This is a genomic window from Microbacterium kunmingense (genome assembly GCF_023155745.1).
Classification (GTDB): domain Bacteria; phylum Actinomycetota; class Actinomycetes; order Actinomycetales; family Microbacteriaceae; genus Microbacterium; species Microbacterium kunmingense.
Genome location: NZ_JAKNUS010000005.1, coordinates 227411 through 284521 on the forward strand (window position 1 = coordinate 227411; position 57111 = coordinate 284521).

Genomic DNA, 57111 nt, shown 5'->3' on the forward strand with positions numbered 1-57111 from the left:
GGTGCCCGTCGCCGGCGTGCTCGACCTCGCCCGGGAGGTCGCGAACGGCGTCGCCCGCCCCGGCGCGCCTCTGGGCGCCTTCGTCGCCGGGCTCGCCGCCGGCCGCGCCGGCGGGTCGCCCGACGATGTGCGCGCCGCGCTCGCCGCCGTCATCGACCTGGCCGGACGCTACGACGACCCCGCGAGCGCGTGATGGCACGCGTGAGGTACTTCGCCGCCGCCGAGGAGATCGCCGGCACCCGTGAGGAGACCCGGTCCGAACCGACGCTCGGCGCCCTCCGCGCGGCTCTGGTCGCCGAACGCCCCGGGATGGCGGGGCTGCTCCCCCGCTGCGCGGTGCTCGTGGGCGGCAGCCGGGTGGAGGACGACCAGCAGCTCGGTGACGACGCCGTCATCGACGTGCTTCCGCCCTTCGCCGGCGGGTGACCCGACAGGGGGTTTCCGACGCCGGTGGCTCAGCCTCCGAGGCCCAGCCAGGTCGCGGTGCCGTCGACCTCGATCTGCCGCTTCCAGACGGGCAGCTCCGACTTGATCCGCTCGATGAGCTGACGGCAGACCTCGAAGGCGGTGCCCCGATGCGCCGCGGCGACCGCGATGATCACGGCGGCGTCTCCGACGCCTAGGCTCCCCACCCGGTGACTCACCGCGACGAGCGCGTCGGTGTCTCCCACGACCTCTGCGGCGAGCGCGGCGAGAACCGTCTCGGCGTCGGGGTGCGAGGTGTACTCCAGCGCTCGGACCGCGGCCGCGGCATCCGGATCATGATCACGCACCCGTCCGATGAAAGTGGTGACCGCACCGGCCGTCGGGTCATCCACGGCGTCGAGGTGAACGGCCAGATCGAGGGGGTCGGCGCTGATCCGCGCCACACGCACACGGGTCATCGGTGGTCCTCGCCGGCGAGCTGATCCAGGACGTGGCGGGCGACGGAGAGGACGACCGGCATGCCCGAGGCCACCGCGCGGGGGGATCCCGGCAGATTCACCACGAGGACGCCGTGCGGATCCACCACTCCCGCGAGACCCCGGGTGAGCATGCCGGCGGGCTTCTCCGCGGCGCCGCGGCGCCGCAGCTCCTCGGCGATACCGGGCAGCTCGCGCGTCAGGATCCGCGCGGTCCCCTCCGGGGTGGCGTCGCGGGGGCCGACACCCGTGCCGCCCGTGGTGAGCACGAGCTTCACCCCTGCGATGACCTGGGCGGTGAGGGCCCGCTCGACGCTCTCGGCGCCGTCGGCGACGACCACAGCCTCGGCGCAGTCGAATCCGGCCTCCCGGAGCGCCGCGACGGCGATCGGTCCGCTCTCGTCGACACGGGTGCCGGCGGCGGATCGGTCGGAGACGGTGATGACGGCGGCGGTGTGCACGCCCTCAGCCTAGGCGGGCGCCGCGGCGGCAGGTTCGAGGCGGACCACGACCGACTTCGACGTCGGTGTGCCGCTCACGTCGGCGACGGAGTCCAGCGGCACGAGCACGTTCGTCTCGGGATAGTAGGCCGCGGCGTTGCCGCGCGGTGTGGGATAGGCGACGACCCGGAAGCGCTCGGCCCTGCGCTCCTGGACCGCACCGTCTGTCATCGTCCACTCCGAGACGAGATCGACCAGGTCGCCGTCGCGCAGCCCCTGGGCACCGAGGTCGTGCTCGTTGACCAGGACCACGCGACGCCCGCCGTGGATTCCGCGATAGCGATCGTCCTTGCCGTAGATCGTGGTGTTGTACTGATCGTGCGAGCGCAGGGTCTGCAGCAGCAGCCTCCCGGTCGGGATCTCGGGGTACTCCAGGCGGTTCGCGGTGAACATCGCCCGACCGGTCTCGGTGGCGAAGGTGCGGGCGTCGCGGGGTCCGTTGGGAAGGATGAAGGTGCGCCCCTTGGCGATCCGCGCTTCGAAGTCCTCGAATCCCGGCACCACGCGCGCAATGTGGGCACGGATCAGCGCGTAGTCGTTCTCCAGGGCGGACCAGTCCGCGTGCGGCACGTTGCGGGGACGGTCGACCCCGGCGGGGTCGGAGCCCTCCCCCTCCACCGTGTCCCGCTCCACCTGTCGCCGATCGATCTCCTCGGGCGCCGGCTGCGCCGCCAGCGGCGGCGTCGCGGGCGAGGCGTCGGCTGCGCCGCCGTCGCGGTCGTCGAAGATCAGCCGGCACAGCCGCGCGATGATCGCCACCTCGCTGAGAAGGTCGTCCGAGGGCGGGGCGAGCCTCCCGCGGGAGGCGTGCACGGCGCTCATGGAGTCCTCCACCGTGACCCGCTGCTCTCCCCCGCCACGGCGGTCGCGATCGGTCCGCCCGAGCGTCGGCAGGATGATCGCGCGTCGACCGGTCACCAGATGCGAACGGTTGAGCTTGGTGGAGACCTGCACGGTCAGGTCGGTGGAGGCCAGCGCCGCTTCGGTGACGGCGGTGTCGGGGGTCGCGCTGGCGAAGTTCCCGCCCATCGCGAAGAAGACCCGCACCCGCCCGTCGCGCATCGCGCGGATCGCCTCGACGGTGTCGTAGCCCCACTCCCGGGGCGCCGCGAAGGAGAACTCGCGATCGAGCGCGTCGAGAAACGCCGTGGAGGGCTTCTCGTAGATCCCCATCGTGCGGTCGCCCTGCACATTGGAGTGACCGCGCACCGGGCAGACCCCCGCGCCCGGGCGACCGATGTTCCCCTGGAGGAGCAGGACGTTGACGACGTCGCGAAGGGTCGGCACGGAGTGCTTGTGCTGGGTCAGGCCCATCGCCCAGCACACGATCGTCGCCTTGGAGGTGCGGACGGTCTCGGCGACGTGGCGGAGCCGCTCCTCGGCGATTCCGGTCGCGACGACCAGCTCCTCCCACGGGACCGCGGCGATCGCGGCCCGATACTCTTCGAAGCCCGAGGTGTAGGCGTCGATGAAGGGGCGATCGATCACTCCGCCGTCGCGGTCCTCGATCTCGAGCAGATGCTTGCCGATGGCCTGGAAGAGCGCCTGATCGCCCCCGAGACGGATCTGCACGAACTGATCGGCGATCCGCGTGCCGCCGAGGATCATCCCCTTGGGCGTCTGCGGATTCTCGAATCTGATCAGGCCCGCCTCCGGGAGCGGGTTGACGGCGATGATCGTCGCACCCCGCGCCTTGGCCTTCTCCAGCGCGCTCAGCATCCGGGGGTGATTCGTGCCGGGGTTTTGCCCGGCGACGATGAGCAGGTCGGCCTCGTGGATGTCGGTGATCGAGACCGTCCCCTTCCCGATCCCGAGCGTCTGGGTGAGCGCGGATCCGGATGACTCGTGGCACATGTTCGAACAGTCCGGAAGGTTGTTCGTGCCGAGCCCGCGCACGAGCAGCTGGTAGAGGAAAGCCGCCTCGTTGGAGGTGCGGCCCGAGGTGTAGAACACCGCCTCGTCGGGGTCGTCGAGCCCGCGGAGCTCCTCGGCGATCAGCCTCAGCGCGTCGTCCCACGACACCTCGCGATAGTGCGACGCGCCCTCGTCGAGGATCATCGGGTGCGTGAGACGCCCCTGCTGACCGAGCCAGTAGTCGTCCCGCTCGCGAAGCTCGGCGACGCTGTGCCGGGCGAAGAAATCGGGGCCGACCCGACGAAGCGTCGCCTCCTCGGCGACGGCCTTCGCCCCGTTCTCGCAGAATTCCGCGATGTGCCGCTTGTCCTCCTCGGGCCACGCGCACCCCGGGCAGTCGAAGCCATCCTTCTGGTTCACCCGCAGCAGGGTCTGGGCACTGCGCACGGCGCCCATCTGCTCGTACGACATCTGCAGGGCGTGGAGGACCGCGGGCACACCGACCGCAACCTTCTTGCGGTCGCCGACCTTCAGGTCGTTCTCGTCGATGTCGGAGGTGGGGGGCTTCGTCGCCATGCCCACAGGCTACCCTCGTGTCGGCGTCCGCGAGCCGGGGTTCCCACTCAGCGGCGCGCGGTGCCGAAGACGCCGCGGATCACCTCGCGAAGGATGCTCTGCGTCGCCTTCGAGCCGAGCACCCGGTCGATCGGCGACGGGTCGGCACGGCGCGCGGTGCGTGTCGAGCGTGCGCCGGCGCTCTGCTTCAGCAGGCGCTCGTACTCCTTCTGCGCCTTCCGCTCCGCATCGGCCTGAGCCTTGTCCAGGGCTGCGCGCTGCTTCGCCAGCTCGGCGTCGATCTTGGCCTGCTCCGCGGCGGCGTCGGCTGCCGCCGCGACCTCGGCGGCGGCGTTCATCCGCTCGGTGAGGATCTCCCGCGCCGATTCCCGGTCGACGGCTTCGGCGTACCCGGCGAGGAGGGGGGAGGCGGCGACGGTGGCCTGGATCTGCTCCGGAGCCGACGGGCTCATCAGCCCGAGCGGGGCGCGCAGCCTCGTCCATGCGACGGGCGTGGGGGCTCCCTTCTCGCTCATCACGGTCACGATCGCCTCCCCCGTGCCGAGCTCCTGCAGGACGCGTTCGAGGTCGTACCCCGAGGTCGGGTAGGTGCGCACCGTCGCACGAAGGGCGGCGGCGTCCTCGGGCGTGTAGGCGCGCAGCGCGTGCTGCACCCGCGACCCGAGCTGGGCGAGCACATCGGAGGGCACATCCTTGGGCGTCTGGGTGACGAAGAAGACCCCGACGCCCTTGGACCGGATCAGGCGCACGGTCTGCACGATCGCGGCGACGAAGTCCTTCGAGGCGTCGCGGAAGAGAAGGTGCGCCTCATCGAAGAAGAACACCAGCTTCGGCCTGTCGAGGTCGCCGACCTCGGGGAGGATCTCGAACAGCTCCGCCAGGAGATACATGAGGAACGTGGAGAAGAGCTCGGGCTTGTCGGCGACGCCGGGGATCTCGAGCAGGTTGATGATGCCCCGGCCGTCGGGCGCGGTACGCAGGATGTCGCGGACGTCGAACTCGGGCTCGCCGAAGAAGACGTCGGCGCCGCCGTCGGCGAAGGTGATGAGCTCCCGCAGGATCACCCCCGCCGTCGCCGCGGAGAGACCTCCCAGCTGCTTCAGCTCCGCCTTGCCCTCATCGCCGGTGAGATAGGTCAGCACCGCGCGCAGATCCGCGAGGTCGACCAGGGCGAGCCCGTTGGCATCGGCGTAGTGGAACACCAGGCCGAGACTGGACTCCTGAGTCTGATTCAACCCCAGGACCTTGCTCAGCAGCAGCGGACCGAAGGCCGACACCGTCGCGCGGATCGGCACACCCGCGCCGATCCCGCCCAGCGAGAAGTACTCCGTGACGGATGCCGCGGGCTCCCAGTCCTGCCCGATGCCCCGTGTCCGCTCGCGCAGCTTCTCGCTCTCGACGCCGGGGGTTGCGACGCCCGAGAGATCGCCCTTGATGTCCGCGGCGAAGACGGGGACCCCGCCCGCGGCGATCTGCTCGGCGAGCAGCTGCAGGGTGCGGGTCTTGCCGGTTCCCGTCGCCCCGGCGACCAGGCCGTGGCGGTTCAGCATCCCGAACGGGATGCGCACCTGCGCGGCCGGCAGTGCCTGACCGTTGACCAGGGCCCCGAGGTCGAGCCCCGGCCCCTCGAAGGTGTAGCCCTGGACGACGGCCGCGACCTCCGTCTCGCTGAGCGGCCCCTCCGGCGCGGGTCTGGGCGGAGACGGATCCGCCTCCTCGGCGGGCGGCGTCTCCGGCCGTGCAGCGCCGGCGCGGGCGGCCGCCGCCTCGGCGGCTGCCAGCGCGGCGCGGGCGCGGGCGGCCTTCAGCTCCGCCTCCGCGGCATCGGCCTCGGCGCGCAGCCTTGCGAGCTCGGCAGCGGCCACCGCATCAGGATCGGACGACTCCGTCTCGGTCATGGGTTCACAGTAGCGATGCGGGCTGCGCCGCGGCATCCGTTCGCCGTCGCCTTTCTCTGGCGAGGGGCACGGCGAAGGCGGCGGCCAGCAGCAGGGTGACACCGGCGCCGATGAGCGCACCGCCGAGGGTGTCGCTCAGCCAGTGCGCATGCAGATAGGTACGGCTGAAGGCCATGAGCAGTGTCCACGCGGCGCCCACGATCCCGACCCACACCCGAGGGAAGAGCACGAGTGCGATCGCGGCCACGGTCGCGGCGTTCCCCGCATGTCCGGAGGGGAAGGAGCCGTAATCACTGACGACGATGATGTCCTCCGGTCGCGCCCGCCCGAAGGTCTGCTTCAGCAGCTGCACACCCGCCGCCGACGCGGCCAAGGAGACCACGAGGAACAGCGCTCCCCAGGGTCTGCGGAACACGATCAAGAGCAGCGCACCGGTCAGGGGCACCACGGCGATCGAGAACCACCCCGCGCCCACGACGTTCATGAACTGCGAGAAGGCGGTGACGACGGGCGACGACCAGCCTGCGAGAAGGATGTTCCAGTCCGCATCGATGTCGAACGGCTCGTTGCCCCGGGCGAAGATCCAGGCGCCCAATCCGACGGAGAGCGCAACGAGGACGACACCCGCCACCAGCGGCACCGCCCAGGCACGTCGATCGATCCTCGGCGCCGTCGCGGTGTCCATCGGCCTATTCTGCCGCGACAGGCGATCCTCCTGGGGGAGGGCTTGCGCTCAGGGCGTCAGTTGTGCGACCGAGCGGGGCCGGACGACGAACCAGAGGGCCAGCACCGCCAGCACACCGCAGCCGACCATGACGACGGCCATCGAGGTGCCGGTGATGCCCGTGCCCTGCGAGATCCAACCGACCACCGGGGAGACCAGACCCGCGACACCGAAGTTGACCGCCCCGAGGAGGGACGCCGCGGTGCCCGCTGCCTTGCCGTGGCGGTCCAGGGCGAGCACCTGGATGCACGGGAAGGTGAATCCGCAGGCCGTCATGAAGACGAACAGGGGGATGACGGTGCCCCACAAGCCGAACCCGAGCTGATCGAGCACGATGATCGACGCGGATGACAGCACGAGCGTCGCGGTCGATCCCGCGAGCACCCACTGCGGCCCGAAACGGGCCGCGAGCCGAGAGGCCGTCTGCACGCCGGCGACCAGACCGAGGGAGTTGACCGCGAAGAGCAGCCCGTACTGCTGAGCGTCGAATCCGTAGTTCTCCTGGAACAGGAACGACGAGGCCGACAGATAGGAGAAGAGTCCGCTGAAGGTCATGCCCCCGATCACCAGCACCCCGAGGAACACCCGGTCGCTGAGGACGCTCCTGTAGCGCTGGAGAACCGTTGCGCCGCCCTTCCCACCGCGGCGCGCCGGTGGCAGGGTCTCGGGCACGAGCAGGATCGCGCAGACGAGCAGGACGGCGCCGTAGACGCCGAGCACGACGAAGAGCCCGCGCCACGGCATCACGGCCAGAAGTCCGGCACCGAGGAGAGGAGCGACGACCGGCGCCACGCCCGTCACCAGGGCGAGCCGGCTCAGCATGACCACGAGGCGCTTGCCGCCGAAGAGATCGCGCACGATCGCCATGGCGACGACACCGCCGGCGGCGGCACCGATCCCCATGAACACGCGGGAGACGCTCAAGAGCATCAGCGTGGGCGCGAGCGCGGCGGCGACGCTGGCGACGACGTGCAGCGCCGTCACCGCGATGAGAGGCACCCGCCGCCCGACCCGATCGCTCAGCGGACCGACGATCAGCTGCCCGACGCCGAATCCGATCATCGTTCCCGTCAGCGTCAGCTGAATCGCGGCGGCCGTGGTCTGAAAGTCGTCCTCGAGCACGGGGAATGCCGGCAGGTAGAGGTCGATCGTGAAGGGGCCGAGGGCGGTGAGCGCACCGAGGAGGACGATGTAGAGCACCCGCTTGCGCGCGGGGATGGCGTCGCCCGGATGAAGCATCACCGGCGCGGTGGCGGGGTTGGCGCCGAGGGCGCGGATCGCGCCCGTGGTCGGGCGCGCGTGGGCGGAGGCGGGCGGGACGATCGGCTGGGAGGCGGTATCGAGCACAGTCACTCTCGGTTTCGTGGCGGGCGTCGCGCCGCTGACACAGGCGGCGGGGGAAGGGCGGAGTCGAGACGTGGCGGCGGGACATGTCGCACAGCGCGTCGAATCGATTCGAAGACCTCCCGAGTCTAGCGGATGCGAGGTTGTTTACGAGCCTGCTCCCAGGGCTCGCGCCCATACGCGCGCATAAGATGGGGGCGTCCTCCTGCTTCGACGCGCCTGTCGCGCCAGACCCGAGAGCCCACGCCATGACCCCGCCATCGTCCTCCCGTCCGTCCGGAAAGCGCGCCAGCGGCAATCCGGCCACTCAGGCCGAGATCAACCAGACCGTCAAGCAGCAGCGCGAGCAGAAGAAGCAGGAGAAGCTCGCGGAGTATCAGCGGCAGCTGGCCAAGCGCCGCCGCAGCAAGGTCGTGTGGTGGGCGGTCGGATCGACGGCCGCCGTCGCCGTCATCGCCGCCATCGTGGCATCCATCGTCTTCGCCCCCGCCCCGCCCCCGACCTACGGAGCGCTAGACAGCACGGGTGCGGAGATCGACGGCGTCGAGACCTTCGAGCTCGCGACCGACCACGTCGACGGCACCGTCGACTACGAGCAGACCCCGCCGGTCGGCGGCCCCCACAACGCGGTGTGGCTGAACTGCGGGGTGTACACGGAGCCGCAGGTCAACGAGAACGCGGTGCACTCCATGGAGCACGGCGCGGTGTGGGTGACCTACGACCCCGCCCAGGTTTCCGCCGACGACATCGAGACCCTCGAGGGCTACCTGCCGTCCAGCCACGCGATCCTCTCGCCCTACGAGGGCATGGACACCCCGATCGCCGTCAGCGCCTGGAACGCGCAGCTGAAGGTCGACTCGGCCGACGACGAGCGGATCACGGAGTTCTTCGAGGAGTACTGGCGCAGCCAGAACGCCCCCGAGCCGAACGCGACCTGCAGCGGCGCCATCGACGGCCCGGGCCGTCAGTGATCAGGGGCCGATGACCGACCCGACCCTTTCGCGCCGCGGCTTCCCGCGGTGGGCGCTGATCGTGCTCGTCGCCCTCGGCATCGCCGCCCTCGCCTTCGCCGTCGGACGTTTCTCGATGTTCGGTGCCGCCAGCGCCGTCGCGGCGCCCGGCACGGCGTCGGCCGAAGCGGGCTTCGCCCGCGACATGCAGGTGCACCACGCCCAGGCCATCGAGATGGCGATGGAGATCTACCGCAAGACCGAGGACGACGAGGTGCGCGCACTCTCGTACGACATCGCCACCGGGCAGTCCGGGCAGCGCGGTGAGATGTACGGCTGGCTGGTGAGCTGGGGCCTGCCGCAGTCGGGCGGACCGCTCATGGGATGGATGGCCGGCACCGAGCACGCGCACACGGGACACGGCGGCGGAGACGCCGAGGCACCGACCGCGGCCGAGCTGGAGGCCGAGATGGGCATGGCGACCCCCGCCGAGCTGGACGCATTGCGCGCGGCGACGGGCACGCAGGCCGACTGCGACTTCCTCGGCCTCATGATCCGTCACCACCAGGGGGCGATCCCGATGTCGGAGGCGGTCATCGAACTCGGCTCCGAGCCGCGGGTGCTCGCGGTGGCGCAGTCGATCATCGAGACCCAGGAGGCGGAGATCGACCGCATGACGAGCATGCAGGAGCGCCTCGGCTGTACGCAGTGATGTCTCCGGGGAAGGGTTCGCCAGTAGGGTGAACCCGTGAGCGCCCCCCGGAGTGAGGTGGTCGGCCGCGGCGCGGCGACCGGCGAGACACGTCCTCGACGCGGCGTCGTCCTGACCGTCGTGATCGTCCTCGTCTACGTCGTCGCCTTCGCCAACGTCGCCCTCGGCATCCTCGTACTCCTCAGCCGCTACGACGTCGCCGCGGAGGAGATCCTCCCGGTGTCCCTGCGCGGCGCGGGCATCATCCTCTTCGGCCTGCTGGTGGCCGCCCTGGCCTCCGCGCTCGCCCGCGGCAGTCGGTTGGCACGGTTGCTCCTGACCGGCTACGTCGCGCTGCTGGTCGTGCTCCAGCTGGTCACGATCGTCTCCAGCGACTCCTGGGACATCCCCGCGACCGTCCAGGTGCTCGTGCAGGTGGTGGCCGTCGTCCTCGTCTGGATGCCGCCCGCCTCGCGCTACTTCGTCGCCCGCGAAGGCGAATTGTCGGGCGCCGTCTCCGACGACTGAGCCGACGCCGCTGACTGAGCCGACGCCGCTGACTGGGCCGACGCGCGGGCGAGGTCGCGCGCCACGACCCGTCGATGGGCGAAGCGGACGATCTCGATCGCGCCGATCGTGACGATGATCACACCGGTCAGGAGCCATGCCGCATCGCGCCCCGGGTCGACGAGCTGGAAGAATTCCGTGGCGAGCGGGACGGTGAAGATCACCAGGAGCGCGATGAACATCGCGCCGATCACCAGCACCTTGACCCGCGTGACGGGGCGGGACAGGACGGTGAGCACCCAGATGCCCACGACCGCGAGGATGATCGTCGATCCCGTCCGAAGCTCCGGCTCCCCGACGCCCAGCGACGCCGCCGCGAGCGCGTAGGCCGTCAGCGAGATCGCGATGGTGAGGCCCGCCGGGATGGCGAAGCTGAGCGAACGGCGCAGGAACCCGGGGATGTAGCGCTGGGTGTTCGGCAGCAGGGCCAGGAAGAACGCCGGGATGCCGATGGTGAGCCCGTCGGTGATGGAGAGCTGCCTCGGAAGGAACGGGAACTCCAGCACGAGGAGCCCGAACAGCAGCGCGAGGCCGGTCGCGTACGCGGTCTTGGTGAGGAACAGCATCGAGACCCGCTCGATGTTGGCGATCACCTGCCGACCTTCCGCCACGACGTCGGGGAGGTGGGAGAACTTGCCGTCCAGCAGCACCAGTCGTGCGACGGCCTTCGTCGCCGCCGACCCCGAATTCATCGCGATGCCGATGTCCGCGGTCTTGATGGCCAGTGCATCGTTCACGCCGTCGCCCGTCATCGCCACGGTGTGCCCGCGGCTCTGGAGCGCCACGACCATCCGTTTCTTCTGCTCCGGCGTGACCCTGCCGAAGACCGTGTGCTCCTGGAGCACATCCGCGAGGGCGCTGTCGTCTTCGGGGAGGCGCCGCGCGTCGTACCCCTCAGGTGCTTCGACGCCGAGGTCGCGGGCGATGGCTGCGACGGTCCGGGGGTTGTCGCCCGAGATGATGCGCACGCCGACGCCCTGGCGGGCGAAGTACGCCAGGGTGTGCGCGGCGTCCGGTCGGACCGTCTCTCGGAAGGTCAGGACCGCCGCAGGTCCCACGCCCCCGGGGAGACGCTCCGCGGCGACATCCTCCTCTGTCAGCGACTCCGCGGCGTACGCCAGCACCAGGGTCCGTCGGCCCGTGGCGGCCAGCGAGACGACCTGCTCTCCCAGGGGGGTGGCGGTGTCGGTCGCCCGGTCTCCGAAGACCATCTCGGGCGCGCCGAGGATCCAGGTGCCCGCCGGACCGCGTGAGAACGACACCGCGCTCCACTTCCGGGCGGAGGAGAACGGGATGGAGGCGGACGGGTGGCTCGGATCCTCCACGGGGAAGGGATCGCGCAGACACCGGGCGGTGGCGTTGGCGTCGGGGGCGGCCCCGTACCACGCGAGCACCGCCGCGATCTCGGTCGAACGGACCGCCGCACCCTCGAAGCCGTGGAGGGCGTCGAAGGCGATGTCGCCGACGGTCAGGGTGCCGGTCTTGTCGAGGCAGATCACGTCGACACGCGCGAGCCCTTCGACGGCGGGCAGCTCGTTGACGAGCACCTGGCGGCTGGCAAGGCGTGCCGCCCCCACCGCGAAGGCGATCGAGGTCATCAGCACCAGACCGAGGGGGATCATCGCAGTCAGCGCGGCGATCGTGTTGACGATCGCCTGCACCCACCCGCCCGACTCCCAGGCCTCGGCCCAGCCGCCGGCGACCATCATCTGGGCGTTCAGCACCAGAAGCCCCAGCGGCCCGATCAGCCAGCTCATCCATCGCAGCACGCGGTTGATCGAGGTGCGCAGCTCGGACGCGACGAGGGAGAACCGCTTGGCCTCCCCGGCGAACCTGTTGGCGTAGGAGTCAGCCCCCACGCGGGTGACCTGGGCCTCTCCCTCGCCCGCGACGACCACCGAGCCCGACAGCACCTCGGCGCCGTCGCGCTTGTCGACCGGATCGGCTTCACCCGTCAGCATCGACTCGTCCAGCTGCAGACCCCGCGCGCGACGGACCACGCCGTCGGCGGGGACCTGATCGCCGGCGCGGAGTACGAGGATGTCGTCGAGCACCACCTCGCCCGGTGCGATCTCGCCCTCGGCGCCGTCCCGACGGATGCGGGCGCGCGGAGCGTTCAGGAGTGCGAGCTTGTCGAGCGCGGCCTTGGCGCGGAACTCCTGCACGCAGCCGATGATCGAGTTCGCGAACGCGGCGAACCCGAACAGGGCATCCTGCCACCGGCCGAGCACGAACAGGACGAAGAAGCAGCCGAAGACGATGCCGTTGAACAGGGTGAAGACGTTCGCCCGCACGATGTTCCAGACGCTGCGGCTCGTGTCCGCCGTGAACGCATTGGTGCGCCCCTCGGCCACGCGCTCCGCGACCTCCGCCGCGCGCAGCCCGACATCCGGATCGATCTCCCGCCGCATCGCGGCGTCGGCGCCGTCGTCGGCGGGGGCGTCGATCTCAGGCGTCGTCATGCGCAGACCGTACTGGTCGCAGGAGCGTCGAAGCGGCCGGACTGGTTGACGCGACGCACGCCGTCGGACGCCGCGCCAACACCTTCCGGACCCCGGTTCTCACCCCTTCGTCGAGCCTGCCAAGAGTCCTCGGACGAAGAATCTCTGGAGGGAGAAGAACACGATCAGTGGTACCACCAGTGAGACGAACGCACCGGCCGTCAGTCGCTGCCAGTCCTGCCCTCGCGACCCGACGAGTTCGGCCAGGCGCTGTGTCAGCGGCGCGACATCCTGCGTCCCGCCGGAGAAGATGAGCGCCACCAGCAGGTCGTTCCACACCCACAGGAACTGGAAGATCGCGAAGGACGCGATGGCGGGGATCGCCAGCGGCAGCACGATCCGGAAGAAGATCTGGCTGTGCGACGCCCCGTCCACGCGAGCGGCCTCGATGACGTCGCCCGGGATCTCGTGGATGAAGTTGTGCAGCAGGAAGATCGCCAGCGGAAGGGCGAAGATGGTGTGCGCGATCCACACCGGCAGGTAGTTCTGCTCGGGGATGATCGGGATCAGATTGTGCAATCCGGCCTGGAGCGGGCGCAGCCACGAGGAGAAGAACTGCAGCAGCGGCACGAGGGCCATCTGCAGCGGCACGATCTGGAGGGCGAACACCAGGATGAACAGCACGTTCGCGCCGCGGAACTTGATCCACGCGAACGCGTACGCCGCCATGCACGCGAACACCAGCGGGAAGATCGTCGCCGGGATGGCGATCGCGAGCGAGTTGACGAAGTACGCACCGAGCTGCGGGGCAGACTGCGACGGCGAGAACAGCACGTCCCGGTAGTTGTCCAGCGTGAACCCGGGGTTCTGGAAGATCGTCCACCAGCCGGTGGTCTGGATCAGCTCCGCGGGCCGGAACGACGAGATGAACAGACCGAAGGTGGGGATCGTCCAGACGACCGCGATCGCGATCGCCGCGAGCGTCGCCCACGGGGATGTCAGCCGCCGCTTGACGCGGCCGGACTTGGTGTCCCGAGCGGCCTCGGCGAAACTCGAGTCGTCCTTTCCTTCACCGGTGGGAAGATCGACGGGGGCGACGCTGCTCATCGGATCTCCCTCTGCTTGCGAAGCACGTTGACGTTGTAGATGACGATCGGCAGCACCAGCAGGAAGAGGATGACGGCCAGTGCCGATCCCCGTCCGACCTCGCTCGCGCGGAACGCCTGGGTGTACATCTCATTGGCGACGACCGACGTGTTGAAGTTACCGGCGGTCATGGTGCGGACGATGTCGAACACCTTCAGCGTGGCGATGGAGATGGTCGTGAGGACCACGACCAGCGAGCTGCGGATGCCTGGGACCGTGACGTTGGTGAACCGCTGCCAGGCGTTCGTGCCGTCCAGCTGTGCGGCTTCGATCTGCTCCGCCGGGATGCCTTTGATCGCCGCGCTCAGGACCACCATCGCGAAACCGGTCTGGATCCAGATCATCACGACGATGAGCAGGAACGTGTTCAGCGGGTCGGTCTGCAGCCACTGCACCGGTTCGCCGCCGAGGGCGGTGACGATCGCGTTCAGCAGGCCGATCTGCTCGCGCTCACCGGCACGGTACTCGTACACGAAGCGCCAGATGATGCCGGCACCGACGAACGAGATCGCCATCGGCATGAACACCAGCGCCTTGTAGTAGCGCTCACCGCGGGACTTGTCGATGAAGATCGCGTAGGCAAGGCCCAGGGCTGTCGCGAGGGTCGGCACGAGGAGCACCCAGACGACGGTGTTGATGAGGGTGCGGATGGCGGCGGGCTGGGTGAACATCCAGATGAAGTTGTCCCAGCTGAAGTTGCCGCTGTTGTCGAGGAAGGCCAGTCCCGTGGTGCGGATCGCGGGCCAGATCAGGCCGATGGCCAGCAGGATGATGGCCGGGGCGAGGAAGCCGACGAGCTGCCAGTAGTCTCGGCCCTTCTTCGGAGCCCGGTCGATGAAGAAGACCAGCAGGCCCACGATGGCGGCGAAGACAGCCAGCCCCATCACGACCTGGAGGATCTTCCCCAGAAGATCGGCGGTGGTCATCGATCACGATCCCTTCTTCGTCGTTGAAGTTCGCCAGGACGCGGGGCGCGTCATCCGGCGTCGGAGTGGTGGGGGGTGGGGCGAGAAGTGCCCCACCCCCGACCTGGATCATCCGATCAGCTGGCGGGCCAGCTGGATTCGATGGCGTCGACCGTCTCCTGGGTGCTCTGCCCGGTGACCCACGCCACCACGCCGCGCCAGAAGGAGTCGGCGCCGACGGCGCCGGGCATGAGGTCCGAACCGTCGAAGCGGAAGGTGGTCTCGGGATCCTGCAGGATCTCGATCGACTGCACCAGCAGCTCGCTCGACGCGTTCTCGGGGTCCACACCCTTGTTGGCGCTGATCACGCCGCCGAGGCTGACGCGGTTGTTCGCCCAGGTGTCGCTGGAGAGGAACGCGCGCACCGTCTCGACCTCTTCGGCGTCGCGGAAGGCGACGGGGAACTCGCCACCACCGGTCACCGACAGGGGGTCACCGGCCGTGGCCGGCGGGGTGAGGAAGCCGAAGACGTCGCCGTCCGAGGCCACCACGACCTCGTCGCCGCCCTCTGCGTTCCAGAAGGTCTCGTAGAACGAGGCCTGGTGGTGCAGCGAGCACTCGCCGTCGAGGATGGGCAGACCCGCGGTCTGGAAGGCCTCGGTGACGAGGGTCGACACGTCGCCGATGCCGCCGTTGACGTAGTCCTCGTTCTTGATGTAAGCACCCACGGCGTCGAAAGCCTCGACGATGCGGGGGTCGTTGAACGGGATCTCGTGGGTCACCCACTGGTCGTAGACCTCGGGGCCGTGCAGGCGCAGCACCCAGTCTTCGATCCAGTCGGTGGCGGGCCACCCGGTGGCGTCACCGGACTCGAGCCCGACGCACCAGGGCTTCTGCCCCGTGGCCGCGATCTCCTCGGTCAGAGCCGTCAGCTCGTCGAGGGTCTGGGGGATCTCCCACCCGTTCTCCTCGAACTGCGTCGGCGAGTACCAGACGTAGCCCTTGATGCTGGCCATCAGGGGAGCGGCGTAGAACGTGCCGTCGTAGGTGCCGTACTGCTTCCAGTCCTCGGACCACCACTCGTCGACGTTGGCCTCGACCTCGGCCGATGCCGGGATCAGCCAGCCGCCCTCGGCCAGACGCGCGAGCAGACCCGGCTGCGGCACGATGCCGATGTCGGGTGCGTTGCCACCCTCGGCGAGAACGGCGATCTGCGCCTCGAACTCGCTCGAACCCTGGTATTCGATGTTGATGCCCGTGCACTGGGCGAAGTCGCTCCACGACTCCACCAGACGGTCCGCCTCGAGGTCGAGGATGGTGCCGCCGATGGTGACCTCGGCACCGTCGAAGGTGCCGTACTCCTCGTACTCCGTGCAGTCGACGTCTTCGTTCGCCGCGATGTCGCCGGTACATGCCGACAGCGCGAGGGCGGAAACACCGAGGGCCGCGACGGCTGTGACGACGCGACCCGCTTTTCCGAATCTCATTTTGCCTCCTCATCGAGCAGTTCCCACCGTCCTGCGACCCGCAGGCGTCGGGTAGGGAACCGATTCCAGGATCACCGTACGGGATGACGGCTTGGCTTCACAACGCGAATTGATCACGACTCGATAACCGATGCGGACACTGGTGGCGCGGCGCCGGACAACGTTGCAAGATGACGTGGAAACGGTTCCAGATTCCGGTGGTACGACACCGTTGCACGAGCCCGAAGGAGGGTTCACACGATGATGGGGATCGCCGATGTCGCACGCCTCGCGGGCGTGTCGAAATCCACCGCCAGCCGCGCCCTGACCGGGTCGGGGTACGTCTCGGTCGAGACCCGCGAACGCGTGCAGCGGGCGGCTGCCGAGCTCGGGTACGTGGCATCCACCAGTGCGGTCAGCCTTGTCACCGGACGCACCAGGAACGTCGGGGTCGTCATGCCATGCGTGAACCGCTGGTTCTTCGCCGAGGTCCTCGAGGGCATCCAGGACAGCCTCCTGGAGGAGGGCTTGAACCTCACGCTCTACGACGCCCAGCCGGGGACCCCGGGACGGCGGCGGATCTTCGAGGACTTCCTCTCGCGCAAGCAGTTCGACGGGCTCATCGCCGTCGGGCTCGAGCCCGAGGATGCCGAGCTGGCCCGACTGCGACGGATCGGCAAGCCCGTCGTCAGCATCGTCGGCGGAGCCGAGGGTCTCAGCATGATCGCCCTCGACGACGACTACGCCGCCCGCCGCGCGACCGACCACCTCATCGCCCTCGGCCACCGTCGCATCCTCTTCCTCGGCGGCGGCGCCCCCGACGGGCCGAAGGTGGCCGGGTCCGACGTCGAACGCGCCCGCCGCGAGGGATACCGGGGTGCGATGGAGGATGCGGGCATGGGCGAGCTGGCGCAGCACATCGTGTCGCGTCTGAGCCTCCCCTCCGGCTACGCCGCCGCCGTCGACGTCCTCGGGTCGCGGGATCGCCCCACCGCCATCGTCGGCGTGTGCGACGAGGTCGCCATCGGCGCCATCATCGCCGCGCGCCGACTCGGCATCCAGGTGCCCAACGACCTCAGCGTGGTGGGCATCGACGACCACGAGTACGCGGAGATGTTCGCCCTGACGACCCTGCGACAAGCGCCCCGCGAGCAGGGTGCGGCAGCGGTGCGCACCCTGCTCGAGCATCTCGCCGACCCGGAGCGCCCGCCCTCGGTCATCCGCACGCAGGCCCGCCTTGTCGTGCGCAACTCGACCGGGCCGGTCAACCCCCGACAGTCGGCCGCGGTGGCGGATGCGTCGCTGGGGCGGCTGTAGGGGCTCCTTCTTCGCGACCCGTCACAGAACGCGGGGCGCGGTCGTGGCGGGCCGCGTTTTTCGACGGGTCGAGGTCGGTGGGAACAGCGAACGGCCCGGGTTACGAGATGTAACCCGGGCCGTTCGTGATGGCGGTGTGCGCCACGGGAGGTTTCGATACGCCGCCTTCGGCGGCTACTCAACCTGACCCGGCGCCGCGTCAACGCGCGCTACGCGCGCATTGACCCGACACGGCTCACTTCAGGGTGACGGTCGCGCCGGCCTCTTCGAGAGCGGCCTTGGCCTTATCGGCGGTCTCCTTGTTCGCGCCCTCGAGGACGGGCTTGGGAGCACCGTCGACGACGGCCTTGGCCTCGCCGAGGCCGAGCGAGGTGAGCTCGCGGACGACCTTGATGACCTGGATCTTCTTGTCGCCGACCGACTCGAGGATGACGTCGAAGGAGTCCTTGACCTCTTCCTCCTCGGCGGGGGCGCCACCGGCGGGGGCGCCGGCAGCGGCGACCGCGACGGGGGCGGCGGCGGTGACGTCGAAGGTCTCCTCGAAGGCCTTGACGAACTCGGACAGCTCGATGAGCGTGAGCTCCTTGAACGCGTCGAGCAGCTCCTCAGTGCTGAGCTTTGCCATGATGTATCTCCTTGTTGGGTGGTTTTATCTGCCGGGCCCGTGTCAGGCCGCGGACTCCTGCTTCTCACGCAGCGCGTCGACCGTGCGAACGGCCTTCGACGGCAGTGCGTTGAAGACGTAGGCCGCCTTGGTCAGCGAGGCCTTCATCGCACCGGCGAGCTTCGCCAGCAGGACTTCACGGCTCTCGAGATCGGCGAGCTTGTTGACCTCCTCCGCGGTGAGGGGGTTTCCGTCGAAGAATCCGCCCTTGACCACCAGGAGGGGGTGTGCCTTGGCGAAGGCACGCAGACCCTTCGCGACGGCGACCGGGTCACCGTGCACGAACGCGATGGCCGACGGACCCTTCAGTCCCTCGTCCAGCCCCGTGACCCCCGCGTTGCCCGCGGCGATCTTGGTCAGCGTGTTCTTCACCACGGCGTATTCCGCATCCTGACGGATGGTGTTGCGAAGCTCCTTGAGCTCGGCAACCGTCAGGCCGCGGTACTCGGTGAGCAAGACGGCAGTCGAGTCCTCGAATTGCTTCGTGAGCTCGGCGACCGATGCTTCCTTCTGCGCCATGGCCACTCCTTGTATCTGTGAGACGCACCGCGGTGGCGGCGCGTCGGCCTGCGACATCCGGTCGTGACGGCAAAACAAAACGCTCCGGCGCAAGCGCACGGAGCGTCATCCTGGAAAGGGTTTCGATCGTGACACCTGCGCGGGCCCCTGCGATGCAGTGCTTCGGTCTCGGTGCTCGCGCACCTCGATGACCAGCGGTCTTCGGCTCCGTCCATGCTACGCCGCGCGCAGACGTCCCGCCAAATCGGCGTCTCCGTCGATCTGGTTAGGGTAGCCTTACCATGGCGCTTCCGCCTTTCCCCTGCTCCCCCAAGGATGTCCTGCATGCCCTCTCGCCGCTCCCCGCTCCTCGTCGCCGCCGTCGGCGTCGTCGTCCTGTCGCTGACGGCGTGCGCCGGACAGACGCCCGCTGACCCGGGCATGCCCTCGGACGAGCCTCAGACGCTCACGGTGTACTCCGGCCGGGATGCCGAGCTCATCGACCCGCTCGTGGTCATGTTCGAGGAGCGGTCGGGAATCGACGTCGAGGTGCGCTACGCCGGGACCACCGAGCTGGCCGCCCAGCTGCTCGAAGAGGGCGATCGCACGCCCGCGCAGGTCTTCATCTCTCAAGACGCCGGGGCGCTCGGCGCCGTCTCCGACGCCGGCATGTTCGCGACCCTCCCCGATGAGATCACCTCGCTCGTGCCGGCCGAGTACACCTCGTCGGATGGATCGTGGGTGGGATTGACCGGACGCGCGCGGGTGATCGCCTACGACAGCCAGAAGTACAGCGCTGACCAGGTGCCCGGCGACGTCCTGGCACTCACCGAGCCCGAATGGGCGGGAAAAGTGGGCATCGTGCCGAGCAACGCCTCCTTCCAGGCGTTCGTCACCGCGCTGCGCGTCAGCGAGGGAGAAGACGTGGCGAGGGCCTGGCTGGAGGCCCTCGTGGCGGGAGATGCCCCGATCTACGCGAGCAACGGCGAACTGCTCGAGGCCGTCAATTCCGGCGCCGTCGACCTCGGGCTGATCAACCACTACTACTGGGCTCGATCGGAGCAGGATCCCGCGACGCTCCGCGCCCAGCTGAAGTTCGGGGACCCCGGCTCGATCTCGGCCCTCGTCAACGTCACCGGCGTCGGGGTGCTCACCGGGGCAGGTGACTCACCCGAGGCCGCCGCCCTGGTCGAGTTCCTCGTGTCGGAGGAGGCGCAGACGTACTTCCGCGAGGAGACCTTCGAATACCCGCTCGTCGGTGACCTTCCCGGGCCCGAAGGCGTTCCCGCCCGCGAGGATCTCGGCGCCCCCGACATCGACCTGTCCGATCTCGCCTCGCTGCAGGAGACGGTGGCGCTGATCACCGAGGCGGGGCTGCTCTGACCGCCGCGCCGGTCTTCGCACGTCCGGGGCGACGCTCTCGGACGTCGTCCCGGCGCGCACCGCTGCCGCTCCTCCTCGTCGCCGGGATCGTCGCGGCATGCGCGGCGGCACCCCTCGTTCAACTCATCGTCCGGGCGGCGTCCGGCGGCGCCGAGGCGGCGGCTGCGGCACTCCTGCGACCGCGCACCGTCGAGCTGCTGACGAACACGCTGCTCCTCGTGGTTACGGTGAGCGTCGCGGCCCTGCTGCTGGGGATCGCCCTCGCCGTCGCAGCGGTGCGGGTGCGCCTTCCCGGACGGCGTCTGTGGTGGGTGGCGCTGTGTCTGCCCCTCGCCGTCCCGAGCTTCGTCGCCGCGTTCGCCTGGACGGCGACGTGGCCGACGGTCGACGGCTTCTGGCCGCTCGTCATCGTCCTCACCCTGTGCACCGTGCCCTATGTGACCCTTCCGGCGATGGCTGCGCTGTCCAGTGTCGATGACGGCCTCGTGGACGTCGCCCGGACCCTCGGGAGGAGCCGCGCGCGGGTTTTCCTCACCGTTGTGCTCCCGCACGTCCTCCCCGCTGCCGCCGCCGGAGCGCTGCTGGTCGCGCTGTACACCCTGTCCGACTTCGGCGCCCCGGCGATCCTCCGGTTCGAGACGCTGACGACCGGCATCTACGCGCAGTTCAGCAGCGGATTCGACCGCACCCTGGCCGCCACCACCGCTCTACTCCTGGCCGTCGTGGCGGTGTTCTGCGTCGCGGGCGAGCGCGCCATCCGTCCGCGACCCGCGCGTATCCGGGCGGCGGTGACCTCACGTCCGGCGACCGGGTCAGGTCGCGCAGGCACCACCCTGATCCTGTGCGGACTCGGTGCGGTCACCGCAGCCGCCGTGGCCTTCCCGCTCGTGGCCCTGGGTATACGGATGCTCAGCAGCGACCGATACTCCTCGTCGCCCACCGACCTCGTCGGCGCTCTGACCACGACCCTCGGCGTCTCCGCGCTGGCTGCCACCGTCGCCGTGGTCCTCGCGCTGCCGGTCAGCTTGCTGGCGGCTCGCTTCCGCGGCCCGGTCGTCGCCGGAGTGGAGTCGGTCTCCTACCTCGGGCACGCACTCCCCGGCGTCGTGGTGGCGCTGGCCCTGGTGACCCTGTCGCTGCAGTTCTTCCCCGGCGCCTACCAGAGCATCCTCGTCCTGCTCGTGGCCTACGCCATCCTGTTCCTGCCCAAGACCGTCGGCGCCTCGCGCACCGCCGTCGCCCAGGTTCCGCCGGAGCTCGAGGAGGTCTCGCGCTCGCTCGGCCGCGGCCCCGTCCGCACCTGGATGCGGGTGACCCTCCCCGCGGCGCTTCCCGGCATCCTCGCGGGATGGGTGCTCGTCGCCACCGCCGTCGCCAAGGAGCTGCCCGCCACGCTCATGCTGCGTCCGATCGGATTCGAAACCCTCGCCACCGAGCTGTGGAGCAAGACGTCGCTCGGCGCCTACGGCGCGGCCGCCCCCGTGGGGATGCTCCTCATCGTCGCCGGTGTCGTACCGGCGCTGCTGCTCGCGCGCGGACTGGAGCGCCGACGTGGATCGGACAGCACGGCCTCCGCCGACGCCCTCGCCGACACCGTGAGGAGGGAAGCATGACGACCCACGTGGAGCAGGTGCGCGCCGCGTACGGGGATCGCGAGGTGCTGCACGACGTCGATCTCGACATCGGTCCCGGCGAGCGGGTGAGCGTGCTCGGGCCGTCGGGGAGCGGCAAGTCCACACTGCTGCGCGTCATCGCAGGCCTGCATCCCGCGGTCGGCGGACGTGTCGTCATCGACGGCCAGGACGTCACCTCCCTCCCCCCGGAGGCCCGCGGGATCGGACTGGTGCCGCAGGAGGGCGCGCTGTTCCCGCACCTGGATGTCGCCGCGAACGTCGGCTACGGCATCCGAGGCCTCCGCCTCCGCCACGCGCACCGCGATCCCCGCGTCCGCGACCTGGTGGAGGTCGTCGGTCTCGGCGACCTCCTGCGCCGCCGCCCCCACGAGCTGTCCGGAGGTCAGCGGCAGCGCGTCGCCGTCGCCCGCGCGCTCGCGCACGAACCGCGTCTGGTGCTGATGGATGAGCCGTTCAGCGCGCTGGACGCCGGCCTCCGGCAGCAGGTGCGCGACGATGTCACCCAGATCCTGCGCGACCGCGGTGTCGGGGTGGCGCTCATCACGCACGATCAGGAGGAGGCGCTCTCGCTCGGCGATCGCGTTGCGGTGATGCGCGACGGCCGGATCGTGCAGCACGGCACCCCCCGGGAGGTGTACACCACCCCGGTCGACACGTGGACGGCGCGTTTCCTCGGCGAGGCCCTGGTACTGCCGGCCGTGGCCCGCACCGACCGGGCCACCTGCGCGCTCGGCGACATCGCGCTCGCGACCCCCGCGCAGGGCACGGTGCAGATCATCCTGCGGCCCGAACAGATCACCCTGGTCGCCGCGTCGAGCCCGGCCTCGGGCCCCGGCTCGGGAGAGGTGACCCGCGTGCGCTACTTCGGGCATGACGTCCTGGTCGATCTGCGACTGACAGGCGGGACCGGACTGACGGTCCGTACCGGTCCCGACATCCACGTCTCCGCCGGTCAACGCGCGGCGATCTCGGTGCACGGCGCCGCGGTTGCGGTCGCCTCCGACTGAGCGCACCGCCCGAGGCGGGTGTCGTGTCCTGCGACCACCGCCACCCCGGGTTACCCTCGAACGCGTGACCCCCGAACTCGCCGCCCGCATCGTCGCGGATTCCCGCGATCGGGTCGCGTGGGTGCGGGCCCGCTCCCGGGGGATCACGGCGACGGATGTCGCTGCGCTCACCTCAGAGCGCGCCATCCCCCGAGCCGCCGACGCCAAGCTCATGGGCTCGAACTTCTCCGGCAACGCCTACACCGCTCATGGGCGCATCCGCGAGCCCGAGATCGCCGCGTGGGTCGCCGCGACCCACGGGATCCGGCCCTCCAGCGCGCTCTTCCACGCCGAGGTCGAGAAGCGCCACCTCGCCACCCCCGACGGCATCGCCGTCGATCCCTCCGGCCGCGTGGTGCTCGCCGAGATCAAGACGACGAAGAAGGCGTGGCGCAGCATCCCCCGCACCTACCTGCGTCAGGTGTGGTGGCAGCAGCACGTCCTCGGGGCCGAGCGCACGCTCGTGGTCTGGGAGGAGCACGACGGCTTCGTTCCGGTCGGCGACGAGCCGCGCTGCGCCTGGGTCGACCGCGACGAGGTCGAGATCGGTCGCCTGGTGCGCCTGGCGACATCCCTCATCGACGAGCTGTACCGACGCACGCAGCTGAGCCGGGCAGAGCGGATGCCGCAGCCCGCCGCGCCGCTCGCCCAGCCTTACCGCGCTCTCGCCCTCGCCGACTGATCGCCGGCGGTCAGCGCAGCGTCGTGACCATCCGGGTCGTCGCGTCCCAGATGCGCAGTCCCGTGACCTCGCCCACGTGCGGGGACAGGTCCACCGCCTCGACGGCAGCGCCGAGGTCAGCGAGTCCGACCCGCCGAGCCATCGTCAGGTGCGGAGTCCACCGATCGGATGCGGTGTGCGCGTAGCGCTCGGCGGCCGGGCCGATCGCGGCGTCCACCCGGCGATGGAACTCCGCCAGCGGCGCGGTGACGACCACCTGCCAGCTGATGACCGCCTGCCCGGGGCGCGGGAACAGCAGCACGCCGCCCAGGCGCAGGGTGAGCGGAAGCACGTCCGCGAGACCCGACAGCCCGTCGAGGACGGGCGAGTCCCGCACGGCCACGGTGATGTGGGGCCGGTTGCTCTCTCCGGTGTGCCGACCGGCGCTCGGCAGCCCGGCGTCGATCAGCCGGCGCCACGCCGCCCGCGCGAGCGCATCGGTCGCGGGGTCCGGGAGCACCTCGACGCTGATCACTCCTCCATCCTCCCGCCCACGGCGGCTCGGATGACGCGCTCCTTTTCGTTGACATAGATCAACCGTCGGCGTATCGTTGATGTAGATCAACTTTCAGGAGGACAGATGGCCGCGCCCGCAGACGCCGCACCCGCAGACGCCCGACCCGCTCACCGGCCCGGTGTGGTGAAGGCGCTCATCGGCCTCCTCCTCGGCATGTTCGTGTCGATGCTCGCCTCGACCGTCGTCTCCACCTCGCTCCCGGTGATCGTCCACGACCTCGACGGCGACCAGGCCGCCTACACGTGGGTGGTGACCGCGACCCTTCTGACCACCGCCATCTCCACGCCGATCTGGGGAAAGCTCGCCGACCTGTTCGACCGGAAGCTCCTCATCCAGATCGCCATCGTCATCTTCGTGCTCGCGACCGCTGCCGCCGGCTTCTCGCAGAACCCCGAGACCCTCATCGCGTTTCGCGCCCTGCAGGGCGTCGGCGCCGGCGGTCTGGCCGCACTCAGCCAGGTGATCATGGCCGACATCATCAGCCCGCGCGAGCGCGGCCGCTACATGGGTCTGTTCGGAGCGGTCATGGCGGTGGCCACCATCGGCGGCCCCCTTCTCGGCGGCGTGATCACCGATGCCTTCGGGTGGCGGTGGAACTTCTTCGTCGCCCTCCCCGTCGCCGTCGCCGCCCTGATCATCCAGCAGCGCACCCTGCACCTGCCGAAGCGGCCGAGCCGCGCGGTGCGGATCGACTACGTCGGGATCGTGCTGCTCAGCGCCGCGGTCTCGCTGCTGCTGGTATGGGTGACGAACGCCGGCACGTCTTTCGACTGGTGGAGCCTCCCGACCGCGCTGATGGTCGGCGGATCGGCCCTGGCCACGCTTGTCTTCATCGTCGCGGAACTGCGCACCCCCGAGCCCCTCATCCCGCTCCGCCTGTTCCGCAGCGCCACGTTCACCCTCGCCGTGATCGCCTCGATCGCGACCGGCATCTCGATGTTCGGCACCACCGTCTTCCTCAGTCAGTACATGCAGATGGCACGGGGGGCGACCCCCACCGAGGCGGGCATCATGACGATCCCGATGATCGCGGGACTCCTCCTGGCATCGGTCATCGTCGGTGCGCTCATCTCGCGTCACGGCCACTGGAAGCCGTACCTCGTCGTCGGCGGCATCCTTCTCACCGCGGGGAGCGCGCTGCTCTCGACGATCCACTACGACACCCCGTTCGCCCTGGTATCGCTCTACATGTTCCTTCTGGGCGCAGGCGTCGGCATGACCATGCAGAACCTGGTCCTCGTCGTGCAGAACACCGCCGATCCGCGCGAGATGGGTGTGGCGAGCTCGGGCGTGACCTTCTTCCGAAGCCTCGGCGGCACGATCGGGGTCTCGGTGATGGGCGCCGCACTCGCGAGCCAGGCGACGACGCTCACCGGGGAGCGCCAGGGTGACATCGCCGCGGCGCTGTCGGATCTCGGCACGCAGGGGGCGACGCTCGCGCAGGAGCTGCAGTCGGGCACCATCCCGCAGGTCGCCGCCCTCCCCGAGGCGCTCCGGGTGATCTTCGAGGACATCTACGCCCAGGCGATCGCGCACTCGTTCCTCATCGCGGTCCCGGTGGCGATCGTCAGTCTCATCGCGATCGTCTTCCTCCCGAACACGCCGCTGAATCGGATGACGACGACCGAGCGCATCCACGCCGGCGAAGCCGACCTCGCCACCGTGTCGACGAGCACGGGGATGAACGCCCTCCCGGCCACGGGGCGCACCACAGCCTCACGGGTCGCGCGCCGGCGGTGAGGACGACGTTAGTCTCGAAGGCGATGAGCGCCGCACCCGACCCCGACGCCCGCACGGAGGCCGTGCGGGCGCTCGAGGCGGAATTCAGCGGTCTCATCCATCAGGTGCGCCGGATCGTCAGTGAGAACGCCGAGCGGGTGAGCCCCGGCATGCTGCCCGCCGCTTACAAGGTGTTCACCACGATCGTCCGCCGCGAACGCGTGACGCAGTCGGAACTCTCCGAGATGCTCGTCGCCGACAAGGGCCAGATCAGTCGCACCGTGCGCGAGCTCGAGGAGCTGGGGCTCATCGGACGCGAACCCGATCCCACCGACCGCCGCTCCAGCATCCTCTTCCCCACTCCGTTCGGCCTGGAGCGGCTCGCCAAGGCTCGAGCACCGCAGGAGAGCACGCTCCTGCACACCCTCGAGGAGTGGTCGATCGACGACATCCAGACCCTCACCCGCCTGCTGCACGCGCTCACCGCACGCGAACGCCCCTGAACCCGTCGCTTCCGACAGTGGTACCGGGGCCCGCACGCTCCCCCGCCGCGCGGGCCCCGGAGCTCGCTACTTCGAACTGAACGCGGCGTCGAAGGCGGCGTCGGGGGGTGTGATGGCGTTGAGTGTGCGGACGAAGGCGAGGGCTTCGGGGGCGCCGTGGAGGCGGTCCATGCCGGCGTCTTCCCACTCGACGCTGGTGGGTCCGGTGTACCCGATGGCGTTCAGCGCGCGGAACACCGGCTCCCACGGGACCGCCCCGTGACCGGTGGACACGAACGTCCACCCCCGGCGCGGGTTGGCCCACCCGAGGTGGGAGCCGAGGACCCCGTTGCGGCCGTCGAGGTTGGTGATGGATTCCTTCACGTGCACGTGGAAGATGTGATCGGCGAAGTCCAGGACGAAGGCCACCGGATCCAACTGCTGCCACATGAAGTGCGACGGGTCGAAGTTCAGCCCGAAGCTCTTGCGGTGGCCGATCGCCTCGAGCGTGCGCTTGGCGGTCCAGTAGTCGTACGCGATCTCCGAAGGGTGCGCCTCCAACCCGAACCGCACACCCTCCTCCTCGAACACGTCGAGGATCGGGTTCCAGCGGTCGGCGAAATCCCGGTACCCCGCCTCGATCCACTCCTCCGACGCCGGCGGGAACATCGCCACCGCCTTCCAGATCGACGACCCGGTGAACCCGTTCACCTGGGTGACACCCAGCCTCGCCGCCATCCGCGCAGTGTCCTTGAGGTCCTCCGCCGCCCGCTGACGCACCCCCTCGGGGTCGCCGTCGCCCCAGACACGGTCGGACAGGATGTCCCGATGCCGCTGGTCGATCGGGTCATCACACACCGCCTGACCGGTGAGGTGATTCGAGATCGCCCACACCCTCAGACCGTTGCGCTCCAGGATGTCCTTGCGCGACTGCACGTAGTCGGCGTCATCCCACCGGGACACGTCCAGGTGATCACCCCAGCACGCGATCTCGAGACCGTCGTACCCCCACTCGCCCGCCAGGCGCGCCACCTCCTCGAAGGGGAGATCCGCCCACTGGCCGGTGAACAACGTGATCGGTCGCGCCATGCTGTCGTCCTCTCTGAAAGGTGCCGGAGACGTGCGTCACCCGGGCTCGGAATGGTCAACGGGTCGTCTGCCACGCGCCGTCGGCCGCCGACGAGCGCTCCACGGCGTCGAGGACCCGCTGGACGTGGAGTCCGTCCGCGAAGGACGGGGTGGGGTCGGTGCCCTCGGCGATCGCCGTGACGAGGTCGACGACCTGGTGGCTGAAACCGTGCTCGTACCCGAGCATGTGACCCGTGGGCCACCACCGGTCGGCGTAGGGGTGGGAGGGCTCGGTCACGAGGATCCGTCGGAACCCCTGCTCGGACTCGGGGAGTGTGGCGTCGTAGAACTCCAGCTCGTTCATGCGCTCCAGGTCGAAGGCGAGAGCTCCGCGCGAACCGGAGATCTCGATCCGGAGCGCGTTCTTCCGGCCGGTGCGGAAACGCGTCGCCTCGAACGAGGCCAGCGCCCCTCCCGAGAGCCGGCCGGTGAACAGCGCGAGGTCGTCGACGGTGACTCGGCCTCGTTCCGTGCCGGCCGTTCCCGACAGCCCGACGCCCTCGGCCATGACCGGTCGCTCGGTGACGAGCGTCTCGAGGATGCCCGAGACGCGGTCGACGGTCTGTCCGGTGATGTACTCGGCGAGGTCCACCGCGTGGGCACCGATGTCACCGAGCGATCCGGAGCCGGCGATGTCCTTGTTCAGACGCCAGGTGAGGGGTGCGTTCTCGTCGGCGAGCCAGTCCTGCAGGTACTCCGCTCGGACCTGGCGGATCTCGCCGAGCCGACCCTCGGCGACCAGCTGCCGCGCGAAGGTCGTTGCGGGCACCCGCCGGTAGGTGAATCCCACCATGGAGCGCACCCCCGCTCTCGCTGCCTCCTCGGCGGCGGCCGTCATGGCCTCGGCCTCGGCGACGGTGTTCGCCAGAGGCTTCTCGCAGAGGACGTGCTTCCCGGCGCGCAGGGCCGCGATCGCGATCTCGGCGTGGGTGTCGCCGGGGGTGACGATGTCGACCAGGTCGATGTCGGACCTCGCGATGACCGCGCGCCAATCCGTCGCCGCCTCGTGCCAACCCCAGGTCGCGGCGGCCGCTGCGGCGCGAGCGCCGTCGCGGCCGACGACGACCTGCATGACCGGATCGAGGGGAAGATCGAAGAACCGCGGGGCGACCCGCCAGCCCTGCGAGTGCGCGGCTCCCATGAAGCCGTGCCCGATCATGGCGACGCGGAGCTGGTCTCCCACGCGATTCTCCCTTCGAAAGGCGGGGCGCCCGAACGGTGTCGGGCGCCCCGCGGTGGTTGTGTCAGGACTCGAACGACAGGTCGATGAACTCCTCGACGTTGTCCTTCGTGACCACCGGCGCGTCCAGGACGACGCGGTTCGGCACGCTGGGCGTGATGAGGTCGCCCACCGTCTTCTGCTGGGCGATCAGGCGCGCCAGCGCGATGCCGTCGGCCGCCTGCGTGGACGGATAGATGACCGTGGCCTTCAGCACCGAGTCATCCGCCTGAATGGCTTCCATCGCATTCCGCGACCCGGCGCCGCCCATCATGATGAACTCGTCGCGGCCCGATGCCTCGACGGCGGCGAGGACACCGATGCCCTGGTCGTCGTCGTGGTTCCAGATCGCGTCGATCTGCGGGTTCGCCGCAAGCAGCTGCGAGGCGGCCGCCTCACCGCCGGCGACGGTGAAGTCGGCGGCGACACGCGCCGAGACCTCGAGTCCGCAGTCCGACAGGGCGTCTTCGAATCCCTGGGAGCGGTCCTGGGTGAGCGGCAGGGAGTCGATGCCCGCGATCTCGGCCACGACCGCGTCGGGGTTGTCCCCGACCTGTTCGCAGATGTAGGTGCCCGCGCTGACGCCCATTCCGTAATTGTCGCCCAGGATCGTCGTGCGCGCGGCGAACGGGCTCGAGAACTCCCGGTCGACGTTGATCACCGGGATGCCCGCCTGCATGGCCTCGATCGCGACCTCCGTGAGCGCGGCGCCGTCGGTCGGCAGCAGCACGATGGCGTCGACGCCGTCGTTGATGAACGTCTCGACGGCGGCGATCTGCGCGTTGGCGTCGTTCGTCCCCTCCGCGACGCGCAACTCGACGTCGTCGAAGCTGTCGGCGGCGGCCTGCGCCCCCGAGTTGATGGCACCGAGCCAGCCGTGGTCGGCTGCGGGACCCGAGAAGCCGATGACCACGGTGTCTCCGCTCTCGGCGTTCTCCTCGACGCTCGTCCCCTGATCGACGACGTCCTCCTCCTCGGCGCCGGTTCCGGTACATCCGGCCAGCAGTCCGATGGATGCCACGACTGCGGCTCCGGCGATGATGAACCGCCCCCGCCCCCTCGCGAGTGTGCGCATTCTTTTCCTCCTCGAAATGTGATGCAGCGACGCCAGCGGTCCCTCGCGCCCCGAGCATTCCGAGGAGTCTTCGCTGACGGTGGGACTGTACGTCAGTGCGACGACGTTTGTCCACCTTTTGTCCGCGCGTCCGGCAAAAGTGGGGATATCGCTAACTTTTCTCGCGTGTTAGGTTCACCCCGTGATCAAAGATGACCATGCTTCGCCGTTACTCGACGTACGCGGGGTGACCAAGAGCTTCGCCGGCGTCCGGGCGCTGCGCGGGGTCGATCTGCAGGTCACCGCGGGAGAGGTGCACTGCATCCTCGGGCAGAACGGCGCGGGGAAGTCGACGCTCATCAAGACCCTCGCGGGTGTCCACCGCCCCGACGACGGCACGATCGTCTGGCGGGGCGAGGAGGTGGAGATCTCCACGCCGGAGGCGGCGATCGAACTCGGCATCGCCACCATGTACCAGGAGCTCGACGTCGTCGACGGGCTCACGATCGCCGAGAACATCTTCCTCGGCCACGAAATCGCTCGCGGCGGCTTCACGAAGCGCTCGGCGGCAGCCGAGAAGACCCGGGAGCTTCTGGCCCGACTCGGCCACTCCCGACTGTCGCCCCACACCGAGGTCGGGGAGCTGAGTGCGGCGAACAAGCAGATCGTCTCGATGGCCCGCGCCCTCTCGCACGACATCAAGCTCATCATCATGGACGAGCCCTCGGCGGTGCTCGACACCGAGGAGGTGCGAAACCTCTTCGGTGTCGTCCGAGAGCTCACCGCCGCGGGGATCGCCGTGGTGTACATCACGCACCGCCTCGAGGAGATCCGGCAGATCGGCGATCGCCTGACCGTCCTGAAGGACGGCCGCACGATGGCCACCGGGCTCTCCGTCGCCGACACCCCGACCTCCGAACTCATCCGACTGATGACCGGACGCGACGTCGCGAACGTCTTCCCACCCGCCGCGCCCGTCCCCGCCGATGCCCCGGTGATGCTCGAGGTGCGCGATCTCGCTCTCGCCGGGGTGTTCGAGGGAGTGTCCTTCGAGGTCCGCGCCGGAGAGATCGTCGGACTCGCCGGCCTCGTGGGATCGGGGCGCTCGGAGATCCTCGAGACGGTCTACGGCGCCCGGCGATCATCGGGAGGTACCGTCCGCGTCGGCGGCGCCGCCCTCCGGCGAGGCTCGGTGACCGCCGCGGTGTCGGCGGGTGTGGGGCTGTCGCCCGAGGAGCGCAAGAGCCAGGGGCTCGTGATCGACGAATCCATCGCCATGAACGTGACGCTGTCGAGCATGCGTCGATTCTCCCGCGGGGGGTTGCTCGACTTCCGGCGCGAGAAATCCGTCGCTCTGGAGCAGATCGCCGCACTGGAGCTTCGTCCCGCCGACCCGGATCGCCCCGCGGCGACCCTCTCGGGTGGCAACCAGCAGAAGATCCTCCTCGCCCGCTGGCTGGTGCACGGCACCCGCGTCCTGCTCCTGGACGAACCCACGCGTGGCGTCGACGTCGGCGCACGGTCGGAGATCTACGGACTCATCCGTCGGCTCGCCGCCGCCGGCAACGCGATCGTCATCGTCTCCAGCGAGATCGAAGAGGTGCTGGGGCTTGCCGACACGGTCCTGGTCATCGCCGACGGGCGCGTCCTGACCAGTCTCCCCGCCTCTGAGATCGACGAGCACGGCGTGCTCGATCTCGTCATGAAAGGACAAGCCGCGTGAGCGAGCAGCGAACCGTGACCGACCGGCCGGGCGCCGGCAGTCCGACCCCGCCGGCGACGGGAGCGACCGAGACCCCGCCGCCCCCGTGGCGACGCCTCCTCTCGGGCTCGGTCGGACGCAATCTCGGGCTCGTCCTCGCCCTCCTGCTCCTCGTGGTCGTCGGAGCGGTCACGGCGCCCGACACCTTCACCAGCCTCGACAACATGCTGACGATCCTCCGGCAGGCCTCCATCATCGGGGTGATCAGCATAGGGATGACGCTGGTGATCATCTCCGGCGGCATCGACCTCTCGGTCGGGGCGATCATGGGCCTGGCGTCGGTGGTCGCGACGATCGCCGCCGTGCAGGATCTCGCCGATCAACTCCACTGGTCCGTGATGATCGTCATCGCTCTCGCGGTCGGTGCGGGTGCGGGCCTGGTCAATGGCATCGTCATCGCCTACGGCAAGGTGGTCGCGTTCATGGCGACCCTGGCGATGCTGGTCGCCGCACGCGGGCTCGCCGAGATCCTCGCAGAGCGCCGCACGCTCGTCGTCGAGGAACGCGGCTTCATCACGTTCATGAACACCGACATCCTCGGTGTCGACATGCTGATCTGGATCTTCGCGGTCGTCGCCGCACTCGGGTGGGTGCTGCTGAACCGCACCACCTTCGGACGGCGAACGGTCGCGATCGGCGGAAACCGCGAGGCGGCGCGCCTCGCGGGCATCGACGTCAAGCGCCACACGATGTGGCTCTACGTCATCTCGGGACTCACTGCCGGAATCGCCGCGGTGATGATCCTCGGGCGGACCACCGCCGGCACGTCGACGCACGGGCTGCTGTACGAGCTCGACGCCATCGCCGCCGTCGTCGTCGGCGGCACGCTCCTCATCGGCGGACGGGGGACGATCACCGGCACCGTCTTCGGCGTGCTGATCTTCGCCACGCTCACCAACGTCTTCGTCCAGAACAACCTCAACTCCTCTGTCCAGGCGGTCGTCAAGGGCGTCATCATCGTCGTGGCCGTCCTGCTGCAGCAGCGCTTCGCCCGTCCCGCCGGCCGCGCGACGTGACCGACGTGCGCGCTCGGATGCGCGACACTGGGAACGTGCCCAGAGAGACCCGCGACTCCCCCGTCTCGTCCGGAGTGGGCGAGGTGTTCCAGCTCCTTCGAGACGGCGTGCCGCGCACCCGCGCCGACCTGGCCAAGACGACGGGATTGGCGAGGTCGACCGTCGCCGCGCGAGTGGACGCGCTCGTGCGCTCGGGCCTGGTCACCCCGGTCGGCGATGCGCTGTCCACCGGCGGGCGTCCGCCCTCGCAGTTCGCGCTGAACCCGCAGGCACGGGTCGTCCTGGCCGCCGACCTCGGCGCCTCTCACGCCCGCGTGGCGCTCACAGACCTCAGCGGGCTGAGCCTTGCGGAGCGCAGCGAAAGCATCGCCATCTCCCTCGGACCCGAGCAGGTCCTCTCCTGGGTGGTCGAGACGGCCGAGCAGCTGCTGGACGAGGCCGGCCGCGATCGCGGCGACCTCGCGGCGATCGGAATGGGCGTGCCCGGCCCTGTCGAGCACGAGAGCGGACGGCCCGCGAACCCGCCGATCATGCCCGGGTGGGATGGTTTCGAAATCCCCGCCTGGATCGGTCGCCACCTCGAGGCGCCGGTCCTGGTGGACAACGATGTGAACATCATGGCGCTCGGCGAGCGCTCGGCCGCCTGGCCGACCGTTGATCACCTCATCTTCGTCAAGGTCGCCACCGGCATCGGCGCCGGCCTCATCTCGGGCGGCGCACTCCAGCGGGGAGCCCAGGGTGTGGCCGGCGACATCGGTCACGTGCGGGTGCCCGGTGGCGCCGACATCCCCTGCCACTGCGGCAACCGGGGATGCCTGGAGGCGCTGGCATCCGGCCCGGCGATGGCCCGCACCCTGCGGTCTCAGGGGATCGACGCACACGATGGCAGCGACGTGGTGGCGCTGGTCAAGCAGGGCAACGTCGAGGCGGTGCAGACCGTCCGCCAGGCCGGACGCGACATCGGCGAGGTGCTCACGACGTGCGTGAGCCTCATCAACCCCTCGGTCATCGCGATCGGCGGTTCCATGGCCCGCGTCGGTGAGCATCTCCTCGCGGGCGTCCGCGAGGTCGTCTACACCCGCTCCATGCCGCTGGCGACCGAACACCTCACGATCGCCCAGTCGGTCACCGCCGAGCGGGCGGCCGTCCTCGGCGCGAGCATGCTGGCCGTCGAGCACGCCCTGTCCCCCGCGTCGCTGATCCGACAGTTCGAGGCGCGCTGAGACGATGGTGGGCGACGCCGTTCTTTAGCACCGGCGTAACACGGGTGAGACAAAGGCCCGATGTACTGAGTCTCACCGACCCATATGCCTGCGTCCCCGACGAGGGGTGGCGCGAGAAAGGAGCGACCGATGCGATTCCGGCCGCTGCGATCCCCCTCTCCTCCGCAGGCACCGGCGGCGCCGCCCGATGCGCCGCCCGACACCATGGCAGCGATCACGCTCGCCGCCGCGGGCGGCCCCGAGGTGCTGCGGTATGACCGCGCGCCGACACCGAGCCCCGTGCTCAGCGAACTGCTCGTGCGCGTCGTGGCGGCGGGGGTCAATCCGATCGACGCCAAGACCCGAGCGGGTAGCGGCGTCTCGGCCGCACTCGGCGACGCCCCCGTGGTTCCGGGATTCGACTTCAGCGGCGTGGTCGTCGCCTCGCCGTTCGAGGCGCACCCCCTGGCGCCGGGCACCGAGGTGTTCGGCATGGTGCCCTTCCCCCGCACCGGAGGCAGCTACGCCGAATACGTCGTCGTTCCCTCCCAATCGGTCACGCGCAAGCCGTCGTCGCTGTCGCACGTCGAGGCGGCCGGAGTGCCGCTGGCCGCCCTCACGGCCTGGGGACTGGTGGTGGAGACCGCGCACGCCCATGAGGGGCAGCGCATCCTGATCCACGCCGGCAGCGGCGGGGTGGGGCACTTCGCGGTGCAGTTCGCGGCGTACTTCGGCGCCCACGTGACGGTCACGGCATCCGCACGCAACGCCGCCTGGCTGCGGGAGCTGGGCGCGGCCGTGGTCGTGGACTACACCTCCACGCGCTTCGAGGAGGTCGTCGGCGAGATGGACGTGGTCATCGACCTCGTCGGCAACGCCGTGGACCGCACCGCCAGCCGCTCCCTCCAGGTGCTTCGCCCTGGCGGACTCTACGTCCTGGTGCCCACGGGCTCCTGGCCCGACTACGCCCAGGCCGCCGAGGAAGCGGGAGTGCGCGCGACGTCGTACAAGGTGATCCCGGACGGGGGGACGCTCGCGACCATCGCCCGCCTCCTGGACTCCGGCGCGGTGCAGGTCTACATCGACCGGGTGTTCGACCTGAACGAGGCCGCGGCTGCGCACACCGAGCTCGAGCAGGGACACACGCGCGGGAAGATCGTTCTGCGGGTCAGCGACGACTGAGCCCTCCCCCGGCACCGGTGAGCACGCGCCTCCCCTCGGCGACGATCGCCTCGGCGACGGCATCCAGCAGCGGTGAACGCAGGTTCCACTGCTGCCACGTCAGAGGCACATCCACGGTCGGGCCGCCGAGCGCGACGAGGTCGCCCGAGGCCAGACCCGCCGCCGCCTGTGCCGTCGGCAGAAGCGCCCATCCGAGCCCCAGGCCCGCCGCTGCGGCGAAGTCGTGCGAGGCGGGCACGTAATGACGCGGCGGCGCGCCCGCCTCGACCCCGCGCGCCTGGAGCCAGCGGCGCTGCAGATCATCGCGGCGGTCGAAATCGATGAGCGGAGCGACCGCCAGAGCATCGACGCTCACCCCGTCGGCGAACCACCGGTCGTGGAACGCGGGCGTGGCGACGGCGTGGTACCGCATCCGACCGAGTGGGACGGCGCGACAGCCGGCGACCGGCTCCTCTCGTGAGGTGACAGCGCCCATCACGGTGCCCGATTCGAGCAGGCCCGCGGTGAAGTCCTGATCGTCGCGGTGCAGATCGAAGACGATCGGATGCCGCTCGGCGAGGGTCGCGAGGGGGACGAGGAACCATGTCCCCAGGGAATCGGCGTTCACGGCGAGGGGAACGGAGACCCGGGCGCCTGCCGCGGGGTCGCCCGACAGTCCTGCGATCGCGTCATGCTCGAGCAGGGCGAGCTGGCGCGCGAGGCGCACGACCACGACACCGGCAGCCGTCGGCCGGGTCGGCCGCGAGCGGACGAGAAGCACCTGTCCGAGCAGCGACTCCAGCGCCTTCACCCGCTGACTGACCGCGCTCGGGGTGATGCGCAGCCGCCGCGCCGCGGCATCGAGGGTACCCTCGTCTACCACGACGGCCAGGGTCTCCGCCAGATCGAAGGGTATCCTCATATTAAGCAATGCTAATGCTACTGAAGAAAAGTGAACTGGTGCTTAGCACCTCCGGACCCGTAGCGTGCAGGGGTGCTCATCCCCCTCCTCGCCGGACTCGGCCTCGGCTTCTCCCTCATCATCGCCATCGGCGCGCAGAACCTCTTCGTGCTGCGGCAGGGGCTGCGGCGAGAGCACGTCCTCGTCGTCGCCGCGCTGTGCGCGGTCTCCGACGCCCTGCTCATCGGGCTCGGCGTCTCGGGGATCGGTCTGGTCCTCCAGGCCCTGCCATGGCTCGTGACGGCGGTCCGCTGGGCAGGCGCCCTCTTCCTCGTCGGCTACGGCCTGCTGGCAGCCCGGCGGGTGTGGCGCCCGAACGGCGACGCCCTCTCGCTGCGGGAAGAGGGGGATGCTGCCGTGCAGACCGTGAGCGCGGGCCGCACGGCTACCACGACGCGCACCCGACTCCTTCCCGTCGTCCTCACCACCCTCGCCCTCACATGGCTGAACCCCCATGTCTATCTCGACACGGTGTTCCTGCTGGGCTCGGTCGCCAACACCCACGGTGAGGAGCGCTGGCTCTTCGCGGCGGGGGCGATGACCGCAAGCGTCGTGTGGTTCTTCGGTCTCGCGCTCGGCGCCCGATATCTCGGCCGGTGGCTCTCGAGCGCCCGGTCGTGGCGGATTCTCGACGCGGTGATCGCCGTCGTCATGATCGCACTCGGGGTGTCACTGGTGCTGCCGCACTGATTCCGGGAGGCCGGCCACGAGCTCGGCGAAGACGTCCGCGGCGTCGGCGTGCCGGGCCAGTCCCGCGGCTTGACCCGCCCACAGCGAGGCGAAGCGGGCGTCGCCCCGCCGAGCAGCCTCGGCCCGGAAGCGCCCGGTCAGCCAGTTCTGGGCGGGGAAGGGTGCGATGGCCGCACCGGCCTCGAGGACGCGGACGGCATGATTGGGTATCCCCCGCGCCCATCGCCCGCTCATCGCCCGAGTGAGCACCGTCGTGGTGTCGTGCGCACGGGAGATCTCGTCGCGATGAGCCTCCGAGGCGGACGACTGCCGGGTGCGCAGGAACGCGGTCCCGACCTGCACCCCCGACGCCCCGAGGGCGAACGCCGCGGCCACACCCCTGCGGTCGGCGATCCCGCCCGCAGCGATCACCGGGATGTCCACGGCGTCGACGACCTGCGGCAGGAGCGCGAATGTCCCCACCAGGGACAGCTCGGGCGCCCCAAGGAACGACACCCGGTGCCCGCCCGCCTCCGCACCGCTGGCGACCACCGCGTCCACACCCGCCGCTTCCAGCGCCTGCGCTTCCGCGACCGTCGTCGCCGTCCCGATCAGGCGGATCCCGCGACTGCGGGTTGCCTCGACGAGGTGTGCGGAGGGCACACCAAAGACGACGCTCAGGACGGCGGGCGCGGCATCGAGCACCGCGGTGAGCTGGCCGTCGATGTCGGGCAGGAAGGCGACCGGTGGGCGCGGGAGGTCGAGTCCCAGCTCGGCGAAGAGGGGTGCCGCCGCCGCCGTCGCCGCGGTGAGATCCACGTCAGCCGGGTGCACCTCATCCCCCGTCGGCAGCCACAGATTGACGGCGAAAGGGCCGGACGTCGCCGACCGGAGGGCGGCGATCGTGTCGCTGATCCGATCAGGCTCATAGCCGTACAGTCCGTACGCGCCGAGGCCTCCGGAGTTGCTGACGGCGGCCGTCAACTCCACCGAGGACAGCCCTCCGAACGGACCGAGCAGGATGGGGGTGGCGACACCCAGCAGGTCGGAGAGATCGGCGCCCATCCCCCGACGCTACCCGGTGGCGACAGACACGGGAACGACGAAGGGCCCCGCCCTGAGGCGGAGCCCTTCGTGTACGTCGGCGATCAGGCCAGGGAGTTGACGTCCAGCGGGATGCCGGGGCCGAACGTGGTCGACACCGCACCCTTCTGGATGTAGCGGCCCTTCGAGCTCGAGGGCTTCAGGCGGATGATCTCCTCGAGGGCGACCTTGAGGTTCTCGTCCAGCTGCTCCGCGCTGAAGGAGGCCTTGCCGACGACGAAGTGCACGTTGGCGTGCTTGTCGACGCGGAACTCGATCTTTCCGCCCTTGATGTCCTCGACCGCCTTGGCGGGGTTCGGGGTCACCGTGCCGGTCTTCGGGTTGGGCATGAGGCCGCGGGGGCCCAGCACCTTGCCGAGACGCCCGACCTGGCCCATGAGCTCAGGCGTGGCGACGGCGGCGTCGAAGGCGGTGTAGCCGCCCGCGACCTTCTCGATGAGCTCGGCGCCGCCGACCTCGTCCGCACCGGCCGCGATGGCCGCCTCGGCCGCGGGGCCGGTGGCGAAGACGATGACGCGCGCGGTCTTACCGGTGCCGTGGGGCAGGATAACGGTGCCGCGCACCATCTGGTCCGCCTTGCGGGGGTCGACCGAGAGCTTCAGCGCGACCTCGACGGTCGAGTCGAACTTCGCCGACCCCGTCTCCTTGGCCAGCGCCACGGCTTCGGTGGGCGAGTAGAACGTGTCGGCCGCGATCTTCGCGGCGGCGGCCCGGTAGGCCTTTGACTTCTGTGCCATGGTTATTCTCCCCCTCAGTCCTCGACCGTGATGCCCATGGAACGGGCGGTGCCGGCGATGATCAGCGAGGCGGCCTCGATGTCGTTCGCGTTCAGGTCGGGCATCTTCGTCTCGGCGATCTGACGCACCTGGTCCTTGGTGAGCTTGCCCACCTTGGCCGTGTGCGGCGTCTGCGAACCCTTCTGCACGCCCGCAGCCTTCTTGATCAGCTCGGCAGCCGGCGGGGTCTTCAGGATGAAGGTGAAGCTGCGGTCCTCGTAGACGGTGATCTCGACGGGGATGACGTTGCCGCGCTGCGACTCGGTCGCGGCGTTGTACGCCTTGCAGAACTCCATGATGTTCACACCGTGCTGACCGAGCGCGGGGCCGATCGGCGGTGCCGGGTTGGCGGCGCCGGCGTTGATCTGGAGCTTGATCAGGCCGGTCACCTTCTTCTTCGGTGCCATGTCGTTTTCCTTTCTTCGAACCGGATGCCGCGGCATCCGCTTCTCCCGCACATCCGGCGTTTCCGGACCGCGGTTCCCCGGGCCTGCGGCCCGGAAGTCTTTACAGTTTGGTGACCTGGTCGAACGACAGCTCGACGGGGGTCTCGCGCTCGAACAGCGAGACGAGGACCGTGAGCTTGCCGCTCTCGGGCTTGATCTCGCTGATGGTGCCGGGAAGGCCCGCGAACGACCCCTCCTTGATGGTGATGGTCTCGCCCACCTCGAAGTCGACCTCGGCCGGGATGCTGCGCGCGGCGGCGGGAGCACCCTTGGCCGAACCCTTGGCGGGAGCGACCTCCTTGACCTCGACCAGGCTCTTGAGCATGGTGAAGGCCTCTTCGAAGCGGAGCGGGGTGGGGTTGTGGGCGTTCCCCACGAACCCGGTGACACCCGGCGTGTGGCGCACGACCGACCAGGTGTCCTCGTTGAGATCCATGCGCACCAGCACGTAACCGGGGATGCGCACGCGGGTGACCATCTTGCGCTGGCCGTTCTTGATCTCCACGACGTCTTCCATCGGGACCTCGACCTGGTAGATCTCGTCCTCGACCTCGAGCGTGGACTTGCGCTGCTCGATGTTCGCCTTCACCTTGCGCTCGAAGCCGGCGTACGAGTGGATGACGTACCACTTGCCCGGGAGCGACCGCAGCTCGGCGCGGAAGGCCTCGAACGGGTCGAGCTCCTCCTCGTCGTCGGCGGCGCCCTCGCGGTCGTCTTCGCCGTTGACATCCGGACCGTCGTACGGGGTGACCTCGTCGGCGGCCTCGGCCTCGAGCTCGGCGATCTCCTCGGCGACGGAGTCGGTGAGGACCTCGGCGGCAGCCTCGGCCTCTGCGGTCTCGTCGATGTTCAGGGCGTCGTTCACGATGGCGTCTGCCTCCGGGTCCTGGATCTCGATGTCGTCGAGCTCTTCGGTGTCGTCCTCGACATCGTCCTCGTCGTCGACGATGTGGATGGCGCTGTGCTCGGCGGGCGTGTTCGCGCGCTCCTCGAACTCGAGGATGTTGCCCTCCTGGGCCTCGTCCTCCTCGGAGGACTGCTCGGCCGCGGGCGCCCAGTCGGCGTCGTCGACATATCTTTCAGACACTTGTGTTCTCTTCCTCTGTCGTGACCGGGGGATCCGGCTCGACGCATTGCGCGACGCCACCGGACGAACCCGGTGGGCGCGTTGTCGGCTCAGGCGCCCGGAATACCGAAGACGTACTGCGCGATCCAGACGAACAGCACGTCCAGTCCGTACACGATCGCCATCATCACCAGGACGAAACCGAGCACCACGGCGGTGAACTTCACCAGCTCCTGCCGCGTCGGCGTGACGACCTTGCGAAGCTCGGCGAAGACCTGTCGGATGAACAGGACGATGCGCGCGAAGAAGCTGGGCTTCTTCTCTCGGGGTGCGTCGCTGCGCGCGACCACCTCGTTCTTCGGCTCGTCCTGGAGCATGCCACCCACCTGATTGTTTCCTCGTGCCAGCAGACGCTGACGCGCAGGGCGGACAGGAATCGAACCTGCAACCTGCGGTTTTGGAGACCGCTGCTCTGCCAATTGAGCTACCGCCCTAAGGGTCGGAAGACCCCGGGATGCCTGCAGACTTCTGCCCCTGCCTGGAGGGAAGGACGGCCCGACCGGCGGGCACGGCGAAAGAATGCAGACTTCAACTGCATCCCCCAGTCTACGGCATGCCCGAGGACCCCGCGAATCACTCAGTACGACGCGACGCCGTACCGCTCCGGCTCCGGGCCGCGGGGGAACGCCCGTCCCGAGACGGCATGGGCGACGATGCGGACGTAGATGTACTTCAGCGTCGGGATCCACGGCGACAGCCCCAGGCCATCGGCCCGCTCGACCTCGGCGGAGGTGTCCAGCCGCCGCGCTCGACCGCGCACGACCACGCTCCACGCCTCGTCATCGCTGTAGTCGTCGACTTCGAAGAGCACCTCGTCGTTGACCGTCAGCTCGATCAGCTTGCTGCCCTCGGCGGTACGGAAGAGGATCGTGCCGTCGTCCACGACGTAGTTCACCGGGAAGATGTCGAGCACATCGCCGACGTGGGTGACCAGGCGCCCGAGCACCTGGCCTCGCAGCCGTTCCCAGCACTGATCGTCATCGAGGGCGGTCACCGCATCGTCGCTGTTCTGGAAGGCATCGTTCTGGAAGGCACTGTCGCGCATGGTCACCATTGTGGCGTGCCCGCGGGAGGCGGGCCAGACCGCAGGAGGAGCGCGCCACCCAGGATCCGACGCGTGGGCCTGGATCGTCCGATGCGTTGCTATCGTGATCTCCGCTTCGCAGTGAGATCAGGAAGGTCCGCGAATGAGCGATGATGACGCGCGCGGCGGTTCGGGCGATTTCGTACGGTCGCTGGATCGCGGGCTCGCCGTCATCCGCGCCTTCTCCAACGAACGCGACCTGCTGTCCCTCGCCGACGTCGCCAAGATCACCCACCTCAGTCGCGCCTCGGTGCGTCGGGCGCTGCTCACCCTGGAGACCCTGGGGTATGTCGGGAGCCGTCAGAACCGGTTCTACCTGCGACCTCGCGTGCTCGACCTCGGATACGCCTTCCTGTCGTCCTCCAGCCGGATCGACATCGTGCAGGACCACCTGCGACGGCTGTCCGCTCGCATCGGCGAGTCCGTTTCGGCCTGCGAGTACGACGACGGCGACGTCGTCTACGTGGCCCGCGCTGCGGCCGAGACGATCATGCCCATCCGTCTCGGCATCGGCCGGCGGCTGCCGGCGTTCTGCACCTCGACCGGACGCGTGCTGCTCTCCGAGTTCGACGACGCGGCCCTGGACGAATACTTCCGCACCTATCCGCGCGAGAAGCTCTCGCCCGCGACGATCGTCGACGAGCAGGAGCTGCGGGAGCGCATCGCCGAGGTCCGGCAGCAGGGCTGGTCGCTGAACAACCAGGAGGTCGACCTCGGCGCGCGCTCGGTAGCCGCCCCGGTCATCGGTTCCGACGGGCGCTACGTCAGCGCCGTGAACATCTCCGTGTCGACCTCGCGGGTATCGGTGGAGCAGCTCGTCGCCGACTACCTGCCGCAGCTGCTCGACGCCACCCGCGCCATGAGCGCCGATCTTGCGCTGCTGGATCGGCGCAAGACGTACGAGTAATACCAAGAGGAATCTGCCCATCCCGGAGGAGGCTCAACGGAAAGAGTCGACCACCGCGTTCCGGTGATAGTCGAAGATGATGTTCGTCCGCGTCGAGGCCACGCGGTCGTGACCCGAGATCTGCTCCACGACGAAACGGCGCAGCGCCGAGGAGTCGGTGACCGCGACGTGGACGATGAAGTCATCGGCGCCGCCCAGGAAGAACACCTGGACGACCTCGGGGAGCGAGCGGGTGTGCTCTGCGAAATCGGTGATGCTCGCCTGGCGCGCACCGGGGCGAAGGGTCACCCCGACCAGAGCCTGAAGCGCCACGCCGAGCCGCGCCTGCGCGACGCTGGCGGTGAAGGACGAGATCACCCCCCGGTCGATGAGTCCGCGCAGGCGGGTGTGCGCGGTCGAGGGGGCCACGCCGACCCGCTCCGCCAGGGCGGCGTTGGTGATCCTGCCGTCGGCGGTGACCGCCTCGAGGATCCGTCGGTCGATCTCATCCAGGGGAACCGGGCGTGGATCGTTCGGTTCGAGCGCCATTCAGGGCCTCCTTCTCCGACGGAAGCCCGCCGATCGTCATCCGCCAAGGAATCTTCTTCGGAGGTACTGCCGCTTTCATCTGTTTTCTTCAACACTATTCGTCAACTGCGAAAGGAGCTGTGATGCGAGTCGGTGTCCCAGCGGAGATCAAGAACAACGAGGATCGCGTGGCAGTGACGCCGGCGATCGTGGATCAGCTGCGCCGCCGCGGTCACGAGGCGATCGTGGAAGCCGGCGCCGGGGAGGGGTCGCGCATCTCGGATGCCGACTTCTCCGCCGCGGGAGCACGGATCGCTCCCACCGCCGACGAGGTGTGGGAGCGGGGCGACCTGATCCTCAAGGTCAAGGAGCCGATCGCCGCGGAGTACGGCCGCATGCGACGCGGCCAGGTGCTCTTCACCTTCCTCCACCTCGCCGCCTCGCGCGCGTGCACCGACGCGCTGTTGTCGAGCGGAGTCACCGCCATCGCGTACGAGACGGTCCAGCTGCCCGATCGGTCCCTTCCCCTTCTCACTCCCATGAGCGAGGTCGCCGGGCGTCTTTCGATCCAGGTCGGGGCGACCCACCTCATGCGTCCCGCCGGCGGGCGCGGCACGCTCCTCGGCGGCATCGCGGGCACGCGCAAGGGCAAGGTCGTGGTGATCGGCGGCGGCGTCGCGGGCGAGAACGCGGCGCGCAACGCCGTCGGCTTCGGCGCCGACGTCACCGTCATCGACATCTCCCTCCCCCGGCTGCGGACCCTGGAGACGGAGTTCGGCGGACTCATCCAGACCCGCCACTCCTCACCGCTCGAGATCGCCGACCAGCTCGCCGACGCCGACCTCGTCATCGGGTCGGTCCTGATCCCCGGCGCGGCGGCACCCAAGCTCGTCACCGACGAGATGGTGGCGGCGATGAAGCCGGGATCGGTGCTCGTGGACATCGCCATCGACCAGGGAGGATGCTTCGAGGGGTCGCGGCCCACGACCCACGACGAGCCGACCTTCCCGGTGCACGGGAGCCTCTACTACTGCGTTGCGAACATGCCCGGCGCCGTCCCCGAGACCGCCACGCGCGCCCTCACCAACGCCACCGCGCCCTACGTGCTGCGCCTGGCCGACCGCGGCTGGCGGGACGCGCTGCGCGCCGACGCGTCGCTGAAGTCGGGCCTGAGCACCCACGAGGGCATGCTCACCAATGCCGATGTGGGTGCGGCGCTGCAGATGGATGTTGCCAGCGCCGACGTCGTCCTCGCCGCCTGAGTCGCGTCGCTGAGAAGACGGAAGGGGCGGAGCGGCCCGGCGCCGCACCGCCCCTTCGACGATCTCACCCAGCGACGCGGATGAGCTTCTTGTTGACGAACTCGTCGGCGCCGAGCAGCCCCAGCTCCCGACCGGTGCCCGAGCGCTTCACGCCGCCGAACGGCAGTTCGGGGGAATCGGCGAGCACGACGTTGACGTAGACCATGCCGGCGTCGATCTTGTCCGCCACGCGCTGCGCCTGCTCGGGATCGGTGGTGAACACGTACGATCCCAGCCCGAACCCGGTGTCGTTCGCGACGCGGATCGCCTCTTCCTCGTTCTTCACCCGGTAGACGACACCTGCCGGGCCGAAGAGCTCCTCGCCGTAGACATCCATCTCGGGCGTGACGTCGGTGAGCACCGTGCCGGGGAAGAACGCGCCGTCGCGTGATCCTCCCGTCACCAGCCGGGCCCCCTGGGCCACGGCGTCGTCGATCTGCTTCTGCAGTCGCTCGGCCGCGGTCTCGGAGGAGAGCGGTCCGAGGACGGTGTCGTCCGCGAGCGGATCGCCCACCTTGGCCGCACCCATCGCCGTCGCGAACTTCTCGAGGAAGGGCTCGTACAGCTCATCGATGATGATGAAGCGCTTGGCGGCGTTGCAGGACTGACCGTTGTTGTCCAGTCGCGCGTCGACGGCCGCCTGAACGGTGGCGTCGAGATCATCCGTCGACAGCAGGATGAAGGGATCGGACCCGCCGAGCTCGAGCGCGACCTTCTTCAGATGACGCCCGGCGACCTCGGCCACCGCAGCGCCCGCCCGCTCCGATCCCGTGACCGACACGCCCTGGACGCGCGGATCGGCGATGACGGCTGCGGCCTGATCGTTCGTGGCGTAGATGTTCGTGTACGCGCCGACGGGGAGGCCCGCGTCTCGGTACATCGCCTCCAGTGCCGCGGCCGACTCGGGGCACTGGGGTGCGTGCTTGAGCAGGATGGTGTTGCCGAGGATCAGATTCGGAGCCGCGAAGCGCGCGACCTGGTAGTACGGGAAGTTCCAGGGCATGATCCCCAGCAGCACGCCCAGTGGCGTCCGGCGGATGACGGCTGTCCCCTCGCCTTCGATCTCCAGAGGCTGGTCGGCGGTGACCTTCTCGGCCACGTTCGCGTAATACTCGGTGATGTCGGCGGCGAAATCCACCTCACCGAGCGCCGCCACGAGAGGCTTGCCCATCTCGCGGACGATGATCGCCGCCAGCTCGTCGCGGCGCTCTCGATGAAGGTCGGCCACGCGGCGGATCAGCGCGGCACGCTCCGATACCGGGAGGTGCCGCCACGACCGGTAGGCGGTGTCGGCACGGTCGATGGCCGCGGCCAGGTCGTCATCGCTGATCGTGGGGTAGGTGGCGAGGGTCTGGCCCGTCGCGGGGTTGATGACGGCGTAGTCGGTCATGATTCTCCGTTCGTTTCGTACAGATCAGCGGCGGCGTGCGCCTGCGGGCGCGTCGAGGGACAGGGTCTCGCCGCGGAAGAAGGCGGGACGTCGCACGGCCTGCCAGACCATGATGACCACGCCGACGAGGATGATAGTCACACCCAGCACGAAGACGAGCCCCAACCCGAACACCGACGACCCGCTCCCGTAGTCAGGGTCCATCGAATCGATGAGCGTCGTGACGAAGATCACCGCGAGGATCACCCCACCCACCAGGGGGAAGACCAGGGTGAAGAAGACGTTTCGGACCGAGTCGAACCACTGCTTGCGGAAGTACCACACGCACGCGAACGCGGTGATCCCGTAGTAGAAGCAGATCATCATGCCGAGGGTGGTGATGGTGTCCCACAGCACGTTCTCGCTCACGAACCGCATGATCGCGTAGAACCCCGCCGCCACGACCGCCGACACCAGCGTGGCGTAGCCGGGCGTGAAGAACCGCGGGCTGACCCGGGCGAAAGCCGGCGGCAGGGCGCCGTAGTGCCCCATCGCCAGGAGCGTGCGGGCCGGTGAGACGAAGGTCGACTGCAACGATGCGGCCGAGCTCGTCAGCACGGCGAGCGAGACCAGGAAGGCGAGGGGTCCGAGGATCGGGCCCGCGAGGGCGAAGAAGACATTGTCCTGGATATCGGGGTTGCCCAGCCCGTACTCGCCCTCACCGGTGCCCGCGTACATCAGCAGGGCGATGGACAGGAGCAGGTAGAGCACCACGATGGTCACCACGGTGATCGTCGCAGCACGGCCGGGCGTGCGGTCGGGGTCTTTGGTCTCCTCGTTCATCGTGAGGGTGACATCCCACCCCCAGAAGATGAAGATCGACAGCGACACCCCCGCGGCGAACGCGCTGAACGACCCGATCGCGAAGGGGTTGAACCAGGACAGGTCGAAGGTCGTGGCGTCCCAGGCGTTCCCCGACGTCGTGGCGATGATCGCGGCGCCGGCGAAGAGAACCAGCACGACGACCTGGAAGCCGACGAGGACGTACTGCAGACGCTGGGTGGTCTGCATGTCGCGGTAGGAGACGAACGTCGCGGCGGCCACGAAGGCGAGGCACACGAGCACGTTCAGCCATGGGATGGCGGCGAGCTCGGCGATCTCGGGGGTGTTCGAGATCTGCGCGATGAGCAGGAACAGGAAGTCGACGGCGATGCCGGCCAGGTTCGACAGCACGATGATCGTCGCCGCAACCAGGCCCCACCCCGCCATCCAGCCGATCCACGGGCCGAAGGCGCGCGTGGCCCAGGTGAAGGATGTGCCGGAGTCCGGCATCCGTCGATTGAGCTCCCGGTACCCGAAGGCGACGAGGAGCATCGGGATGAACCCGACCAGGATGATCGCCGGCACCTGCACACCGACCTCCGAGACCGTCGGCCCGAGAGCGGCGGTCAGGGTGTAGGCGGGGGCGATGCACGAGATGCCGATGACGACGGCGCCGATGAGCCCGACGGCTCCGACGCTGAGTCCCTTGCGGGACAGCCCGCCGGCGTCTTCGCCGGTGGCGGGCGCGAGGGGCGCGGAGCTTTCGGGTGCGCTCATCGCCGCTCTCCTTCCTGCGGCTGCCGCGCGCGTGTGCGCGGCACCACGATCATGGGGACGGGCAGCTCGTGCAGCATCTTCGCTGCGGTCGAGCCGAGGAAAAGTCGACGGGGCTGGGCGAGGCGGCTGGATCCGACGAGGGCTATCTCGCCCGGCTCCCAGCCGATGTGCGAGACGGCGTCCTCGATGGAGTCGCCGGTGCCGACGACGGCCTCGGCGTCGATGCCGTCCGGCAGGGCGCGGCGGGCGGTGTCGAGGACCTCCTCGGCATGGGCGGCCCCGGCAAGACGGATGACGCCGGTGTCGACGCTCGGGGGAAGGTCGACCGTCACGAGCGACAGCAGACGCAGTTCGGCGCCGGTCGCCGCGGCGAGGGCGACAGCGTGCTCGAGCAGCGCATCGGCGCCGGGACGCGTGCCGACGGCGGCGGTGATCCGCGTGATCCCCGCGCCCGGATCGGTGCGCCGCGCGCCCTCCGGTGCGAGGACGACGGGGAGGTCGGAGGAGTGGAGGAGCTCGTTCGCGACCGATCCCAGCCGGTGCCGGCCGCGGATGCCGCCGTTGGCGGCGCCGACGACGATGTGCGAGGCGCCGGTCTCATGACCCGCGGCGACGAGGCCGGCCGCGAACGACTCGTCGTAGCGCACGTGCCGGTGTGGTCCACCGGCATCGCGATCGCGTCCGTGGAAGGCCTCGCGCACGCGCTCCTCGGCTCTGCCGAGCCACGTGTCCGCCTGCTGACGCAGGTACTGGTCGTAACCGGCGTCCGGCGGCGTGATCACGCTGCGGTCGTCGGCGGGGAGGACGACGGCCAGCTCCAGGTCGGCCGACGTCGCCGCCGCCAGACGCGCGCCGAGCGTGGCGGCGTCATCACCGGCATCCGTCGCGGTGTATCCGACGAGGACAGGCCCCATCCGCGTCGCTCCACCCTTCGGCGAGGTCATCCCCGGGCCTCCTCGACGATGCGGGAGGCGACCAGCCGTCCCATTCGGATGGCGCCGTCGACGTGCTGATAGCCGAGGCCCGCCATGTCGCTGCACGCGAAGTGGATCGGTCCGACCGGCTCGCGCTGATCGGCGCCGTACCGGGTGAGCCCGCCGAGATCGAAGCTCGCCGCGTACGCGCCGCGCGTCCACTCCTCGGTCCCCCAGTCGCTTTCGTAGTAGACCACCGGGTTCTTCGCCTCCGGGCCGTAGTAGTGCGAGAGGGATTCCAGGATGCGCTCCTTGCGCTCCTCGGCCGACAGGCGGAAGACGTCATCGGCGTGCCGATCCGACACGAACCCGACGAGGGTGCCGCGCTCGTCGCCGTGGTTGGTGTTGTCGTAGGCCTCGTGCGAGAGCTCGTAGGGGCTGAACGCCGTGCCCGACAGGCCCTGCTCCCGCCAGAACGGACGGTCGTAGACGGCATGGACCTTGATGACGAAGCCCATCGAGATGTGCTGATGCATCTGATGCTGAAGCCGCGGCAGGGGCGGGGAGAAGGAGATGCGCGGGTAGAGCACCGGTGCAAGGGCGAGGATGACGAAACGGGCACGCACCGTCATCCGGTCCGACTCCACCGTCACGCCGCCGTCGGTCCACTCGATGCGGCGCACCGGCTGATCGAGGAAGACGTCGCCCCCGAGACGCTCGGCCAGCAGCAGCGGCACCTGCTGCAGGCCCCCGACCACCCGCTTGTCGAGGATGAAGTCGGCGTCGACGAGGTGCGAGAAACTGCCGGCCGAGGCGGCCATGAGCAGGGCCTGGAGCGTGGAGAAGGCGTGCGGGGGCTTGGTGAGCATCGCGCCGGCGATGAAGAGCGCGATGTTGTCGCGGGCCTCGACATCGTCCGTCTGCGCCGCCAGCCATGCCTCGAACGAGGTGCGGTCGAGCTCCTCGGCGTCGGGGTGCTCCCACGGGCGGTCCGGGTCGATCTCGGCGACCATCCGGTCGAGCCGGTCGATGAGCTCGACCATCACCTTCTCGGTCGCCTCGGGAACGGGGAAGATCTCGCCGGTGAAACGGGTGAGCTTCCCGTCGGCGTCGATGTACACCGAGTCGCCCTCCCGGTAGCGGGAGTAGGTTTCGAGCCCGAGGTCGTCGAGGGTCTCGATGAGGGCCTCCTGGTCGGGTGAGACCCACTGGCCCCCCACCTCCAGCATGGCCCCGTCGATGACGTCGGTGTGCAGCCTTCCGCCGACCCGGTCGCGCGCCTCGAGGACGGCGACCGAGAGGCCGGCCTTGCGCAACTCGTTCGCGGCGGTGAGGCCGGCCGCTCCCGCGCCGACGATGACGACGTCGCGCGTGAGCACATCGGTGGTGGGATCTGTCATGGTGCTCCTTTGCATCGGGTTCGAGCAGACACCCGGCGCGAACGCCGGGTCATCCCGGGGTCAGTCTGCCGTGGGGGTGGGGGCGTCGTCACCGACGAGCACGGGCTCGCTGTCGGTACGCGACTCGTCGAGCACCGTCGCGAGGACGTCGAGCCCCTCGTTCAGCAGCGCGTCGCCGATGGCCAGCGGCGGCAGGAATCGGATGACGTTGCCGTACGTCCCGCAGGTGAGGACGATCACGCCCTGGGCGATGCACGCCTTCGCGATCGCCGCGGTGAGGGCGGCGTCGGGGGCCCCGGTGGCGGGATCGACGAACTCGACCGCGACCATCGCCCCGCGCCCGCGGACGTCTCCCAGCCGCGGGTCTGCGGCCTGGATCGCGCGAAGCCGCTCGATGAGGATGCCGCCGATCTCGCGGGCCCGCTCGATGAGACCCTCGGTCTCGAACGCCTCGATCGCGGCGAGCGCCGCCGCGCAGGCGATCGGGTTGCCGCCGTAGGTGCCACCGAGCCCCCCGAGATGGGAGGCGTCCATGATCTCGGCACGCCCGGTGACCGCGGCCAGCGGCAGGCCCCCCGCCATTCCCTTCGCCGTGGTGATGAGGTCGGGCACGATGCCGAAGACATCGCTGGCGAACATCGCGCCGGTGCGGGCGAAGCCCGTCTGCACCTCGTCGGCGATGAAGACGACGTCGTTGGCGCGGCACCAGTCCACCAGCGCCGGGAGGAAGCCGTCGGCGGGGACGATGAAGCCGCCCTCCCCCTGGATGGGTTCGATGATGACGGCGGCGAGGTTGTCGGCTCCGACCTGCTTCTCGATGACCGAGATGGCCCGGGCCGCGGCATCCGCCCCGCTCAGCCCGTCACGGAACGGGTACGACAGCGGCGCCCGGTAGATCTCGGAGGCGAACGGACCGAACCCGCTCTTGTACGGCATCGCCTTGGCGGTCAGCGCCATGGTGAGGTTCGTGCGGCCGTGGTAGCCGTGGTCGAAGGCGACGACGGCCGGCTTTCCGGTGTACTTGCGGGCGATCTTGACGGCGTTCTCGACCGCCTCGGCCCCGGAGTTGAACAGCGCGCTCTTCTTGGCGTGGTCGCCCGGGGTGACGCGGTTCAGCGCCTCGGCGACGGCGACGTACGACTCGTACGGAGAGATCATGAAGCAGGTGTGGGTGAACCGGGCCACCTGCGCCTGCACCGCCTCGACGATGCGAGGGTGGGCGTTGCCGACCGTGGTGACGGCGATCCCCGACCCGAGGTCGATGAAGGAGTTGCCGTCGGCATCGACGACCACCCCGCCGCCGGCGGCGACGGCTTCGACCGGCACCGTGTGCCCGACGCCGGCACTGACGGCCGCCGCCTTGCGGGCGAGCAGCTCCTGCGACCGGGGGCCCGGGATGGAGGTGACGAGTCGGCGCTCCTGCGGAAGGGTCGGTCCGCCGAGCGGGGGCGCGGTGAGGGTGGCAGCGGTCATGCCGGGAGCGTAGGGTTCGGGATGCCGCCGGCGCACCGGCCCGCGCGTACATTCTGTGCCGGGGGTTGTACCATCCGTACAGTGGACCCGGGTGCGGAACGCCCCGCCGCGAGGAGGCACCATGACGACGACGGCCCAGGCCGCTGCGCCGCCGACCCTCCGTTCCCTCCTCTCCCGCACCGACCTGCACCTGCGGGACGAGGACACCGCACCCGACGACGCGCTGTCGCGCCCGGTCCGGTGGGTCCACAGCACCGATCTGCTCGACCCGACGCCGTTCCTGTCCGAAGGCCTCGTCCTGCTGACCACCGGGACCCAGTTCCTCGACGCCGACGACGAGGCATCCGTCGTCGACGCCTACGTGCGCCGCCTGTCCGAGCGAGGCGTCGTGGGAGTCGGCTTCGGCACCGAGGTCGTGCGCGACGGCATTCCGCCGACTCTCGTCCAGGCCTGCCGGCACCACCGCATGCCGCTGTTCGAGGTGCCGTACCGCACGCCCTTCATCGCGGTCGCCCGGGCCAACGCCGAGGCGATCGCCGCCGTCGGATATGCCCGGCGATCATGGGCTCTCGCCGCGCAGCGCGCGATCTCGCTGGCTGCGCTGCGTCCCGACGGCCTGGGCGCGACGGTGGCGGAGCTCGCCAAGCAGCTGGGCACCTGGGTCGGCCTCTACGACGCCGCCGGCGAGCTCGCGCGCGAACATCCGGCCGGAGACCTCGCGCCCGATGTCGCCGCGGCACTGCATGCCGAGATCGGCGCGGTCCTGCGCCGCGGTGCCCGTGCCGGGTCGTCGCTGCGCCTGGGGGATCTGCCGTTCACCCTGCAGACGCTCGGCCGGGGCGGTCATCTGCGCGGTGTGATCGCCATCGCCGCCGGCGACCTCGACCAGGAGGGTCGAGGGGTCGTGACCGCGGTGATCGCGATGGCCGGCCTCGCCCTCGAGCAGCAGCAGGGGCTCGCCCGGGCTCGTGGCAGCCTCCGCGCCGGGCTCGTGCAATCCCTCCTCTCGGGCGATCCCGCCCTCGCGCGACGGATCTCCCGCGATCTGTGGGGGTCGCTGCCGACGGCGCCGGTGGTGGTGGCGATGACGGATGCCACGACGGCGCGCGTCGACAGTGTCGCCGAGTTCCTCGAGCTCCGCGCCGAGGAGCGACGCGGAGCGGTGTTCTTCGGCCGGAGCGGTGACGGTCTGGCCGTGGTCGTGCCGGCGGCGGCGCCCGACGTGCTCGACGAGCTCGTCGAGCGCTTCGACGCGCGGCTCGGCGTCTCCGACGCCACCGGCTGGGACGGTTTCGCGGCGGCCGTCGAACAGGCCCGCATCGCGCGGGATCGTGCGGCCGAGCGGGGCGAAGGACCCCTCACGCGCTTCGCCGATGTGGCGCGGTCGGGCGTGATCGCCGCGCTCACCGCGCTGTCGGGCGAAGCCCGTGCGGTCGCCGCCGCCGAACTCGCACCCCTCGCCACCCACGACGCCGACCACGGCACCGCCCTCGTCACGACGCTTCGGACCTGGCTCGAGCAGGACTGCTCGCACGAGGCGTGCGCGCGCGCCCTCGGGGTGCACCGCCACACGGTGCGCACCCGGCTGGCCCTGGCCGAGCGGGTGCTCGGCCGCGACCTGTCGTCTTTCGCGGTGCGCGCGGAGCTGTGGGCTGCGTTCGCGGCATCCTCCTGACCCCACTCCTCCCTGCCCCTCACCCGCGTGCGCCCCGCACCGCGATCCGTCAGAAACGGCTGTTCCCGCCGCGTCCGGGCAGCAATGATCGACGGGTCGCGGGTCAGGGTTCAGGAACCGGATGCTGGCGCGTGGGCCTCGAGGAACTCGTAGACGTCGGTGGTGTCCACCCCCGGGAAGGCGCCCGTGGGGAGGGTGGCCAGCAGCGTCCGCGGGGTGCGGACGTTCGGCCACGCGTACTCGCGCCACGACGCCTCGAGATCCGCCGGCGCCCGGCGGCAGCACACCTCCACCGAGTGCTTCGACACCCCGCGGTGCGGAGTGTCGCGGCCGAGGAACCATTTGGTGTCGTCGAAGCGCACCCCCACCGACACCGAATGCGCGCCCTCGCTGGAGAGCTCGACGCGGGCGGTGCACCAGTACGTCCCGTTGCCGGTGTCGGTGTACTGGTAGTAGGGGTTGAAGTGGTCGTCCTCATCGAAGACGACGCGTGAGGTCCACTTCCGGCAGCACATCTGCCCCTCGATCGATCCCAGCCGATCGGTCGGGAAGTTCACGTCGTCGTTCTCGTACGCCTTGGTGATCGTGCCCGACTCGTGCACCTTCAGGAAGTGCACCGGGATGCCGAGGTGCACGGTCGCGAGATTCGTGAACCGGTGCGCGGCGGTCTCGTACGACACCGAGTATGCGTCGCGGAGATCTTCGATCGACACCGCCCGACGCCCCTTGGCCTCGAGGAGGAACGGCACGGCGTGGTCCTCGGGGATCGAGAGGGCTCCGGTGAGGTAGTTCGTCTCGACCCGCTGGCGGAGGAACTCCGCGTAGCTCGTGGGTTCGGTGTGGCCGAGGATCCGACTGGAGAGGGCTTGCAGCACCGCCGTCCGCGGATCACCCTTCGACGCCAGCCTGCTCGAGAGGTAGAGCCGGCCGTTCTTGATGTCGGCGACGCTGCGGGTGGTCTGCGGCAGATCCGGCACGTAGTGCAGCGTGAACCCGAGGTGTGCGGCGATGTCGGATGCCGTCCGCTGGGTGAGTGGGCCCCCGGGGTGTCCGACCGCGGTGAGGATCGCCAGAGCCTGCTTCTCCAAATCCGGGAAGTGGTTGTTCTGCGTGCGCATGAGACGGCGGAGCGCGACGTTGGCACGTCGGGCCTCCTCGGGGGTGGCGGCCCGCTCATCGCGCAGCCTCTCGATCTCGCCCTGCAGCGCGAGCATCGCGCGGAGGGCGCCGTCGGGGACGGTCTTGCCGATGCGGAAGGGCGTGATGCCCAGCGCCTGGAACGTCTGCCCCTTCATCGCGCGCTCGAGGGCGATCTCCATCGTCGCGCGCTCGTCGAGGGGTTCGGACTCGAGGAGCGCGTCCAGGCTCGTCCCGAGGGCGCGGGCGATCTGGCGCAGCAGCGTCAGCTTCGGCTCGCGCCGGCCGTTCTCGATCATCGATAGCTGGCTGGGCACGCGCTCGACGGCGGCGGCGAGGTCGTCCAGCGTCATGCCGCGCGCGGTCCTCAGCTGACGGATGCGGCGGCCGATGGTGAGGGGGTCCACCTCTTCATCGTCGGGGGCGTCCGCCCCGACATCCCGGTTCTGTGCCTTCGACATGACGGGATTCTGTCACGAATGACGAATATTCGGGAAAGTTCACACCCGGATTCGTCGGGCTCGAGGTGGATCTTCACCCCAGAGTGGAGTCACACCGCGGGACCACCACCGCGGATCCGCTCACAGGAGGACACGGACATGACACCTGCAACCGCCACACTGACCGCCCCCACCACGGCGCCGGCGCCGGCCGTCCAGGTCCTCGGCCGGATGGGCCCCCGCTACGACGAGATCCTCACGCCCGAGGCGCTGGCCTTCGTCGGCGAGCTCCACCAGCGCTTCGGCGGACGCCGGCACGACCGCCTCGCGGATCGGATGCGGCGGCGCTTCGAGATCGGCAACGGCCACGACCCGCGGTTCCGCGACGACACCGCGCACATCCGCGAAGACGCCGAGTGGCGGGTCGCCGGGGCGGGCCCGGGCCTGGAGGACCGCCGGGTGGAGATCACCGGACCCACCGATCCGAAGATGACGATCAACGCGCTGAACTCCGGCGCGCGGGTGTGGCTGGCCGACCAGGAGGACGCCACCAGCCCCACGTGGAAGAACGTCATCGAGGGACAGCTGTCGCTGCGCGACGCGATCCGCGGGGAGCTGACCTTCACGAATGACGCGGGGAAGACCTACGAGGTCACCGCGGAGCGGACGCCCACGATCGTGATGCGCCCGCGAGGCTGGCACCTGAGCGAAGCCCACCTGCGGTTCACCGACCGCGCGGGTCGCGGGATGGCGGCATCCGGCTCGCTCGTGGACTTCGGGCTGTACTTCTTCCACAACGCCGAGCAGCTCATCGCGAACGGCCGCGGGCCTTACTTCTACATCGCGAAGCTCGAGTCCAGCGAAGAGGCCAAGCTCTGGGACGACGTGTTCACGTTCAGCGAGCGCTACATCGGAATCCCGCATGGCACGATCCGCGCGACCGTGCTGATCGAGACGCTGCCGGCGGCGTTCGAGATGGAAGAGATCCTCTTCGAGCTGCGCGACCACTGCGCGGGACTGAACGCCGGACGCTGGGACTACATCTTCTCGATCATCAAGAACTACCGTGGGCGCGGGGCACGCTTCGTGCTGCCCGACCGCAGCGAGGTCACGATGACCGTGCCGTTCATGCGGGCGTACACCGAGCTGCTGGTGAAGACGTGCCACAAGCGCGGCGCCTTCGCGATCGGCGGCATGAGCGCCTTCATCCCGAACCGCCGCGACCCCGAGGTGACCGCTCGCGCGTTCGAGAAGGTCGCCGCCGACAAGAAGCGCGAGGCCGGCGACGGCTTCGACGGGACGTGGGTCGCCCACCCCGACCTGATCCCGACGGCGATGGCGGAGTTCGACGCGGTGCTCGGCGACCGTCCGAACCAGGTCGACCGGCAGCGCGAGGACGTGGAGGTGACGGCATCCGATCTCCTCGACGTGCACATCGGTCGGCCGGTGACCGCCGCGGGCGTGCACGCGAACGTCTCGGTCGCGATCCGCTACATCGAGGCGTGGCTCCGGGGCCTGGGCGCAGTGGCCATCGACAACCTGATGGAGGATGCCGCGACCGCGGAGATCTCGCGGTCTCAGGTGTGGCAGTGGATCCACCAGGACCGGGCGACGGAGGACGGCACCCTGATCACCCGCGAGTACATCGAGGGCCTGATCACACGCGTGCTCGCCGAGGCCGACCGCCGCGAGGGCGACCGTTTCGAGGACGCCGCCGAGGTGTTCCGCGAAGTGGCGCTGCGCGAGGAGTTCCCGACGTTCCTCACCCTGGCCGCGTACGCGAAGTTCCTGGTCGAAACCGACTGACCCCTTTTCCCCACGATCCGACGAAGGACATGACATGACCCACTACCAGGACGACATCACCGCCGTGCAGGCTCTGAAGCAGCAGAACGGCGCGAGCTGGGACGCGATCGACCCCGAGGCCGTCGCGCGGATGCGGGCGCAGAACCGCTTCCGCACGGGCCTCGAGATCGCCCAGTACACCGCCGACATCATGCGCCGCGACATGGCGGAGTATGACGCCGACTCGTCTGTCTACACGCAGTCGCTCGGCGTCTGGCACGGCTTCATCGGGCAGCAGAAGCTCATCTCGATCAAGAAGCACCTGAAGTCCACGAACAAGCGATACCTCTACCTGTCGGGCTGGATGGTCGCAGCCCTCCGCTCGGAGTTCGGGCCGTTGCCTGATCAGTCGATGCACGAGAAGACGGCGGTCCCCGCACTGATCGAGGAGCTTTACACGTTCCTCCGCCAGGCGGATGCCCGGGAGCTCGACCTGCTCTTCACGAAGCTCGACGCGGCGCGCGCGGCGGGAGACGAGACCGCGGCGGAGTTCATCCAGTCGCAGATCGACACGTACGAGACCCACGTCGTGCCGATCATCGCCGACATCGACGCCGGCTTCGGCAACCCCGAGGCGACGTACCTGCTCGCCAAGAAGATGATCGAGGCGGGCGCGTGCGCTATCCAGATCGAGAACCAGGTCTCCGACGAGAAGCAGTGCGGCCACCAGGACGGAAAGGTCACGGTTCCGCACGACGACTTCATCGCGAAGCTCAACGCGGTCCGCTACGCGTTCCTCGAGCTCGGCATCGACAACGGCGTGATCGTCGCCCGCACCGACTCGCTCGGAGCGGGGCTCACCCAGAAGCTCGCCGTCAGCCACACCCCGGGCGACCTGGGCGACCAGTACAACGCGTTCCTCGATGTCGAGGAGATCTCGGCATCCGATCTGGGCACGGGCGATGTCGTCCTCACGCGCGACGGCCGGCTGGTGCGCCCCAAGCGGCTGCCGAGCAACCTCTACCAGTTCCGTCCGGGGACGGGCGAGGAGCGCTGCGTCCTGGACTGCGTCACCGCGCTCCGCAACGGCGCCGACCTGCTCTGGATCGAGACCGAGAAGCCGCACGTGGAGCAGATCGCCGGAATGATGGACGAGATCCGCAAGGAGATCCCGAACGCGAAGCTCGTCTACAACAACAGCCCCTCGTTCAACTGGACGCTGAACTTCCGCCAGCAGGCCTACGACCTGCTGTCGCAGCAGGGTGCCGACGTCTCCGCGTACGACCGGGCCGAGCTGATGAGCCCCGACTACGACGACACCGAGCTCGGTCGCCTCGCGGACGAGAAGATCCGTTCGTTCCAGAAGGACGGCTCGGCACGCGCCGGGATCTTCCATCACCTGATCACCCTGCCGACCTACCACACGGCGGCCCTGTCGACGGATGACCTCGCCAAGGGCTACTTCGGCGACGAAGGGATGCTCGCCTACGTCCGGGGCGTGCAGCGCCGCGAGATCCGCGAGGGGATCGCGACGGTGAAGCATCAGAACATGGCGGGAAGCGACATCGGCGACAACCACAAGGAGTACTTCGCCGGGGATGCCGCCCTGAAGGCCGGCGGCGCCCACAACACGATGAACCAATTCGGCTGACACGGACGCGGTGCGGGCCGGAGGAGCGATCCCCGGCCCGCACCGCTGTCGAACCCCGCCCCGCAGGAGGCGGCACGCGGCTCCCGGCGGACACGCCCGGGCGACTACGCTGACCCCGTGACCTCCCGCGCTCCTCTCTCCCGCAAACTGTCCGCGATCGCCGAATCAGCGACCCTCAAGGTCGATGCGAAGGCCAAGGCGCTGCAGGCCGCCGGGCGCCCGGTGATCTCGTATGCCGCAGGCGAGCCCGACTTCGCCACGCCCTCGTTCATCGTCGACGCCGCCGCCGAGGCCCTGAGC

At 69.7% G+C, this 57111-nt stretch carries 53 protein-coding genes and 1 tRNA gene (2 of these 54 only partly in view); 23 read left to right on the top strand and 31 right to left on the bottom strand.

Annotation, left to right across the window (positions count from 1 at the left end; translation table 11 throughout):
- Together MA875_RS09530 and MA875_RS09535 are read left to right on the top strand one after the other, a co-directional pair.
- Positions 1-193, top strand: partial view of a DUF6457 domain-containing protein gene (locus tag MA875_RS09530; RefSeq protein ID WP_248242053.1) — the 3' portion only. The gene continues 95 nt to the left of window position 1, outside the view; the window shows 193 of its 288 coding nt (coding positions 96-288); its start codon lies beyond the left edge, outside the window; its stop codon occupies positions 191-193.
- Positions 193-426: a MoaD/ThiS family protein gene (locus MA875_RS09535; RefSeq protein ID WP_248242054.1), complete on the top strand. Its 234-nt coding sequence runs from the start codon at positions 193-195 to the stop codon at positions 424-426. The genes MA875_RS09530 and MA875_RS09535 overlap by 1 nt, the downstream gene beginning before the upstream one ends.
- 29 nt (positions 427-455) lie before the next feature.
- On the opposite strand, the gene MA875_RS09540 is transcribed toward MA875_RS09535, so the two are convergent.
- The 6 genes from MA875_RS09540 to MA875_RS09565 are packed head-to-tail and all read right to left on the bottom strand — an operon-like array spanning position 456 to position 7801.
- Positions 456-884 (bottom strand): molybdenum cofactor biosynthesis protein MoaE, encoded by a 429-nt coding sequence (locus tag MA875_RS09540; protein WP_248242055.1) that lies wholly within the window; start codon positions 882-884, stop codon positions 456-458.
- Positions 881-1363: a MogA/MoaB family molybdenum cofactor biosynthesis protein gene (locus tag MA875_RS09545; RefSeq protein WP_248242056.1), complete on the bottom strand. Its 483-nt coding sequence runs from the start codon at positions 1361-1363 to the stop codon at positions 881-883. Before MA875_RS09545 ends, MA875_RS09540 begins: the two co-directional genes overlap by 4 nt.
- A 9-nt stretch (positions 1364-1372) precedes the next feature.
- Positions 1373-3832, bottom strand: a complete 2460-nt coding sequence (locus MA875_RS09550; protein WP_248242057.1) for an FdhF/YdeP family oxidoreductase — start codon at positions 3830-3832, stop codon at positions 1373-1375.
- 47 nt (positions 3833-3879) lie between these two features.
- A complete protein-coding gene (locus MA875_RS09555; RefSeq protein WP_248242058.1) occupies positions 3880-5730 on the bottom strand; it encodes a helicase HerA-like domain-containing protein in 1851 nt (616 codons plus the stop codon).
- 4 nt (positions 5731-5734) lie between these two features.
- Positions 5735-6415 carry a phosphatase PAP2 family protein gene (locus MA875_RS09560; RefSeq protein WP_248242059.1) on the bottom strand — a complete coding sequence of 227 codons (681 nt, stop codon included), beginning with the start codon at positions 6413-6415 and terminating at the stop codon, positions 5735-5737.
- A gap of 48 nt (positions 6416-6463) precedes the next feature.
- Positions 6464-7801: a multidrug effflux MFS transporter gene (locus MA875_RS09565; protein ID WP_372492562.1), complete on the bottom strand. Its 1338-nt coding sequence runs from the start codon at positions 7799-7801 to the stop codon at positions 6464-6466.
- Positions 7802-8046: 245 nt separating this feature from the next.
- On the opposite strand from MA875_RS09565, the gene MA875_RS09570 reads away from it, so the two are divergent.
- The 3 genes from MA875_RS09570 to MA875_RS09580 are packed head-to-tail and all read left to right on the top strand — an operon-like array spanning position 8047 to position 9967.
- Positions 8047-8769, top strand: coding sequence for a thioredoxin-like domain-containing protein (locus MA875_RS09570; protein WP_248242060.1), 723 nt, complete (start codon positions 8047-8049; stop codon positions 8767-8769).
- A 10-nt stretch (positions 8770-8779) separates the two neighbouring features.
- Positions 8780-9460 carry a DUF305 domain-containing protein gene (locus MA875_RS09575; RefSeq protein WP_248242061.1) on the top strand — a complete coding sequence of 227 codons (681 nt, stop codon included), beginning with the start codon at positions 8780-8782 and terminating at the stop codon, positions 9458-9460.
- Between the two features lie 36 nt (positions 9461-9496).
- Positions 9497-9967: a hypothetical protein gene (locus tag MA875_RS09580; RefSeq protein ID WP_248242062.1), complete on the top strand. Its 471-nt coding sequence runs from the start codon at positions 9497-9499 to the stop codon at positions 9965-9967.
- On the opposite strand, the gene MA875_RS09585 is transcribed toward MA875_RS09580, so the two are convergent.
- The 4 genes from MA875_RS09585 to MA875_RS09600 all read right to left on the bottom strand — a co-directional run bounded on the left by MA875_RS09585 (position 9916) and on the right by MA875_RS09600 (position 15985).
- Complete coding sequence (locus MA875_RS09585; protein WP_248242130.1) at positions 9916-12417, bottom strand: HAD-IC family P-type ATPase; 2502 nt, start codon at positions 12415-12417, stop codon at positions 9916-9918. The genes MA875_RS09580 and MA875_RS09585 overlap by 52 nt on opposite strands.
- Before the next feature lie 150 nt (positions 12418-12567).
- A complete protein-coding gene (locus MA875_RS09590; RefSeq protein WP_248242063.1) occupies positions 12568-13554 on the bottom strand; it encodes a carbohydrate ABC transporter permease in 987 nt (328 codons plus the stop codon).
- Positions 13551-14519: a carbohydrate ABC transporter permease gene (locus MA875_RS09595; protein ID WP_248242064.1), complete on the bottom strand. Its 969-nt coding sequence runs from the start codon at positions 14517-14519 to the stop codon at positions 13551-13553. Before MA875_RS09595 ends, MA875_RS09590 begins: the two co-directional genes overlap by 4 nt.
- 116 nt (positions 14520-14635) lie before the next feature.
- Positions 14636-15985, bottom strand: coding sequence for an ABC transporter substrate-binding protein (locus MA875_RS09600; protein WP_248242065.1), 1350 nt, complete (start codon positions 15983-15985; stop codon positions 14636-14638).
- Positions 15986-16225: 240 nt separating this feature from the next.
- Here MA875_RS09600 and MA875_RS09605 point away from each other — a divergent pair, with 240 nt between their 5' ends.
- Entirely contained in the window at positions 16226-17281 is a 1056-nt protein-coding gene (locus MA875_RS09605; RefSeq protein ID WP_248242066.1) for a LacI family DNA-binding transcriptional regulator, read from the top strand.
- Positions 17282-17516: 235 nt separating this feature from the next.
- Here MA875_RS09605 and rplL read toward each other — a convergent pair whose 3' ends face one another.
- Together rplL and rplJ are read right to left on the bottom strand one after the other, a co-directional pair.
- Positions 17517-17906: a 50S ribosomal protein L7/L12 gene (gene rplL / locus MA875_RS09610; protein ID WP_179560744.1), complete on the bottom strand. Its 390-nt coding sequence runs from the start codon at positions 17904-17906 to the stop codon at positions 17517-17519.
- 42 nt (positions 17907-17948) lie between these two features.
- Positions 17949-18464: a 50S ribosomal protein L10 gene (rplJ, locus tag MA875_RS09615; RefSeq protein ID WP_124293940.1), complete on the bottom strand. Its 516-nt coding sequence runs from the start codon at positions 18462-18464 to the stop codon at positions 17949-17951.
- Between the two features lie 324 nt (positions 18465-18788).
- Here rplJ and MA875_RS09620 point away from each other — a divergent pair, with 324 nt between their 5' ends.
- The 4 genes from MA875_RS09620 (at position 18789) to MA875_RS09635 (ending at position 23188) form a co-directional block, all read left to right on the top strand.
- The gene (locus MA875_RS09620; RefSeq protein ID WP_248242067.1) at positions 18789-19826 is read left to right on the top strand and encodes an iron ABC transporter substrate-binding protein; all 1038 of its coding nucleotides are present in this window, start codon (positions 18789-18791) and stop codon (positions 19824-19826) included.
- 218 nt (positions 19827-20044) lie between these two features.
- Positions 20045-21439: an ABC transporter permease gene (locus tag MA875_RS09625; protein ID WP_248242068.1), complete on the top strand. Its 1395-nt coding sequence runs from the start codon at positions 20045-20047 to the stop codon at positions 21437-21439.
- Positions 21436-22467, top strand: a complete 1032-nt coding sequence (locus MA875_RS09630; RefSeq protein WP_248242069.1) for an ABC transporter ATP-binding protein — start codon at positions 21436-21438, stop codon at positions 22465-22467. The genes MA875_RS09625 and MA875_RS09630 overlap by 4 nt, the downstream gene beginning before the upstream one ends.
- Positions 22468-22531: 64 nt before the next feature.
- Positions 22532-23188, top strand: a complete 657-nt coding sequence (locus MA875_RS09635; protein WP_248242070.1) for a YqaJ viral recombinase family protein — start codon at positions 22532-22534, stop codon at positions 23186-23188.
- Positions 23189-23198: 10 nt separating this feature from the next.
- Here MA875_RS09635 and MA875_RS09640 read toward each other — a convergent pair whose 3' ends face one another.
- Positions 23199-23702 (bottom strand): 2'-5' RNA ligase family protein, encoded by a 504-nt coding sequence (locus MA875_RS09640; protein WP_248242071.1) that lies wholly within the window; start codon positions 23700-23702, stop codon positions 23199-23201.
- Positions 23703-23774: 72 nt separating this feature from the next.
- Here MA875_RS09640 and MA875_RS09645 point away from each other — a divergent pair, with 72 nt between their 5' ends.
- Both MA875_RS09645 and MA875_RS09650 read left to right on the top strand, forming a co-directional pair.
- Complete coding sequence (locus MA875_RS09645; protein ID WP_308221516.1) at positions 23775-25484, top strand: MDR family MFS transporter; 1710 nt, start codon at positions 23775-23777, stop codon at positions 25482-25484.
- A 23-nt stretch (positions 25485-25507) separates the two neighbouring features.
- The gene (locus tag MA875_RS09650) at positions 25508-25966 is read left to right on the top strand and encodes a MarR family winged helix-turn-helix transcriptional regulator (RefSeq protein ID WP_248242073.1); all 459 of its coding nucleotides are present in this window, start codon (positions 25508-25510) and stop codon (positions 25964-25966) included.
- Positions 25967-26032: 66 nt separating this feature from the next.
- Here the strand turns inward: MA875_RS09650 and MA875_RS09655 are convergent, their stop codons facing one another.
- From MA875_RS09655 to MA875_RS09665, 3 genes are all read right to left on the bottom strand, one after another.
- Positions 26033-27034, bottom strand: a complete 1002-nt coding sequence (locus MA875_RS09655; protein WP_248242074.1) for a sugar phosphate isomerase/epimerase family protein — start codon at positions 27032-27034, stop codon at positions 26033-26035.
- A 55-nt stretch (positions 27035-27089) separates the two neighbouring features.
- A complete protein-coding gene (locus tag MA875_RS09660) occupies positions 27090-28232 on the bottom strand; it encodes a Gfo/Idh/MocA family protein (protein ID WP_248242131.1) in 1143 nt (380 codons plus the stop codon).
- Positions 28233-28317: 85 nt separating this feature from the next.
- Entirely contained in the window at positions 28318-29367 is a 1050-nt protein-coding gene (locus MA875_RS09665) for a substrate-binding domain-containing protein (protein WP_248242075.1), read from the bottom strand.
- 226 nt (positions 29368-29593) lie between these two features.
- Here MA875_RS09665 and MA875_RS09670 point away from each other — a divergent pair, with 226 nt between their 5' ends.
- From MA875_RS09670 to MA875_RS09685, 4 genes are all read left to right on the top strand, one after another.
- Positions 29594-31069, top strand: a complete 1476-nt coding sequence (locus MA875_RS09670; protein ID WP_248242076.1) for a sugar ABC transporter ATP-binding protein — start codon at positions 29594-29596, stop codon at positions 31067-31069.
- Entirely contained in the window at positions 31066-32124 is a 1059-nt protein-coding gene (locus MA875_RS09675; RefSeq protein WP_248242077.1) for an ABC transporter permease, read from the top strand. Before MA875_RS09670 ends, MA875_RS09675 begins: the two co-directional genes overlap by 4 nt.
- 35 nt (positions 32125-32159) lie before the next feature.
- Complete coding sequence (locus MA875_RS09680) at positions 32160-33347, top strand: ROK family transcriptional regulator (protein ID WP_372492560.1); 1188 nt, start codon at positions 32160-32162, stop codon at positions 33345-33347.
- A 129-nt stretch (positions 33348-33476) separates the two neighbouring features.
- The gene (locus tag MA875_RS09685; protein WP_248242078.1) at positions 33477-34508 is read left to right on the top strand and encodes an NADP-dependent oxidoreductase; all 1032 of its coding nucleotides are present in this window, start codon (positions 33477-33479) and stop codon (positions 34506-34508) included.
- Here the strand turns inward: MA875_RS09685 and MA875_RS09690 are convergent.
- On the bottom strand, positions 34495-35409 hold the full coding sequence (locus MA875_RS09690) for a LysR family transcriptional regulator ArgP (protein WP_248242079.1): 915 nt from the start codon (positions 35407-35409) through the stop codon (positions 34495-34497). The genes MA875_RS09685 and MA875_RS09690 overlap by 14 nt on opposite strands.
- 72 nt (positions 35410-35481) lie before the next feature.
- Between MA875_RS09690 and MA875_RS09695 the strand changes: the two genes are divergently transcribed.
- A complete protein-coding gene (locus MA875_RS09695) occupies positions 35482-36138 on the top strand; it encodes a LysE/ArgO family amino acid transporter (RefSeq protein WP_248242080.1) in 657 nt (218 codons plus the stop codon).
- Here MA875_RS09695 and MA875_RS09700 read toward each other — a convergent pair.
- The 7 genes from MA875_RS09700 to MA875_RS09730 form a co-directional block, all read right to left on the bottom strand.
- Positions 36118-37182 carry an NAD(P)H-dependent flavin oxidoreductase gene (locus tag MA875_RS09700; protein WP_248242081.1) on the bottom strand — a complete coding sequence of 355 codons (1065 nt, stop codon included), beginning with the start codon at positions 37180-37182 and terminating at the stop codon, positions 36118-36120. The two genes, MA875_RS09695 and MA875_RS09700, sit on opposite strands and share 21 nt — an antisense overlap.
- Positions 37183-37265: 83 nt before the next feature.
- The gene (rplA, locus tag MA875_RS09705) at positions 37266-37958 is read right to left on the bottom strand and encodes a 50S ribosomal protein L1 (protein ID WP_248242082.1); all 693 of its coding nucleotides are present in this window, start codon (positions 37956-37958) and stop codon (positions 37266-37268) included.
- 14 nt (positions 37959-37972) lie between these two features.
- Complete coding sequence (gene rplK, locus MA875_RS09710) at positions 37973-38404, bottom strand: 50S ribosomal protein L11 (RefSeq protein WP_248242083.1); 432 nt, start codon at positions 38402-38404, stop codon at positions 37973-37975.
- A gap of 100 nt (positions 38405-38504) precedes the next feature.
- Positions 38505-39530, bottom strand: coding sequence for a transcription termination/antitermination protein NusG (gene nusG, locus MA875_RS09715; protein WP_248242084.1), 1026 nt, complete (start codon positions 39528-39530; stop codon positions 38505-38507).
- Positions 39531-39619: 89 nt separating this feature from the next.
- A complete protein-coding gene (gene secE / locus MA875_RS09720) occupies positions 39620-39886 on the bottom strand; it encodes a preprotein translocase subunit SecE (protein ID WP_248242085.1) in 267 nt (88 codons plus the stop codon).
- A gap of 44 nt (positions 39887-39930) precedes the next feature.
- Positions 39931-40003 (bottom strand) — tRNA-Trp (locus MA875_RS09725).
- A 143-nt stretch (positions 40004-40146) separates the two neighbouring features.
- Positions 40147-40614 carry a pyridoxamine 5'-phosphate oxidase family protein gene (locus MA875_RS09730; protein WP_248242086.1) on the bottom strand — a complete coding sequence of 156 codons (468 nt, stop codon included), beginning with the start codon at positions 40612-40614 and terminating at the stop codon, positions 40147-40149.
- 142 nt (positions 40615-40756) lie between these two features.
- On the opposite strand from MA875_RS09730, the gene MA875_RS09735 reads away from it, so the two are divergent.
- Positions 40757-41560, top strand: a complete 804-nt coding sequence (locus MA875_RS09735) for an IclR family transcriptional regulator domain-containing protein (protein WP_248242087.1) — start codon at positions 40757-40759, stop codon at positions 41558-41560.
- 33 nt (positions 41561-41593) lie between these two features.
- On the opposite strand, the gene MA875_RS09740 is transcribed toward MA875_RS09735, so the two are convergent.
- Positions 41594-42088 carry an Lrp/AsnC family transcriptional regulator gene (locus MA875_RS09740; RefSeq protein WP_248242088.1) on the bottom strand — a complete coding sequence of 165 codons (495 nt, stop codon included), beginning with the start codon at positions 42086-42088 and terminating at the stop codon, positions 41594-41596.
- Positions 42089-42210: 122 nt separating this feature from the next.
- Here MA875_RS09740 and ald point away from each other — a divergent pair, with 122 nt between their 5' ends.
- Positions 42211-43329, top strand: a complete 1119-nt coding sequence (gene ald / locus MA875_RS09745) for an alanine dehydrogenase (RefSeq protein ID WP_248242089.1) — start codon at positions 42211-42213, stop codon at positions 43327-43329.
- Between the two features lie 64 nt (positions 43330-43393).
- Here ald and MA875_RS09750 read toward each other — a convergent pair whose 3' ends face one another.
- The 5 genes from MA875_RS09750 to gabT are packed head-to-tail and all read right to left on the bottom strand — an operon-like array spanning position 43394 to position 50123.
- Complete coding sequence (locus tag MA875_RS09750; protein WP_248242090.1) at positions 43394-44758, bottom strand: NAD-dependent succinate-semialdehyde dehydrogenase; 1365 nt, start codon at positions 44756-44758, stop codon at positions 43394-43396.
- A 24-nt stretch (positions 44759-44782) separates the two neighbouring features.
- Positions 44783-46336: an APC family permease gene (locus MA875_RS09755; protein ID WP_248242091.1), complete on the bottom strand. Its 1554-nt coding sequence runs from the start codon at positions 46334-46336 to the stop codon at positions 44783-44785.
- On the bottom strand, positions 46333-47280 hold the full coding sequence (locus tag MA875_RS09760; protein WP_248242092.1) for a universal stress protein: 948 nt from the start codon (positions 47278-47280) through the stop codon (positions 46333-46335). Before MA875_RS09760 ends, MA875_RS09755 begins: the two co-directional genes overlap by 4 nt.
- Complete coding sequence (locus MA875_RS09765; protein ID WP_248242093.1) at positions 47277-48650, bottom strand: flavin monoamine oxidase family protein; 1374 nt, start codon at positions 48648-48650, stop codon at positions 47277-47279. Before MA875_RS09765 ends, MA875_RS09760 begins: the two co-directional genes overlap by 4 nt.
- A gap of 60 nt (positions 48651-48710) precedes the next feature.
- Complete coding sequence (gabT, locus tag MA875_RS09770) at positions 48711-50123, bottom strand: 4-aminobutyrate--2-oxoglutarate transaminase (protein WP_248242094.1); 1413 nt, start codon at positions 50121-50123, stop codon at positions 48711-48713.
- Between the two features lie 121 nt (positions 50124-50244).
- Here gabT and MA875_RS09775 point away from each other — a divergent pair, with 121 nt between their 5' ends.
- The gene (locus MA875_RS09775; protein WP_248242095.1) at positions 50245-51798 is read left to right on the top strand and encodes a PucR family transcriptional regulator; all 1554 of its coding nucleotides are present in this window, start codon (positions 50245-50247) and stop codon (positions 51796-51798) included.
- Between the two features lie 110 nt (positions 51799-51908).
- On the opposite strand, the gene MA875_RS09780 is transcribed toward MA875_RS09775, so the two are convergent.
- Entirely contained in the window at positions 51909-53396 is a 1488-nt protein-coding gene (locus MA875_RS09780; RefSeq protein WP_248242096.1) for a helix-turn-helix transcriptional regulator, read from the bottom strand.
- A 138-nt stretch (positions 53397-53534) separates the two neighbouring features.
- Between MA875_RS09780 and aceB the strand changes: the two genes are divergently transcribed.
- The 3 genes from aceB to MA875_RS09795 form a co-directional block, all read left to right on the top strand.
- Positions 53535-55181 (top strand): malate synthase A, encoded by a 1647-nt coding sequence (gene aceB, locus MA875_RS09785; RefSeq protein WP_248242097.1) that lies wholly within the window; start codon positions 53535-53537, stop codon positions 55179-55181.
- Between the two features lie 34 nt (positions 55182-55215).
- The gene (locus tag MA875_RS09790) at positions 55216-56811 is read left to right on the top strand and encodes an isocitrate lyase (protein WP_248242098.1); all 1596 of its coding nucleotides are present in this window, start codon (positions 55216-55218) and stop codon (positions 56809-56811) included.
- Between the two features lie 117 nt (positions 56812-56928).
- Positions 56929-57111: the start of a pyridoxal phosphate-dependent aminotransferase gene (locus tag MA875_RS09795; protein WP_248242099.1), read on the top strand. Its footprint extends 1020 nt past the window's final position; 183 of the gene's 1203 nt are visible here — the first part of the coding sequence; its start codon is at positions 56929-56931; its stop codon lies beyond the right edge, outside the window.

Coding starts and splice junctions, on each gene's coding strand:
- MA875_RS09535 (WP_248242054.1), top strand. CDS start 193: ATGGCACGCGTGAGGTACTTCGCCGCCGCCGAGGAGATCGCCGGCACC.
- MA875_RS09540 (WP_248242055.1), bottom strand. CDS start 884: ATGACCCGTGTGCGTGTGGCGCGGATCAGCGCCGACCCCCTCGATCTG.
- MA875_RS09550 (WP_248242057.1), bottom strand. CDS start 3,832: ATGGCGACGAAGCCCCCCACCTCCGACATCGACGAGAACGACCTGAAG.
- MA875_RS09555 (WP_248242058.1), bottom strand. CDS start 5,730: ATGACCGAGACGGAGTCGTCCGATCCTGATGCGGTGGCCGCTGCCGAG.
- MA875_RS09560 (WP_248242059.1), bottom strand. CDS start 6,415: ATGGACACCGCGACGGCGCCGAGGATCGATCGACGTGCCTGGGCGGTG.
- MA875_RS09570 (WP_248242060.1), top strand. CDS start 8,047: ATGACCCCGCCATCGTCCTCCCGTCCGTCCGGAAAGCGCGCCAGCGGC.
- MA875_RS09575 (WP_248242061.1), top strand. CDS start 8,780: ATGACCGACCCGACCCTTTCGCGCCGCGGCTTCCCGCGGTGGGCGCTG.
- MA875_RS09585 (WP_248242130.1), bottom strand. CDS start 12,417: ATGCGGCGGGAGATCGATCCGGATGTCGGGCTGCGCGCGGCGGAGGTC.
- MA875_RS09590 (WP_248242063.1), bottom strand. CDS start 13,554: ATGAGCAGCGTCGCCCCCGTCGATCTTCCCACCGGTGAAGGAAAGGAC.
- MA875_RS09595 (WP_248242064.1), bottom strand. CDS start 14,519: ATGACCACCGCCGATCTTCTGGGGAAGATCCTCCAGGTCGTGATGGGG.
- MA875_RS09600 (WP_248242065.1), bottom strand. CDS start 15,985: ATGAGATTCGGAAAAGCGGGTCGCGTCGTCACAGCCGTCGCGGCCCTC.
- MA875_RS09605 (WP_248242066.1), top strand. CDS start 16,226: ATGATGGGGATCGCCGATGTCGCACGCCTCGCGGGCGTGTCGAAATCC.
- rplL (WP_179560744.1), bottom strand. CDS start 17,906: ATGGCAAAGCTCAGCACTGAGGAGCTGCTCGACGCGTTCAAGGAGCTC.
- rplJ (WP_124293940.1), bottom strand. CDS start 18,464: ATGGCGCAGAAGGAAGCATCGGTCGCCGAGCTCACGAAGCAATTCGAG.
- MA875_RS09620 (WP_248242067.1), top strand. CDS start 18,789: ATGCCCTCTCGCCGCTCCCCGCTCCTCGTCGCCGCCGTCGGCGTCGTC.
- MA875_RS09630 (WP_248242069.1), top strand. CDS start 21,436: ATGACGACCCACGTGGAGCAGGTGCGCGCCGCGTACGGGGATCGCGAG.
- MA875_RS09650 (WP_248242073.1), top strand. CDS start 25,508: ATGAGCGCCGCACCCGACCCCGACGCCCGCACGGAGGCCGTGCGGGCG.
- MA875_RS09655 (WP_248242074.1), bottom strand. CDS start 27,034: ATGGCGCGACCGATCACGTTGTTCACCGGCCAGTGGGCGGATCTCCCC.
- MA875_RS09660 (WP_248242131.1), bottom strand. CDS start 28,232: ATGATCGGGCACGGCTTCATGGGAGCCGCGCACTCGCAGGGCTGGCGG.
- MA875_RS09665 (WP_248242075.1), bottom strand. CDS start 29,367: ATGCGCACACTCGCGAGGGGGCGGGGGCGGTTCATCATCGCCGGAGCC.
- MA875_RS09685 (WP_248242078.1), top strand. CDS start 33,477: ATGCGATTCCGGCCGCTGCGATCCCCCTCTCCTCCGCAGGCACCGGCG.
- MA875_RS09690 (WP_248242079.1), bottom strand. CDS start 35,409: ATGAGGATACCCTTCGATCTGGCGGAGACCCTGGCCGTCGTGGTAGAC.
- MA875_RS09700 (WP_248242081.1), bottom strand. CDS start 37,182: ATGGGCGCCGATCTCTCCGACCTGCTGGGTGTCGCCACCCCCATCCTG.
- rplA (WP_248242082.1), bottom strand. CDS start 37,958: ATGGCACAGAAGTCAAAGGCCTACCGGGCCGCCGCCGCGAAGATCGCG.
- rplK (WP_248242083.1), bottom strand. CDS start 38,404: ATGGCACCGAAGAAGAAGGTGACCGGCCTGATCAAGCTCCAGATCAAC.
- secE (WP_248242085.1), bottom strand. CDS start 39,886: ATGCTCCAGGACGAGCCGAAGAACGAGGTGGTCGCGCGCAGCGACGCA.
- MA875_RS09730 (WP_248242086.1), bottom strand. CDS start 40,614: ATGCGCGACAGTGCCTTCCAGAACGATGCCTTCCAGAACAGCGACGAT.
- MA875_RS09735 (WP_248242087.1), top strand. CDS start 40,757: ATGAGCGATGATGACGCGCGCGGCGGTTCGGGCGATTTCGTACGGTCG.
- MA875_RS09740 (WP_248242088.1), bottom strand. CDS start 42,088: ATGGCGCTCGAACCGAACGATCCACGCCCGGTTCCCCTGGATGAGATC.
- ald (WP_248242089.1), top strand. CDS start 42,211: ATGCGAGTCGGTGTCCCAGCGGAGATCAAGAACAACGAGGATCGCGTG.
- MA875_RS09750 (WP_248242090.1), bottom strand. CDS start 44,758: ATGACCGACTACGCCGTCATCAACCCCGCGACGGGCCAGACCCTCGCC.
- MA875_RS09755 (WP_248242091.1), bottom strand. CDS start 46,336: ATGAGCGCACCCGAAAGCTCCGCGCCCCTCGCGCCCGCCACCGGCGAA.
- MA875_RS09760 (WP_248242092.1), bottom strand. CDS start 47,280: ATGACCTCGCCGAAGGGTGGAGCGACGCGGATGGGGCCTGTCCTCGTC.
- MA875_RS09765 (WP_248242093.1), bottom strand. CDS start 48,650: ATGACAGATCCCACCACCGATGTGCTCACGCGCGACGTCGTCATCGTC.
- gabT (WP_248242094.1), bottom strand. CDS start 50,123: ATGACCGCTGCCACCCTCACCGCGCCCCCGCTCGGCGGACCGACCCTT.
- MA875_RS09775 (WP_248242095.1), top strand. CDS start 50,245: ATGACGACGACGGCCCAGGCCGCTGCGCCGCCGACCCTCCGTTCCCTC.
- MA875_RS09780 (WP_248242096.1), bottom strand. CDS start 53,396: ATGTCGAAGGCACAGAACCGGGATGTCGGGGCGGACGCCCCCGACGAT.
- aceB (WP_248242097.1), top strand. CDS start 53,535: ATGACACCTGCAACCGCCACACTGACCGCCCCCACCACGGCGCCGGCG.
- MA875_RS09790 (WP_248242098.1), top strand. CDS start 55,216: ATGACCCACTACCAGGACGACATCACCGCCGTGCAGGCTCTGAAGCAG.